Source organism: Nannocystis punicea (assembly GCF_026965555.1).
Classification (GTDB): domain Bacteria; phylum Myxococcota_A; class Polyangia; order Nannocystales; family Nannocystaceae; genus Nannocystis; species Nannocystis punicea.
In genome coordinates, this window is sequence record NZ_CP114040.1 from 3,566,997 (window position 1) to 3,622,549 (window position 55,553).

At 71.3% G+C, this 55,553-nt stretch carries 54 protein-coding genes (2 of these 54 cut by a window edge); 36 read left to right on the top strand and 18 right to left on the bottom strand.

The annotated features are described in order from the left end of the window. A protein-coding gene (locus tag O0S08_RS13660) for a CFI-box-CTERM domain-containing protein (protein ID WP_269039553.1) crosses the window boundary here: on the top strand, positions 1-627 show its 3' portion. It extends 1,137 nt beyond the left edge of the window; only the last 627 of its 1,764 coding nucleotides appear in the window; its start codon lies beyond the left edge, outside the window; the stop codon is at positions 625-627. Positions 628-860: 233 nt separating this feature from the next. On the opposite strand, the gene O0S08_RS13665 is transcribed toward O0S08_RS13660, so the two are convergent. The 6 genes from O0S08_RS13665 to O0S08_RS13685 form a co-directional block, all read right to left on the bottom strand. Then, on the bottom strand, positions 861-2,720 hold the full coding sequence (locus O0S08_RS13665; protein WP_269039554.1) for a serine/threonine-protein kinase: 1,860 nt from the start codon (positions 2,718-2,720) through the stop codon (positions 861-863). A 217-nt stretch (positions 2,721-2,937) separates the two neighbouring features. After that, complete coding sequence (locus O0S08_RS13670; protein ID WP_269039555.1) at positions 2,938-3,795, bottom strand: hypothetical protein; 858 nt, start codon at positions 3,793-3,795, stop codon at positions 2,938-2,940. A 106-nt stretch (positions 3,796-3,901) separates the two neighbouring features. Beyond that, complete coding sequence (locus tag O0S08_RS13675) at positions 3,902-5,149, bottom strand: tyrosine-type recombinase/integrase (RefSeq protein ID WP_269039556.1); 1,248 nt, start codon at positions 5,147-5,149, stop codon at positions 3,902-3,904. 217 nt (positions 5,150-5,366) lie between these two features. Further along, a complete protein-coding gene (locus O0S08_RS13680) occupies positions 5,367-5,768 on the bottom strand; it encodes an HNH endonuclease signature motif containing protein (protein WP_269039557.1) in 402 nt (133 codons plus the stop codon). Positions 5,769-5,865: 97 nt separating this feature from the next. Next, positions 5,866-6,054 carry a helix-turn-helix transcriptional regulator gene (locus O0S08_RS51280; RefSeq protein WP_371879538.1) on the bottom strand — a complete coding sequence of 63 codons (189 nt, stop codon included), beginning with the start codon at positions 6,052-6,054 and terminating at the stop codon, positions 5,866-5,868. Further along, positions 5,987-6,454 carry a hypothetical protein gene (locus O0S08_RS13685; RefSeq protein WP_269039558.1) on the bottom strand — a complete coding sequence of 156 codons (468 nt, stop codon included), beginning with the start codon at positions 6,452-6,454 and terminating at the stop codon, positions 5,987-5,989. The genes O0S08_RS51280 and O0S08_RS13685 overlap by 68 nt, the downstream gene beginning before the upstream one ends. Positions 6,455-7,361: 907 nt before the next feature. Between O0S08_RS13685 and O0S08_RS13690 the strand changes: the two genes are divergently transcribed. From O0S08_RS13690 to O0S08_RS13765, 16 genes are all read left to right on the top strand, one after another. Then, positions 7,362-8,015, top strand: a complete 654-nt coding sequence (locus tag O0S08_RS13690; protein ID WP_269039559.1) for a hypothetical protein — start codon at positions 7,362-7,364, stop codon at positions 8,013-8,015. 13 nt (positions 8,016-8,028) lie between these two features. Beyond that, positions 8,029-8,394: a hypothetical protein gene (locus tag O0S08_RS13695; RefSeq protein ID WP_269039560.1), complete on the top strand. Its 366-nt coding sequence runs from the start codon at positions 8,029-8,031 to the stop codon at positions 8,392-8,394. A 215-nt stretch (positions 8,395-8,609) separates the two neighbouring features. Next, on the top strand, positions 8,610-8,951 hold the full coding sequence (locus O0S08_RS13700) for a hypothetical protein (protein ID WP_269039561.1): 342 nt from the start codon (positions 8,610-8,612) through the stop codon (positions 8,949-8,951). Positions 8,952-8,989: 38 nt separating this feature from the next. Next, complete coding sequence (locus tag O0S08_RS13705; protein ID WP_269039562.1) at positions 8,990-9,793, top strand: sigma-70 family RNA polymerase sigma factor; 804 nt, start codon at positions 8,990-8,992, stop codon at positions 9,791-9,793. A 113-nt stretch (positions 9,794-9,906) separates the two neighbouring features. Then, a complete protein-coding gene (locus tag O0S08_RS13710; protein ID WP_269039563.1) occupies positions 9,907-10,200 on the top strand; it encodes a type II toxin-antitoxin system RelE/ParE family toxin in 294 nt (97 codons plus the stop codon). Beyond that, positions 10,175-10,567, top strand: coding sequence for a HigA family addiction module antitoxin (locus O0S08_RS13715; RefSeq protein WP_269039564.1), 393 nt, complete (start codon positions 10,175-10,177; stop codon positions 10,565-10,567). Before O0S08_RS13710 ends, O0S08_RS13715 begins: the two co-directional genes overlap by 26 nt. A 35-nt stretch (positions 10,568-10,602) precedes the next feature. Next, positions 10,603-11,403 (top strand): peptidoglycan recognition protein family protein, encoded by an 801-nt coding sequence (locus tag O0S08_RS13720; RefSeq protein WP_269039565.1) that lies wholly within the window; start codon positions 10,603-10,605, stop codon positions 11,401-11,403. Positions 11,404-11,773: 370 nt separating this feature from the next. Then, positions 11,774-12,028, top strand: a complete 255-nt coding sequence (locus tag O0S08_RS13725; RefSeq protein ID WP_269039566.1) for a hypothetical protein — start codon at positions 11,774-11,776, stop codon at positions 12,026-12,028. Continuing rightward, entirely contained in the window at positions 12,025-12,423 is a 399-nt protein-coding gene (locus tag O0S08_RS13730; protein WP_269039567.1) for a hypothetical protein, read from the top strand. Before O0S08_RS13725 ends, O0S08_RS13730 begins: the two co-directional genes overlap by 4 nt. Before the next feature lie 34 nt (positions 12,424-12,457). Continuing rightward, a complete protein-coding gene (locus O0S08_RS13735) occupies positions 12,458-14,281 on the top strand; it encodes a terminase large subunit domain-containing protein (RefSeq protein WP_269039568.1) in 1,824 nt (607 codons plus the stop codon). Between the two features lie 22 nt (positions 14,282-14,303). Further along, the gene (locus O0S08_RS13740; RefSeq protein ID WP_269039569.1) at positions 14,304-15,782 is read left to right on the top strand and encodes a hypothetical protein; all 1,479 of its coding nucleotides are present in this window, start codon (positions 14,304-14,306) and stop codon (positions 15,780-15,782) included. Then, the gene (locus O0S08_RS13745) at positions 15,779-16,294 is read left to right on the top strand and encodes a hypothetical protein (RefSeq protein ID WP_269039570.1); all 516 of its coding nucleotides are present in this window, start codon (positions 15,779-15,781) and stop codon (positions 16,292-16,294) included. Before O0S08_RS13740 ends, O0S08_RS13745 begins: the two co-directional genes overlap by 4 nt. 20 nt (positions 16,295-16,314) lie before the next feature. Further along, positions 16,315-17,193 carry a hypothetical protein gene (locus tag O0S08_RS13750; RefSeq protein ID WP_269039571.1) on the top strand — a complete coding sequence of 293 codons (879 nt, stop codon included), beginning with the start codon at positions 16,315-16,317 and terminating at the stop codon, positions 17,191-17,193. 63 nt (positions 17,194-17,256) lie between these two features. Beyond that, complete coding sequence (locus O0S08_RS13755; RefSeq protein WP_269039572.1) at positions 17,257-17,649, top strand: hypothetical protein; 393 nt, start codon at positions 17,257-17,259, stop codon at positions 17,647-17,649. Then, positions 17,642-17,887 carry a hypothetical protein gene (locus O0S08_RS13760; protein ID WP_269039573.1) on the top strand — a complete coding sequence of 82 codons (246 nt, stop codon included), beginning with the start codon at positions 17,642-17,644 and terminating at the stop codon, positions 17,885-17,887. Before O0S08_RS13755 ends, O0S08_RS13760 begins: the two co-directional genes overlap by 8 nt. Before the next feature lie 43 nt (positions 17,888-17,930). After that, positions 17,931-18,794 carry a hypothetical protein gene (locus tag O0S08_RS13765; protein ID WP_269039574.1) on the top strand — a complete coding sequence of 288 codons (864 nt, stop codon included), beginning with the start codon at positions 17,931-17,933 and terminating at the stop codon, positions 18,792-18,794. Here the strand turns inward: O0S08_RS13765 and O0S08_RS13770 are convergent. Beyond that, on the bottom strand, positions 18,778-19,191 hold the full coding sequence (locus O0S08_RS13770) for a hypothetical protein (RefSeq protein ID WP_269039575.1): 414 nt from the start codon (positions 19,189-19,191) through the stop codon (positions 18,778-18,780). The genes O0S08_RS13765 and O0S08_RS13770 overlap by 17 nt on opposite strands. 608 nt (positions 19,192-19,799) lie before the next feature. On the opposite strand from O0S08_RS13770, the gene ltrA reads away from it, so the two are divergent. The 7 genes from ltrA to O0S08_RS13805 all read left to right on the top strand — a co-directional run bounded on the left by ltrA (position 19,800) and on the right by O0S08_RS13805 (position 29,012). After that, positions 19,800-21,227 carry a group II intron reverse transcriptase/maturase gene (ltrA, locus tag O0S08_RS13775; protein WP_269032840.1) on the top strand — a complete coding sequence of 476 codons (1,428 nt, stop codon included), beginning with the start codon at positions 19,800-19,802 and terminating at the stop codon, positions 21,225-21,227. 131 nt (positions 21,228-21,358) lie between these two features. Further along, positions 21,359-24,472 carry a hypothetical protein gene (locus O0S08_RS13780; RefSeq protein WP_269039576.1) on the top strand — a complete coding sequence of 1,038 codons (3,114 nt, stop codon included), beginning with the start codon at positions 21,359-21,361 and terminating at the stop codon, positions 24,470-24,472. A gap of 3 nt (positions 24,473-24,475) precedes the next feature. After that, complete coding sequence (locus O0S08_RS13785; protein WP_269039577.1) at positions 24,476-25,774, top strand: hypothetical protein; 1,299 nt, start codon at positions 24,476-24,478, stop codon at positions 25,772-25,774. Positions 25,775-25,777: 3 nt separating this feature from the next. Continuing rightward, positions 25,778-27,091 carry a hypothetical protein gene (locus O0S08_RS13790; RefSeq protein WP_269039578.1) on the top strand — a complete coding sequence of 438 codons (1,314 nt, stop codon included), beginning with the start codon at positions 25,778-25,780 and terminating at the stop codon, positions 27,089-27,091. 24 nt (positions 27,092-27,115) lie between these two features. Further along, entirely contained in the window at positions 27,116-27,592 is a 477-nt protein-coding gene (locus O0S08_RS13795) for a hypothetical protein (protein WP_269039579.1), read from the top strand. A 154-nt stretch (positions 27,593-27,746) separates the two neighbouring features. Beyond that, positions 27,747-28,256 (top strand): hypothetical protein, encoded by a 510-nt coding sequence (locus O0S08_RS13800; RefSeq protein ID WP_269039580.1) that lies wholly within the window; start codon positions 27,747-27,749, stop codon positions 28,254-28,256. A 48-nt stretch (positions 28,257-28,304) separates the two neighbouring features. After that, positions 28,305-29,012, top strand: a complete 708-nt coding sequence (locus O0S08_RS13805) for a CPBP family intramembrane glutamic endopeptidase (RefSeq protein WP_269041960.1) — start codon at positions 28,305-28,307, stop codon at positions 29,010-29,012. Here O0S08_RS13805 and O0S08_RS13810 read toward each other — a convergent pair. The 5 genes from O0S08_RS13810 to O0S08_RS13830 are packed head-to-tail and all read right to left on the bottom strand — an operon-like array spanning position 29,009 to position 30,436. Further along, positions 29,009-29,404, bottom strand: a complete 396-nt coding sequence (locus O0S08_RS13810) for a hypothetical protein (RefSeq protein ID WP_269039581.1) — start codon at positions 29,402-29,404, stop codon at positions 29,009-29,011. The genes O0S08_RS13805 and O0S08_RS13810 overlap by 4 nt on opposite strands. After that, complete coding sequence (locus O0S08_RS13815; RefSeq protein WP_269039582.1) at positions 29,401-29,760, bottom strand: hypothetical protein; 360 nt, start codon at positions 29,758-29,760, stop codon at positions 29,401-29,403. Before O0S08_RS13815 ends, O0S08_RS13810 begins: the two co-directional genes overlap by 4 nt. Next, positions 29,757-29,948 carry a helix-turn-helix domain-containing protein gene (locus O0S08_RS13820; RefSeq protein ID WP_269039583.1) on the bottom strand — a complete coding sequence of 64 codons (192 nt, stop codon included), beginning with the start codon at positions 29,946-29,948 and terminating at the stop codon, positions 29,757-29,759. The genes O0S08_RS13815 and O0S08_RS13820 overlap by 4 nt, the downstream gene beginning before the upstream one ends. A 6-nt stretch (positions 29,949-29,954) precedes the next feature. After that, complete coding sequence (locus tag O0S08_RS13825) at positions 29,955-30,158, bottom strand: hypothetical protein (protein WP_269039584.1); 204 nt, start codon at positions 30,156-30,158, stop codon at positions 29,955-29,957. Continuing rightward, a complete protein-coding gene (locus tag O0S08_RS13830; protein ID WP_269039585.1) occupies positions 30,155-30,436 on the bottom strand; it encodes a hypothetical protein in 282 nt (93 codons plus the stop codon). The genes O0S08_RS13825 and O0S08_RS13830 overlap by 4 nt, the downstream gene beginning before the upstream one ends. A gap of 99 nt (positions 30,437-30,535) precedes the next feature. Between O0S08_RS13830 and O0S08_RS13835 the strand changes: the two genes are divergently transcribed. Next, the gene (locus O0S08_RS13835) at positions 30,536-30,733 is read left to right on the top strand and encodes a hypothetical protein (RefSeq protein WP_269039586.1); all 198 of its coding nucleotides are present in this window, start codon (positions 30,536-30,538) and stop codon (positions 30,731-30,733) included. Positions 30,734-30,841: 108 nt separating this feature from the next. On the opposite strand, the gene O0S08_RS13840 is transcribed toward O0S08_RS13835, so the two are convergent. Beyond that, positions 30,842-31,507, bottom strand: coding sequence for a hypothetical protein (locus tag O0S08_RS13840; RefSeq protein ID WP_269039587.1), 666 nt, complete (start codon positions 31,505-31,507; stop codon positions 30,842-30,844). A 442-nt stretch (positions 31,508-31,949) separates the two neighbouring features. Here O0S08_RS13840 and O0S08_RS13845 point away from each other — a divergent pair, with 442 nt between their 5' ends. Both O0S08_RS13845 and O0S08_RS13850 read left to right on the top strand, forming a co-directional pair. Then, entirely contained in the window at positions 31,950-32,909 is a 960-nt protein-coding gene (locus tag O0S08_RS13845; protein ID WP_269039588.1) for a hypothetical protein, read from the top strand. Positions 32,910-32,919: 10 nt separating this feature from the next. Continuing rightward, positions 32,920-33,258 (top strand): peptidase associated/transthyretin-like domain-containing protein, encoded by a 339-nt coding sequence (locus O0S08_RS13850; protein ID WP_269039589.1) that lies wholly within the window; start codon positions 32,920-32,922, stop codon positions 33,256-33,258. 280 nt (positions 33,259-33,538) lie between these two features. Here the strand turns inward: O0S08_RS13850 and O0S08_RS13855 are convergent, their stop codons facing one another. Both O0S08_RS13855 and O0S08_RS13860 read right to left on the bottom strand, forming a co-directional pair. Beyond that, positions 33,539-34,567: a DUF4846 domain-containing protein gene (locus O0S08_RS13855; protein WP_269039590.1), complete on the bottom strand. Its 1,029-nt coding sequence runs from the start codon at positions 34,565-34,567 to the stop codon at positions 33,539-33,541. Positions 34,568-35,272: 705 nt separating this feature from the next. Further along, the gene (locus O0S08_RS13860; RefSeq protein WP_269039591.1) at positions 35,273-36,319 is read right to left on the bottom strand and encodes a potassium channel family protein; all 1,047 of its coding nucleotides are present in this window, start codon (positions 36,317-36,319) and stop codon (positions 35,273-35,275) included. A gap of 828 nt (positions 36,320-37,147) precedes the next feature. Here O0S08_RS13860 and O0S08_RS13865 point away from each other — a divergent pair. Beyond that, the gene (locus O0S08_RS13865; RefSeq protein WP_269039592.1) at positions 37,148-38,041 is read left to right on the top strand and encodes a hypothetical protein; all 894 of its coding nucleotides are present in this window, start codon (positions 37,148-37,150) and stop codon (positions 38,039-38,041) included. 6 nt (positions 38,042-38,047) lie between these two features. Beyond that, a complete protein-coding gene (locus O0S08_RS13870) occupies positions 38,048-38,602 on the top strand; it encodes a hypothetical protein (RefSeq protein WP_269039593.1) in 555 nt (184 codons plus the stop codon). Positions 38,603-38,660: 58 nt separating this feature from the next. On the opposite strand, the gene O0S08_RS13875 is transcribed toward O0S08_RS13870, so the two are convergent. Further along, positions 38,661-40,169, bottom strand: a complete 1,509-nt coding sequence (locus O0S08_RS13875; protein ID WP_269039594.1) for an HTTM domain-containing protein — start codon at positions 40,167-40,169, stop codon at positions 38,661-38,663. A 717-nt stretch (positions 40,170-40,886) separates the two neighbouring features. Between O0S08_RS13875 and O0S08_RS13880 the strand changes: the two genes are divergently transcribed. Together O0S08_RS13880 and O0S08_RS13885 are read left to right on the top strand one after the other, a co-directional pair. Further along, positions 40,887-42,254, top strand: a complete 1,368-nt coding sequence (locus tag O0S08_RS13880; protein ID WP_269039595.1) for a TolC family protein — start codon at positions 40,887-40,889, stop codon at positions 42,252-42,254. Positions 42,255-42,647: 393 nt separating this feature from the next. Next, positions 42,648-43,802: an STAS domain-containing protein gene (locus O0S08_RS13885; protein ID WP_269039596.1), complete on the top strand. Its 1,155-nt coding sequence runs from the start codon at positions 42,648-42,650 to the stop codon at positions 43,800-43,802. Positions 43,803-43,928: 126 nt separating this feature from the next. On the opposite strand, the gene O0S08_RS13890 is transcribed toward O0S08_RS13885, so the two are convergent. Next, positions 43,929-45,446 carry a protein kinase domain-containing protein gene (locus O0S08_RS13890; protein ID WP_269039597.1) on the bottom strand — a complete coding sequence of 506 codons (1,518 nt, stop codon included), beginning with the start codon at positions 45,444-45,446 and terminating at the stop codon, positions 43,929-43,931. A 2-nt stretch (positions 45,447-45,448) separates the two neighbouring features. Then, on the bottom strand, positions 45,449-46,975 hold the full coding sequence (locus tag O0S08_RS13895) for a sigma 54-interacting transcriptional regulator (protein ID WP_269039598.1): 1,527 nt from the start codon (positions 46,973-46,975) through the stop codon (positions 45,449-45,451). Between the two features lie 107 nt (positions 46,976-47,082). On the opposite strand from O0S08_RS13895, the gene O0S08_RS13900 reads away from it, so the two are divergent. The 5 genes from O0S08_RS13900 to O0S08_RS13920 all read left to right on the top strand — a co-directional run. Continuing rightward, positions 47,083-48,726, top strand: a complete 1,644-nt coding sequence (locus O0S08_RS13900; RefSeq protein ID WP_269039599.1) for a hypothetical protein — start codon at positions 47,083-47,085, stop codon at positions 48,724-48,726. Between the two features lie 301 nt (positions 48,727-49,027). Continuing rightward, positions 49,028-49,936 (top strand): branched-chain amino acid transaminase, encoded by a 909-nt coding sequence (locus tag O0S08_RS13905; protein WP_269039600.1) that lies wholly within the window; start codon positions 49,028-49,030, stop codon positions 49,934-49,936. A gap of 7 nt (positions 49,937-49,943) precedes the next feature. After that, complete coding sequence (locus O0S08_RS13910) at positions 49,944-52,658, top strand: efflux RND transporter permease subunit (RefSeq protein WP_269039601.1); 2,715 nt, start codon at positions 49,944-49,946, stop codon at positions 52,656-52,658. Between the two features lie 236 nt (positions 52,659-52,894). Then, the gene (locus O0S08_RS13915; protein ID WP_269039602.1) at positions 52,895-53,665 is read left to right on the top strand and encodes an outer membrane lipoprotein-sorting protein; all 771 of its coding nucleotides are present in this window, start codon (positions 52,895-52,897) and stop codon (positions 53,663-53,665) included. Between the two features lie 10 nt (positions 53,666-53,675). Continuing rightward, on the top strand, positions 53,676-55,553 hold the 5' portion of the coding sequence (locus tag O0S08_RS13920) for a hypothetical protein (protein ID WP_269039603.1). 84 nt of this gene lie beyond the right edge of the window; 1,878 of the gene's 1,962 nt are visible here — the first part of the coding sequence; it begins with the start codon at positions 53,676-53,678; the stop codon falls past the right edge of the window.

The following is a 55,553-nucleotide window of genomic DNA, read 5'->3' on the forward strand; positions in this document are numbered from 1 at the left end:
GGCAGCTGCCAGTTCCGCGAGCTGGCGCCGCTCGAGGACCTGCAGGCCGAGGTCATCGACTTCGACCGCGTGCGTCTGACCTTCGTCGTCCCGCCGCAGGCCGATCCCAAGTTCAAGTTCCCGCGCCTGAAGATCCGCCACGTCACCGGCGAGGCGGTCGAGTGGACGTCGGAGGTGTTCGACGCGGCGTACGAGGTGCCGGCGATCGATCCGTCCTTGCTCGCGCCGCTGGGTCGGCCGAGCACCGTCGAGGTCGCGCAGCTGTGGGGCGACTACACCTACCAGTTCGCGGTGCTCTACGAGGACAGCTGCACCAACCGCAGCTCGATCGCCACGGTCGCCGCGACCACCACGGCGCAGAAGTTCCAGACGGTCGACTCGTTCTGCTTCCTCGCCACCGCGGCGTTCGGCGCCCCGTGGGCGGCCCAGGTCGCGGCGCTGCGGGCCTTCCGCGACGCCTGGCTCAAGCCCTCGGCCACCGGCGTCGATCTCGTCCGCTTCTACTACGCCTACAGCCCGCCGCTCGCGCGCGTGATCGCCAAAGAGCCGCTCCTCCGCGGGCTCGCGCGCGTGGTGCTCGCGCCGGTCGCCGACGCCGCTCAGGTGGCGACCGCGGCCGGATCTTGAGCCAGCGCGAGGGTGCCGCTCGATCCGCTGGCCCTATTCGCTGCCGCCTGCGGCTCCGACGCGGACCGCGACGGCGGCGGGAGATGCGTGTTTGCCGTCGCCGACTTGAAGTAAAGCCGCGGGCCGGCGGAGCGGAGAGGTGAACGGAAGGACATGCGCGAACAGGCATGTTCGATCGCGCATGTCCATGCCTACATGTCCCGGCGAGCATGTCCCGGCGTCGGGACGCGGGCCTAGATCTGGTAGTCGCTGTTGTAGACGAACGCCTGCTTGCCCTTCTTGAAGCGGCGCTTCTCGAAGGCCTTGACCACGCAGTCGGCGAACGCGGCGTTGCCCTTGTGCGAGCGCAGCTCGGCGTCGAGCTTGCCGGTCCCGGCCTCGACGTTGACGGCGACGCGCACCAGCTCCTTGGCGGCCTCGTGCTGGCCGGCGCAGCGGCGGACGTCGCTGGCGAGGGCGCCGAAGAACTCCTTGCGCTCCTCGTCGGTCGACTGCACCAGCTGCTGGGGCGGGCTCTTCTTGTGCGGCTTCTCGTCGTCGTCGGGCTTGTGCGGCTTCTTCTTGGGCTCGTCGTCCTTCTTGTCGTCGTCCTTCTTGTCGTCGGCTTTCTTCTCGTCGTCCGGGGCGCCGGCGGCGTCGTGGCCGTCGCTGGCGTCGGGGTCGCGCTCGGGGATGACGAGGGTGGCGACCGGCTCGGGCGGCTCGGTCGGCTCGGGCTCGCGGTTCAGCAGGTAGTAGACGAGGCCGCCGAGGCCGACGACCACGAGCAGGAGCAGCCCGGCCAGCGCGCGGTACGGGTTCGAGCGCGGGGTGAAGTTGCTCGGCTCGTCTTCGACCTGGGTCGGAAGGACCGGCGGCGCGGCGGGCTCGGGGGGCAGGCGCACGGCGACCGAGCCGGTGGTGCTCTTGCGCGGCGGCGGCGTGGCATGAGCCGCGCGCGGGGTCGGGTGGCGCGGAGCGTCGGGCAGCGGGCGCGCGGTCGACTCGGTGGTCACGTCGACCTCGTCGCCCTGGACGCCGAAGTCGTCGGTCTCCCAGGTCAGCGGCGCGACGTTCTGCGTGTAGCGCAGCGCGCGGTCGGCCTCGATGATCGCGTCGGCGAACTCGCGGATGGTCTGGAAGCGCTCGGCCGGGTCCTTGCGCAGCGCGTGCAGGACGATGTTCTCGATCGTCTCCGGGATCTCGGCATCGGGCGCGCGCTTGCGCGGCGGGTCGGGCTCGTCGACCATCTGCATGGCCACGGTGGCCATGAAGGTCTGGCCCTTGAACGGCACGCTGCCGGTCAGCAGCTCGTACATGACGACGCCGACGGAGTACACGTCGACGCGCGCGTCGGGCTTCTGATCGCGGGCGATCTCGGGGGCCATGTACTCGGGCGTGCCGAGCAGGGTGCCGGCCTCGGTCGCCATCTTCTGGCGATCGGCGCGGCCGCTCGCGGTGCCGTCGACGATGACCTTGGCGATCCCGAAGTCGAGGATCTTGATGAAGTCGGGGTTGCCGCCGCGCTTGATGCGAAAGCAGTTGTCCGGCTTCATGTCGCGGTGGACGATGCCGGCCTCGTGGGCGGCATCGAGGGCGCGGCAGACTTGAAGGAGGATCCGTCGCACCCGCGTCCACGGCTGCCGGCCCTCGCGCGCGATCATCGTCGCCAGGTCCTCGCCCTCGAGGTACTCCATCGTCAGGAACGCGAGGCCCTGCTTCGTGTAGCCGAAGTCGGTGATGTCGACGATGTGCTCGTGGTGCAGCATCGAGGCCGTGCGGGCCTCTTGCAGGAAGCGGGCGATGATCTCGGGGCTGTCGCCGTACTCCGGCGAGAGCACCTTGATCGCGAGCTTGCGGCCGATCGTGATGTGTTCGGCCTGATACACCGAGCCCATGCCGCCCTCGCCGATCCGCTTGAGCAGGCGGTAACGATCGGCGAGCACGGTTCCGACGAGGTTGCTGTAGTCGGGCGGCGGAGCGGCCACGGACACCTCGGTCGTCGTGGGTGCTACGCTGTTTACGACGGGGCTCGGCTCGATCGGCGTGCTCTCCCCGGCTCCGGCAGGAGCCTCCTCGCCGGTCGCAGTCGAGTTGGGTGGCACGATCCGCATGAATGAGGGGTCGTGCCAGCATACCCCAGGCGCGTGTGAGCGGGGCGATGATGGCCCCCATCCCGCGATCGTCGTCTCGCCGCGCGCGCGCGTTCGCGCCGGCCCGTGCGGACATCGATTTCGTACGACGAAGTCGGCCCGGCGCGCCGTGAGGCGGGCCGGGCCCGAGGAGGCGGCCGTCCCCGAAAAGGCGGCCGCGAGCTGTGCAAGCGGGTGCTCAGCCGGGCAGTCCGCGGACGGCGGCCACGAGGTCGCCGACGGTCAGCGCCTCGGGTAGGCCCTTCTCGCCGAGCAGGTTCCACAGCGGGAGCAGCGAGGCGTCGGCCGGTTGCTCGCGCAGGGCCTCGCCGAGAGCGCGGGTGGCCGCGCGGCGCTTGCCGAGGGCGAGACCGCGGGCGAGGGCCTCGGCGATCGGGTTGGTCGGACGCTTGCGCTCGGGCGGCTGGGCCGCGGCGCCGGCGATGATCCGCTGACCCCCGACGACGCGACGGGCGGCCGCGTCGGGCGCGCGGGTGGGACGAGTGATGATCTCGGGCTCGGCGGCGGCGGCGGGTTCGGCGGCCTCGGGCGCGGCGCCCGGCGCGACGACCTCTTCGGTGGGAGCGGCAGCGACGGCCTCGTCCGTGCGCTCACCGGGGCTCGAGGCCCGGACGCGCTCGATCACCGGGGCAGGCGCGTCGCGCCGCCAACGCCGGCGCTCCCACGCGTCGTCGCGCTCGCCGGGCCGCGGGGCAGGCTCGCCGGCGGCGACCCGCTGCTCCAGCGCCTGACCGCGCTGGAGGATCTCCTCGCCGTGGCCGCGCGGCAGCACGGTGACGACGGTGTCCTCCTTGATGATCGCGTAGAGCACGTCGCCGAAGCTCTCGAGCGGGATCAAGATCTGCGGCTCGGCGAGCATGACGTCGAGCGTGCGCACGGCTTTGCCCGAGTCCTCGGCGTTGGTGATCGCGTGGTCGAGGCGGTCGCGCAGCGCCTCGTCGTCGTCCTCCCCGAGCGTGGGGACGAGCTCGCGCAGGCGCTGCACGGCGCGGTGGGTGATGCTGTAGCGACGATGACCGGGAAACGGGTTCCGCATGGTGCTCTGCCGCGCGGGTGTATCGCGGCGGCGACGAGTTTGCCACCGCGCATCCGTCGTCGGCGGTGAAATTTGCGACATAACCACCACTTGGTGGCTAAAATCTCTAAACTACTGCGATTTTCTGCCGCCGCCGACGGGTGCTCGGCGCTCGTGTCAGATCTGTGTCATCCGCGGAGGAGACCTCCGCCTCGGCCCGCATGGCCGCCAGACGGTCCACCGCTGCCCGCGCCGCCCCGGCAACGCCGTGAAGGTAGCGCTGCGTCGTCGACAGGTTCTTGTGGCCGGCGATCTCCTGCACGGTCCGCAGATCGGCGCCGGCGGCCAGCAGATGCGACAGGGTAGTGTGCCGCAGGCGGTGACAAGAAGCCCGCGGCAGGCCGGCCCGGTCGAGCGCCTTCTGCAGCGCCTTGGCGATCGAGCTCGTCGTCGCCGGCCTGCCCCGCGGGGACCAGAGCACCCAGTGGTCGGGACCGCTGGCAGCTTCGACGATCGGCCGCAGCGCGTCCTCCAGGCGCCGACTGATCGGGACGACGCGGACCTTGCCGTTCTTGGTCGGCCCGATGATGCGGCCTTCATTCGGCTCGATGTTCACCGAGCGGGCGACGCGGATCTCGCGGCGCCGCAGCGACACGTCGCCGACCTGCAGGCCGAGCAGCTCGCCATGACGGAGGCCCGACTCGCCGCCGAGGAGCACGATCAGCAGCGAGAGCTGCCCGGCCTTCGCCGCGGCGGCGGCGAGGCGCTCGAAGTCGGCGGGCGTGTAGCAGGCGGGAGCGTCGTCGTCTGGGACCTTGACGCGCTTGATCATCGGCGCCTTGTCGAGCGCCTTGATCTGCACGGCGTAGCGGAGAACCTGTCCGAACGCCTGCAGCGTCACGTTCAGGGTGCCCGGCGCGCACCAGGCGAGCTCGCGTTTGAGCCTCGCCGTGTCGAGCTCGCCGATGCTACGCACGGGTCTGTCCCCGACGACAGGTAAGATACGGGCGAGCCGATCGCGGCGGTGCTTCATGGTGCCGGGGCGCCGGCGTTCGCCGATGCCCGCTTCGAGCCAGAGCGCGGCGACCTCGGCGTAGGTCAGCCGGTCGAGCCGCTCGCGCTCCTGCGATTCGTGCTGCTCCTGCTGCTTCGCCTTCGCCTGCGCCCGACCCTCGCGCGTCTGCGGCGGCTGCTTGCCGGCCTCGATGTCGCGGCGCACCTGCTCGGCCCAGCGCATCGCGCCCGACTTCGCGGTGATCGAGCGCGGGACGGTGATGCGGAAGCGCTCGGCCTTGAGCGAGCCGGGGCGCAGCGCGTAGATGATGGCCTGGAGACGGACGACCTTGCCGTCGCGCCTCTCTTTGATGGTGATCAACCTGACCTCGCATGTCCTGCCAGGACCTCCGGGGACGACCGTGCCGCGGTCTCCGAGCCTGCCACAACTGCACATACGGTCATGTCCGAAGGGACAAACGAGCGGACGACGCAGGCGCCGGCGTCGTGGAAGTAGGCCCGGCTGGTGTCCGCGCCGCAGGACCATGCGGCGGTGCCGACGCTGACGCGCTCGACGGCCGCGCCGCAGGCCGGGCAGTTCATGGCGTCCTCGTCGCCGCGTTCGGTCGTGGCGGGCCTTCCCCGGCGAGGCCGGCGATCTCGGCCCGAAGCCGAGCGAGGCTCGCCTGACGATCACGCTCGATACCCGGGGCCCGGCTCTTGTCGCCGCCGCCGTTACGCCGCTGGTCCGCCCGGTTGTGCGCGGCTGTCCCCCAGTACAGGTTATCGAGGCGGTTGTCGGCGGGGTCGTCGTTGATGTGACAGGCGTGAGCGCCGTCCGGCGCCGGCCCGACGTGCGCGAGCAGGACGAGCTGGTGGACGTAGCGATTGCGCCGCACGCCGTCGTCACCGACGAGGCTCACCGTCATGTGGAACAATCGGTCGCTGTTCCGCCCGCTCGCGGTCTGGGTCAGGACGCGGCCGGTCGCTGCCTCGCGCACGAGACCGGTGTCGCTGGCATCGTACCGGGTGGCCCCGGGGACAGGTCGCCATTCAGGGTCGCGCGTCCGATCTTTTGAACATGCACTTCGAGACATGTCAGCGGGCCTCCGCCGCGGCCGCTTGCTCAGCGACCCATGCCTCGACGTCGCTCTGCCGCCAGCGCAGGCCCAGGCCCTTGAGGCGGATCGCCCGCGGAGCAAGTCCTCGCGCGCGGGCGTTACGCAACGAGCCGGGTGTCGTCCCCAGGAGCTCCGCCACTTCGACCGTCGTCAACAGCTTCTCCATCGGGCATGTCCTTTCGGTCAGAAATCCATTCGATGAACTCCGCACGGGTCATGCGGTGGGGCTGCGCGCGGGCGCGGGTGCGCGTCCACGACAGCCGGATGCGGGCCCACTTCGCGCGTGCCTCGGCCCGCGTCAACTGCTCTGGCTTCGGCACCCCATGCAGCGCGAGGCGCCAGCACAGGGTCGGAGAAGGCTGCTCGAGCCCCACGAGATCCTCATCGAGCGGGTGCTCGAGCGCCGGGTGCCGCTCGAGGAGCGCGGCAGGGCGCCATCCGTCGAGATGACGACGGCGGCGCAGGTATTCGAGGGCCCGCGCCACTCGTTCGACATCGCGGTAGGTGGCGCGTTCGGCAGCGGCGGCGAGGAGGGCACGCGCTGCCTCGCTGGCGGTGCTCCCCATCGCGGCGAGCGGGTACGCCGAGAGCAGCTCGACAACCGCCCGAGCCGCCGCGAAGCGTGTGGGCAGGCCACCCTCGGCACACGGCCGTAGCAGGCGACGACGCCACTCGGCGAGGATCGGCGGCCCCGGGGCGGGCTCGGGTCCGCGGACCCACCGTTCGACTGCGGCTCCGACCCCATGTCCGCGGGGTCGTCCCGCGACCCCGACCTCGGCTGCGCCGCGCCGCCCCACGGCGGCGAGGGGGAGGACCCACGTGTGCCCCTCGCGCCTCACGATCGGTGTTTCCATAGAAATCCGCCGCAGACCCCGGCGGACAGTCTCGGCGGAGAGCCCCAGGCTCGGCCGGTCAAGCCCGAGCTGCGTCCGCAACTGTGCCGAGGTCCCGCGGAGGTTACGGCGCCCGAGGAGCGGCCCGCACGCGGTGAGGATGTGCCGCGCCGCCAGCGCGCCGCGGCCCAGGAGGTCGTGCCGACCCGGCACACGACGACGACGTGTCTGCGCGCAGACCCACATCAGGTGAGCGCCCAGCACGGCACACGCGCGACGATACGACGACATATCCGGAGTGATGCATACTCCCGACATTCAAACACCGCAAGGTCGATTGTTGGATGGACAGAAATGGCCAATCGCTTGTTATTCAATTTGCGTCGAGATAACAACCGAGTTGAGCGAAATCAACGCTTTGCGCATGCCGGCTCGAACGGTCATTCATGTCACCGAAGCGGCCGTTCCTGGTGGACGCCACGTTGGTAGACGACCGGCCATCGCACCGACGCGCGCCTCGGGCTCGACCGTCCTTCAAGGATCCTGTTCCCCTGGACCTGGGCGTGTTGTGAGTCAGGTCGCGACCGCTCGATTTGCTCAAGTCGTCCGCCCCAGGCATGGTCGGACTGGCATGACTGGCATGGGCAGCCCCGTCGGCGTGGTGCCGGCGGGGCTTGTGTTTTGGGTTGGCGGCGATCATCGTCGAGGCGTGAGCTCGCCTTGCGGCATTCGAGCCAAGTCGCCCGCGCATCGGTACTTCACGCCAGCGGCGCTGCTTGACCTGGTCGACCTGACCCTCGGGCCAGGCTGTTGGGGCGATTGTTGTGCCGACCCGCTCGCACCTGCGTGGCATCGGGCCGCCTGGGTGCTTGATGTTCGGCGCGGCGAGGACGGGCTGCTCATGTCGTGGCCCGCGATCCCTGTGTTCATCAACCCGCCCTTCGACGACTGCGCGTCGTGGCTGGAGCGGGCCGCTCGACATGGCCGAGAGGTCCTGGCCCTTGTGCCATGTCAGCCCGGCAGCGCCTACTGGCGCCGCATCGTCTGGACCTGCGCATCGGCCGTGGTCTTCGTCGGTCGCCCCAAATTCGGGCACGTGCTCGACGAGGACGACCCGGAGCGTGGTCGGAAGGCCGGCGACATCGTCGCTACGCAGCACCCGACCGACTGCGCCGTCGTGGGGTTCGGTATCGGCCGGGCGAAGATGCTGCGCGTCTGGTCGAGCGCGGGCGTCGTCGTGGCGCCTGTGCGTGAGCTAGCGAATGGCGATTCGAGCATGGCCGAAGGGACATGATATAATGGGCAGCATGGGTACCACGCCGGTGAATCTCCACCGCATCGACGGCCGCAAGCTGCTCTTCACGGCTGCAGACCTCGAGGAAGAGCTCGACACCAACCGCGAGCGGATCGTCGAATTCGCGCACCTCGATGTCGAGAGTGACCTCCGCCTGCTCGGCGGCAAGCTAACGGACCTGCCGCCCGACCTGGCCCGCCGCCTTGTCGCGTCCCGCTCCGTGTGGCGGGAGCTCGCGCTCGCCGGCAAGAACGGCGCCCACGCGCTCGCCGACGAGTACACCCGCCTGCTTGACGAGGCCGCGTTCGAGGTGGTGAACACCGAGGTGGCCAAGGAGCGTGCCGCCGGTCCCAAGCCGCGCCGCGGCAAGGCACACTGACCTGTCTCGGAGGACATGCTCATGGACGCCGGACTCGACCAATTCTTTCGCGGCGCGATGCTCGTCCTCGTGCTCGCCTGGCTCTCGGGACATGCCTACCTGAACTTGCGCTCGCGCTGGCGGAGGACCAGGCGGTGAAGCTCGCCGCGCTCCTCATCGTCTCGGCGCTCATCCTCGCCTGGTGGTGGTGGCGCCGCCGGAAGCGGAGGTAGCCCATGGAGACCGACCTGCTCACCCTCGCTGCTCTGGAACACCTGCCGAGCGTCGGCCTGCTCCTTGTCGCCTGCATCGTGCTCTGGCGCCGAGAGGGCCGCACGACCGACAAGCTCGTCGCCACCCTGGAGGGGCAGACCGCGGAGCTCAAGGGCGCCGTGGCCGGGCTCAAGGGGGCGGTGGAGGCCGGCCTCGCCGGGCTCAAGGGACAGGTCGCCGACCACGGACGGCGCCTCACCCTGGCCGAACGCCGGTTGTCCCGGCACTCACAACTCCTCACCGCGGTCGCGGACAGCTCCGGCGTGTACCCGCGGCCGCGCGCCGTTGCCGAGGACGAACTGTGAGCTGTCGAGCCTCACCCAGCGCGCACCACGCCCGGCACGTGCCGCCGGACGAGGGGCTCGCGCGCTCGCTGCGGGTGATGGCACCGCACGCGGGGCCGCGCCTCGAGTCGAGCGAGGTGCAGGCGGCCGCGCGCGCGTACGACGAGGCCCGGCTCGTGCTGTGGCGGGCGCTGCTCACCGGCGCCCGGGCCGCTGCGTTCCGTCGCGCCCTGCGAGAGGCGCAACCCGACGGGCCGTTCGCCGGCGGCTCGCGCAGCATAGCGGCCGTCCGCTCGGCGGGTCGAGCTGCCGACCCGGCGTTCCGCACCTCGGCCTCGCTGGCACGCAAGCGGGTCGAGCGCGACGCGCTGGCTCGCGCCCGCCAGCTCCGTGACCGGCTGACGCTCGGCTGCCTCGGGCTCGCCGCCTCGTTCGCCCGGGCACATCGCGGCGCCGGACACGGGGGAGGACGGGGCCTGTCGCTGGTCGCCCGCGGCGACGATGCGATCCAGGCCGCGCTCGAGCACCTGCTTCTGGCGATCGACCGGTTCGAGCCTGAGCGCGGCGTCCGGTTCTCGAGCTTCGCGGGATGGTACCTGCGTCGCGGCGTCCAGCAGGCGCGGCTCGACGTGCTGCCGACCGCGATCAACCTCTCCGCCCTGGCGGCCTGGGGGAAGATCGAGGACGAGGAGCGCGCCCTGCGGTACGAGCTCGGCCGCGAGCCGACCGACGATGAGCTGGTCGCGCGGATCGGCTCCGCGAGCAAGGTCGCCACGGCGCGCGCGACGGCGGCGGCGCTCGCCCCGATCGCCGACGCCGACGAGCACGAACTTGACGACCTCTGGCAACCAGGTGGGGCGTAGCGGCGCCCCAACCGCGAGACTCGATCGCGCGTGCGGCCACTCTCAACCGCCGCTGCAGGGACCGCTTCTCAGAGCTGCGGGCGAGGCGCAGAATCGCTGATAAGGGCGAGGCGTTGATTCAGAGTTTCAAGAACCGAGGTACGCGCGACCTCTTCGATGGGAAGGTCACCGCGAAGGCGCGCGGTGCGCTGCCCGCCGATCTCTGGGAGCGTGCCCGGGACAAGCTCGACGTACTGAACCGAGCACACGCCCTTGAGGACCTCCAATCGCCGCCTGGCAACCAGTTGGAGCTCCTGAAGGGAGATCGCGCGGGCCAGCACTCGATTCGGATCAACAAAAAGTATCGTGTATGCTTCATCTGGACGCCCGAGGGACCAACAGATGTCGAGATCATCGACTATCACTGAGCAACTGCTCGCCGCGCACGGCCTTCCGACCAAGCGTCGGCCGGCGACGCCCGGCGCCATCCTGCGTCGCGAGTTCCTGGACGAACTTCCCATGACCCAGAAGGAACTGGCCAAGCGGCTCGGGGTCTCGGCTCGTCTCGTGAGCCAGGTTGTCAACGAAAGACGACCCGTCGACTCTGAGCTGGCCCTCCGTTTGGCGCGTGTGCTCGGCACAACGGCTGAACTCTGGTTGGGTCTCCAGCAGGCAGTGGCGATGTGGGATGCAATCACCGCGAAGGCGAGTCACGTCAAGAAGCTTCGTCCCATCGCTCAATCGCGGCTTCTCGAGCATCAGATCATGGAGAACTCCCCGACCGTAGCGGCGTGAAGCCGAAGCTGGCTGGCCGATAGCCTCCGCGGGCCATGAGCTCGCCCTGCGCTGGTCCGCCGCTGTGCCTCGTCGATCGCACGGCGCACAGCCCCGAGAGGTACCGGGTGCGTGTGCGCCGGCCCGACGAGGTCGACCTCGTGGTGCTGCACCAGACCGGCACCCGCGCGCCCGAGAGCTTCGATGCGCCGGGCCTCGACCGCGTGCGGGCCCATGCGCTGGTGCTCGACGGCGGCGAGGGGCGGCTGCTGCATCACCCGCTCGCCCGCCTGCGGTACGGCAGCTCGGCCTGGAACGGGCGCTGCGTGACCATCGAGGTCCGGGCCAACCTGCCGGGCCGCTACACGGCTCGCGGTGAGCCGCGCTGGTGGAGGCCCGACATCGCTGGCGCCGACCGCATCGAGGACAAGGTCGAGCAGGTCCACGCGACCAGACAGCTGCTCCGCTGGCTCGTGGAGGAGCTCCCCGGGCTGCGGTACATCGGTGCTCACCGCCAGGTGGAGGCGGGCAAGGGCGGCTGCTGCGGCCCCGACCTGTGGCGTGAGCTCGGCGAGTGGGCGATCCGCGAGCTCGGGCTGCGGCTCGTCGAGACCCATGCGCGCGGCTCGGACCTGCCCCGCTCGTGGCGCAACGCGCCCTCGATCCTTGAGGCAGCAGGCGCCGCGCTGTGCGGCCCGCCCGCGACCCCGACCTCTGTCCCGAGCCGCCCCTACAACGGCCCGCTCGAAGCCTCCCCCTTCGGACAGGGGGCGGTGCCAGGGCCTACGGGGGCCCCGCCGCTGGCCCCTGTCGCGCACGCAGGGGGACCTGAAACCAGCAAAACGCGCACGACCTAGCGCAGATCGCCCGCCGGCGGCGTGGAGCCGGCCGAGAAGGATCATGGCACGCCGACGAAAACCCGCAGACTCGCCTGCCCGGAAGCCGGGTGATGGCGGCGCGGTCCTGCTCTCCGGCGCCGGCGCGATCGGTCCGGTGGGGCCGGGAGGTCGGCCGGCGGGTGTCGCCCTCGACGTCGACCGCGAGCTCGTCGTCCTCGTCGATGCGCGTGTGCTCGTCGATGTCGCCCGGCGGGCGGTCCTCGCCGAGGCGCGCGAGCAACTCTACGCCGGCAAGCGGCCGGGCGGCGGACCTCAGCGCCCGCTGAGCGCCCGTCATGCCGCCGATCCCCGGCGAGTCAGCGACAAGCGCGGCGTGCGGACGGGCCACATGGCCGACGAGCTGCGGGCCACGCCGATCAAGGGCGACACCGGCCGCGCCGAGTCGACGATCGCCGTGCCGACCGATCGGAACGTGTTCATCGCGACCGAGGCGAAGCGCGGAGTCCGGTACCTCGGGATCGGGCCGGCGCATGCGGCCGCGGCCGAGCGCGCGATGGGCGAGGCCATCGCGGCGATGGTCGCAGGCAAGCGCGTGGAGCCGGAGCAGGGTGAGCCCGTCGCCCGCGAGGAGCCGACGCCGTGAGCCGCGGGCCCGGCCGGCCGCGCAAGTACGCGGCGACGCCCGAGCGGATCGCCGAGCGCTACGCCGAGGCCCAACGCCTCGAGGTCGAGCGCGACCGCCTGGCCGTCGAGGCCGAGCGCCTCGGGACCATCGCGGCGAAGGTCGCCATGCTGGCGGCCGAGCAGCAGGTTGCCGCGGCGTGGGCCTCGGCCTTGCGCGCCGATGGCAAGATCCCCGCCGCGCTCAAGTACGGCGAGCTCGCGGTGAAGCTGTCGGCGGCGCACGCCAAGGCGCTGGACCAGCTCATAGCCGACCGCGTCGATGAGCTCCACCGCCGGGCGCTGCGGCGCGATGAGGCCGTGACCGCCCTGGAGAACGAACCGCGAGAGCATGTCCGTCAGGACACGACCTCATGAACATGTCGACGAGGACATGCCCAATAGGACATCCATGACAGCGACCGCCCGACAAGTCCTGCACCGCAAGATCGAGGAGATCGAGACCGCGCTCGGCGAGGCGCGCTTCCTCCACCTGGCGCCGCACGTGCTCGTGCACGAGTCTGCCGCACCGGGCTCGCCGCCGTGTCGGTGTTGTGGCTCGCGCCACGCCGTCGTCGTCGAGACCCACGTGCTCCCCGAGGTGATCATCGACTGCGCCGCCGGCCGCAGGATCTACCGCGAGGACGTGTCTCGGCGGACATGGTTGTGCATTCAGGCCGACGCCGAGCAGCACCCGATCCCGCTGCGCATGAGTCGGGCGCAGGCCGAGATCCTGCTCGACGGCGACGACACGCGGCACGTGCTCGCCAGCGGTGGCAACCGCTCCGGCAAGACCACGAACGCGCTGATGTTCCTGGCGCTGCAGTGGCTGCGGCGGGGCGGGCCGCAGCGCCGGTTCTGGCTGGTGGCCAGCACCCAGCCGAAGGCGTTCCGGCTGCTCGAGAAGCTGTTCGTCGGGACAGGCGAGTCACCGCCGCTGCTGCCGCGGGCGCTGGTGCGGAGCATGCCCGACACCCACCGTGCGTCGTCGCTGCTGACCGTCCTCGCCGACGGCTCGCTGATCGACCTCAAGCACTTCGAGAACGACCCCGGCGCCGAGAAGCTCAAGAGCGACGCGGTCGTGTGCGCCGTCGTCGACGAGGCCGCGCACTTGCCGACCGAGGACTCCCTCGTCGCGCTGCGCGGCCGCTGCCTCGACGTCGGCGGTCGCCTGTTCCTGGCCACCACGCCTCGACCCGGGCACTTCCTCCGCGACCTCGTCGAGCAGGCGCAGGCGTTCGAGCGGCTGCCCGAGAACGACGAGCGGCGCGTTTCGGGCGAGCACGAGGGCGCGCGCTGGCGGGCGGTGCAGTTTGCGATCCTCGGCAACCCGTGGCTCGACCCGGAGGTCGTGCGGCGTGAGCTCGCCGCGCTCGACCAGGACGACCCGGCCGTGCGCCGCGACTTCTTCGGCGAGTGGTGCGCGAACGCGGGCCTGTTGTGGCGCGACTTCTCGGTCGAGCGGCACGTCCATCTCGACGAGGCTCGGGCCCTCGCCGACATGCGCGCGACGTTGGTGCAACGAACCCGCGGCGCCGTGCTCGACGCGACGCCGCAGGTCGCTCGCCGGCTGTTCCAGGCGCGCACGAACCCGCACTTTCGCGAGGTACGGGCGACGAGCGGGCGCTACATCCTGGCCTCCGACTTCAACTGCCATCCGATGTCGACCGTCGTGCTGCAGGTCGCGGCCGACCCGGTCGCGCCCGACGACCGCGCGCGCTGGCACGTGTTCGTCGTCGACGTGATCCAGAGCGGCCACTCGCACTCGCTCGCCCACGCCGAGAAGCTCGTGGACCTGAAGTGGGTGCGGACGTGGGCGCCGACCGCCACCGACTCGCCGTACCGCGGTTGCGGCATGATCTGCGATCCGCAGGCGCTCTCGCGGGACCCGACCGCCCATCGCCACGGCCGTAACCCGCAGGGCCTCGCCGAGACGCTGGGCCGGCTCGGCTTCGACGCCCGCGCCCCGCAATACAAGCTCGGCGACGGCGGGACCTGGCGGCCTGTCCACACGACCAGGTACGACTCGCACACGCTCGTGCATCGCCTGCTGCGGGAGGGCCGGCTCCACCTGGCGCAGCGCTGCCTCGCCCTGGTCGAGTCGCTTCTGCAGCAGACCGACAGCGGCGACGGCATCGTGCCGTTGACGAAGTCGCATACGAAGAGCGACCGGCTGGCCTCGCCGCTGGACGCGCTGCGATATGGCCTTTGGGCCATCTTCCACGGCGGCCAGTAGCGCGCAGATAGCCTCCGAGGGCGTGACCCCGAAGGGCGAATTGTTCCGGCTGTGGCCGGAGTGGAAGATCGGCGAGAAGCGCCGGTCCGCCGCCGCGTTCAAGCGGCAGCTCTACGTGGGCGACTACAAGGTCGCGGTCCGCAAGATGGTGAAGGACCGGATCGCCGACGCCGAGACTTCGGCCGAGGTGGCGAAGTTCGTCAACACGGCACACGGACTGCTCGGCTGCGTCGCCGACGCCGTGGCCGTCGTCTACCAGCGTGGCGTCCGCCGGGAGCTGCGCGGCGTCGGCGAGGGCGCGGCGCGGGCTTTCGCCGATCTCGTCGGCGAGTCGGGCCTGCCGGTGCAGGGCACCTCGATCAACGCGCTCGCGTGGGCTACCGGCCCGGTCGTCGTCGTGCCGTACGTCGACTCGGTGCGCGGCGGCCCGCGGCTCTGCCTCGCCACCGTGACGCAGGACCGTTGCGAGGTCCGGCGCCACCGCGCCGCGCCCGACGTGGTCGAGGCGGTGCTGTTCGAGCGCGAGGACGGCGTCCTCGTCGAGCTCGACGCCTGGGGCTGGCGCTACTGGACGGCCCAGGGCGAGCACCTCGGCGACGGCATGCACGACGCCCCGCACGGCCTCACCTACTGCCCGGCCGCGGTCCTGCGCGCGCGGCCGTGGCTCGCGTACGACTGGTCGGGCACGACGGACCACGTCGGCCTCGCCGACGCCGCGCTCGAGGTCGCATACCTCTCGGCGCTCGGCCGGTGGACACGCACGCAGACGAGCGCGCCGCTGACCGAGATCACGGCCCCCGACGACAAGTACGCCAAGGGACAACCGATCGGTCATCCGAGCCGGCCGCTCGTGTTCGACGCGGCGCCTGGCGAAGTGCGAGTCGCCGTCCACGACCGCACCACCGACCCGCGCCACTACCTCGGCGAGATCCAGGCGCTGGCCTCCGCGGCCGTCGCCCGCTACGGGATCCCGCCGAGCGCGGTCTCGTTCGTCAACGACAATAGTAACTGGGGCACCCTCTCGATCGCCATGACGCCCGGCGCGCTGGCGCTGCAGCGCGACGCCCAGGCGCCGCTGCTGCGGACCGGCGAGCGCGCCCTGTGGATCGCTGCCTGCGACGTCGTTCGAGCCTCCGCGCACCGGCACGCGCGCGCGCTGCCGCCGGCGGACGAGATCGAGGCGGCGCTTCGCGTGGCCTTCCCCGACCTCGGCGAGCCCGCCGACCAGATCAAGCGCATGCAGGCGTTCGAGGCCCGGCTCCCGCACGGGCTGGCGAGCGCCGTGGACGAGCTGCTGCGCGAGCGGCCCGAGCTCACCCGCGCCGAGGCCGAGGAAGAGATCGCGGCGAACCTGTCCGAGTACACGACGCGGATCGCCGAGCTCGCCGCGCGCAACGTCGCCGCCGACCCGGCGCGCGGCGTCCAGTCCATCGCCCAGTTTCAGGGCCGCGAGGGCGGCCAGCAGAGCGGCGCCGTGCGCCGCGAGGAGACCCAGCCGTGAGCGAGACGAGCACCGAGAAGCCCACCGAGGCGAAGCCGACCGAGACGCCGGCCGAGGCGAAGCCGAAGCCCGAGGCCCCGCACGAGGCGCCGAAGCCGAAGGGTGACGACATGACGACGGCCGCGTTCCGCACCCTGCAGGCCGAGCACGCCGCGCTCACCGCCCAGCTCAAGCAGCGCGACGACAAGCTTGTCGAGCAGGACCGCGAGCTCGTCAAGCTGCGCGGCCAGGTCGACACCTTCGGCAAGCGCGAGCGCGAGGGCGCGATCGTCGGCGAGCTGCGCAAGGCGCTGCCGCACGCGTCCGAGCTCGAGCTGCGCGGCGTCCTCGGGGCGCTCGCCGAGGCGGGCAAGGTCGATCGCTACAGCGACAAGCCCGAGGAGGCGGCGAAGGTCGCCCTCGAGGAGATCAAGACCTCGGCGCCGGCCCTGTCGCGGCCGCCGGCGCCGGGCGGCGGGCCCGGTGGGGCGCCGCCGCAGCAACAGGGCCGCAAGCACAAGTCGCTCATCTGAACACCTGACAGGAGGCCGCCATGGCCACTCTGGGCTTCAACACCACCACCGCCGCCAAGGCGATCCACACCGAGCAGATCGACCCGAACGTCATCGCCGCGCCCGCGATCGTGCGGTGTTACGAGGGCGTCGCGTGGCAGGCCGACGCCTCGCAGGGCAAGGCCGACACCTACAAGTTCCTGTCGCTGGTGGCCGCCACCGTCTCTGGCTCTCAGACCGAGACCGAGGCGATCACCGCGACCGACTTCGGCGTCGAGGACGGCATCGCCACCGCCGGCGTCGTCGGCCGCCGGCACTTCGTCTCGCGTCAGGGTCTGCAGGACGCGATCCTCGAGCAGGGCGACATCTTCACCGACCTCGCCGAGAAGGTGCGCAACCGCGTCAACAAGGACGTCTGCGCCCTGGCGGCGAGCGCCGCGACGGAGACGGACAAGACCGGCGCCGAGCTCACCCTCGACAACCTCGAGGAGGGCTACGCCACGTTCCTGGCGCTCAACCCAAACCTCGCGCGACACCTGCTCATCGCCAGCAACGCCCAGATCGCCCACATCCGCAAGAGCATCCGCAGCAGCGGCAACGGCGGCCTCATCTTCGGCGCCGGCCTCGACGTGTTCAACGGCCGACCGAACGCGGCCTACCAGGGCAACTGGGGCACCATCGAGGTCTGGCGCGGCGACATGCCCGACGACGGCGTCTCCGACGTCGCGGGCATGTTCGTCGGCGCCGACGAGCCCGGCGGCAAGTCGGGCCTCGGCCTCGCCGTGTGGTGGGCGCCGATGCCGGAGATCCAGCCGGCGCCGATCCAGGTCGGCTGGGAGTTCGTGGTTCACGCGCGCTACGGCGTGTGCATCACCGCGGACCACCTGTGCCACCGCATCGTGACGAAGAAGGCGGTCTGACCTTCGCCGGGCGCCGGCCTCCGGGACCGGCGCTCGCGCTCCACCTCCCGGATCCCCACGACCATGCCCGCCGCCGCATACATCCACGCCGAAAGCCCGTACACCCTCGTCGCCGTCGTCACGCCGATCACCGACGACCCCGGCACGTCCGGCAAGATCAAGCACCTGCCGTGCGCGCCGCAGGTGAAGCACAAGTGGCTGCGCGCGTACGATGCCGGCGAGTGCAAGGTCGACTACGCGGTCGAGCCGCTGTACGCGCGACGCGGCTATGTGCTCCTGCGCGACCTCTTCGAGGCCGAGCGCCGCGCCGAGGACTGGGCCGTGTACGAGCGCATGCTCGCCGACCTCGCCCTCGGCAAGCGCGTGCAGCCGTTCCCCCAGGATCGGTTGCCCGCCGAGGTCCTGCACCGCCGGGCGCGTGGTGCCGACCCCGAGGAGCAGAAGTCGCATGGCTGATCTCGACTGGGGCCGCTCCTACGCCGAGCACCAGCGGATGCGTGTGGGCCAGCTCCGGACGGCACGCGAGCGCGGAGAGCGGTTCTTTCGCCTCGGCGACGCCGGCGCGGTCGTTGATCCCTCGCGCCTGAGCGATCGCCAGATCGAGGACGTGGCCTGGCGTGACGCCGAGCGCGTCGTCAACCGCGCGATCATCTCCCACAACGAGCAGGCCGAGCGTCGGAGGCCCGCGGCGTGATCCACCGCGTCACGTACGGCGCCGCGCGCAGGCGATCCGGACCGTGCCCCTGCGCGACGACGGGCGACCGCTGGTTGTCGCCTCGGCGACGTACGCGATCCTCGACACCCGCCGCGGCGCCGACGACCCGGCCCACATGCTCGCCGCTGGCCCGGCCGCCGTCGACAGCGTGAGCACGACGATCGTCGCGGCCGCGGGGCGCAGCACCACCGACCCGCGCGTGGTCACGGTGGCGTCCGCCGTCGGGATCGTCGCCGGCCGGCGGTACCTGCTGCAGCACGGCGGGCGTGCCGAGCTGGTCCGCGTCGAGGGCGTGAGCGGCACGACGCTGCGGCTCGTCTCCGCCGTGGTCGGGTCGTTCGCCGGCGGCGCGGCCTTCCTCGGCTGCGAGCTCTCGTGCTCGGTGCCGGCCGACGCGACCGGCGAGGACGAGTACCTCACGCAGCACGCGCTCGTCGTGCGCTGGGAGCCGGACGGCCTCGCGCCGTTCCTCGAGCAGGTGTTCGTCGAGCGCGTCGCGCCGGCGCCGCTCGTCAGCCCCGACGAGGTCCTGCAGCTTGACCCGACGCTCACGGCCTACGCCGGCGAGGACATGACGGTCGCCGATGCGGTGCGCCAAGCGGCCGACGACTTCGGCGTCGACATGCTGAACGCCGGCGTCGAGGACGACCGGATCCTCGCCGGACCGATCGGCCGGCGAGCCGTGCTCCACCTCGCCGCCTGGCACCTCATCAAGCACAGCACCGACCCCTCGGCGGTGTCCCGCGCCGAGCGCTACCACGCCCGCTATGCCGAGCTGCGCAACGGGCTGCTGCAGGGCCTCGACAAGGCCAAGACGACGCGTCTCACCGCAGACGCCACCCGCGAGCCGCCCGACGCGCGCTCGCGCTTTACTCCACGCTGGTGAACTGGAGAGTCCACGACAACGTCTCCGCCTGCGGCGAATAGCCTTCTTCCGGTTCGGTGACGTGGCACTGCTCGCTCAGGACCTTCGCCTTTCCGGCGTTGTCGAGGAGCTGGTAGGCCACAAACTCCGCGCCGACGAGTTCGGTCAGGCGGTCGTTCGCCGGGTCGGTCTTCATCAGCGTGAACGTCACCGTCCCGATGATCGGCGGTTGGCTGGCGGGTTCCTTCACTCGGATGATGTGGCCGTCCTGCCCCTGGCGCCTGCTGAAGTGGCGGGTGGGGGTTGTTGGAAGGACGGCGATGCGAGCGTTCGGGCTGTAGGCTTTCGGCTCGATGCCGCCGATGAACTGCATCACCCGCGAAGGATCGTACTCGCCGGATGGGAAACCGTTGTCCATGCACCTCGACTACATCGAGGTTGCGTGCAGGCGCAACGGTCAATCGACCTATTCGCACGGCGGATAAAATCGCGGTCGACAGGAGCGACGTCACGTCGGCGCCTCGTTCGCTCCACAACGATAGCCTCCTCGCGGTGGTGCGTCCTGAAGACACGGACGAGCAGGACCCCGGAGGGGGCGGGTCGGCCGCGTCATGCTGCACCGTTCCAGCGGGTGAAAGTCCCGTCCGGGTAAGCGCCGGAGCGCCCGGTAGCAGGCCCCAGGCGCGAGGAGAGATCCTCGCGGCCCGAGCGGGGCGTCAAGAGCCTCTACGGAGGGAGCAAGAACGCGGGCCGCAACATCAAGTGAAGCCTGCAGCCTCGTCAGAGAAACAATGGGGGAGCCGAGCCGATCACTTCGCGGCGAAGGCCACGTCCACCGCGCACGAGTCCGGAACAGAAAGCGCGGGGGGTCCACCCGGGGTAGGGGGCGCAGCACGCGTTCAAGGAGCGATGCGGAACAGGAGAGGCCCGTCTGCACGGCCCGTGTCGGGGCAAGGTGGCTCGTATAAGCCGAAGGCGAAGTCGAGCGCTGTGCAGCGGGAGTCCGAGGGGGTCGTAGTACCGGCGATGGCGGCGCAGAACAACGCCGCCGGAGGGAAGGGCCCCTGGGGTGGTCGTGTCGGAGAAGAAGGTAAGCGCGAGGGCATGGCCTGCAGGACAGGTCCCAACAACCCCACGCGGCGCAGGCCACGTGACAAAGTGCGAGAACTTCGACGCCGACTGTGGGCCGCAGCCAAGCGGCATCCGGGAAGACGTTTCCATGCGCTGTACGACCGCATCTTCAGGCGTGACGTCCTGAAGGAAGCATGGAGGCGGGTGAAGAAGAACAGGGGGTCAGCGGGCATCGATGCCCAGACGCTGGCCGAGGTGGAAGAGCTCGGCGTCGATCGCTTCCTCGAAGAGATCGGTGCAGAGCTCGAGGCGGGGACGTACCGGCCGAGCGCGGTCATGCGGCGGTACATCCCGAAGGCGGACGGGAAGAAGCGGCCGCTGGGGATCCCGACAGTCCGGGACCGAGTGGTGCAGATGGCGGCGAAGCTGGTGTTGGAGCCGATATTCGAGGCGGACTTCCTTCCGTGCTCGTATGGCTTCCGGCCGAAGCGCAGCGCGACGCAGGCGCTCGAGCGCCTGCGCGTGTTGGGAGCGCGAGGTGGAAACCATGTGCTCGACGCCGACATCCGCGACTACTTCGGCAGCATCGATCACGAGCGACTCATGAAGCTCGTCGAGATGCGGATCTCGGATCGAAGGGTCCTCAAGCTGGTGCGGCAATGGCTCGAAGCCGGGGTGATGGAAGACGGCGAGGTGACGGCGATGCTCTCGGGGACACCCCAGGGCGGGGTCATCTCACCGCTGCTGTCGAACATCTACCTCGGCGTCCTCGACAAGTTGTGGCAGCGACGGCACGCCCACCTGGGCGAGCTCGTGCGCTACTGCGATGACTTCGTGATCCTGTGCAGGACCAGGAAGGCGTGCGAGGAGGCCGAGGTCAGGGTCCGCGAGATCCTGCGTCGACTTCGACTCGAGCTGCATCCCGAGAAGACGAGGCGCGTCGAGCTGAGCCGGGGACGGCAAGGCTTCGACTTCCTCGGCTGTCACCTGCGTAAGCGCATGTCCGGTCCGATCTGGGAGAAGGAACGCCGCAGAGCGTACTTCCTCCAGCGCTGGCCTTCGACGCGCAGCTTGACGCGGGTGCGACAGCGTGTGAAGGAGCTGACCGGTCGTAACCGCCACGGGGTCAAAGATGTGCGGGTGATCATCCGCGACATCAATCCGGTGCTGCGCGGCTGGGCCAACTACTTCCTCACCGGGAACGCCGCCGCGAAGTTCAACCAGATCGACACCTACGTATGGAGTCGACTCCGCGCCTTCATGGTGAAGCGCAAAGGTCGACATCTCCACGCGGGGGAGGCCAAGGTCTGGACACGCGACTTCTTCCACAACCACGGCCTCCATCGTCTGCGGGGGACCGTGCAGTACCCGGAGGCAGCGTAATGCAACGGCCCGAAAGTCCACCGGTAAGCCGTGTGCGGGAAATCCGCATGCACGGTTTGAACGGGGGTCCTGCCCTTCCTCCGGGGCAACAGCCGTACTCGGCAAGACCGAAGGAAGGGTAGGATCTACCAGTGCCCACCGTTGCGGAACTCGCCTCGCAGACCTACCAAGACGTCGGCTGCGTCCTCCTTATCGAGGGCTGGTCGATGGCCTTCACCGACCGCCACGAACTCGCCGGAGCCGGCGCCTCGTCCTGGATCGGCGACGAGGCGCACGTCGGCGCGGGCCGGACCGTCGTCCTCGGTCTGGAGCCGCCGCAGTTCGTCAAGCTCGCTGTCGGGATGGTCGACTCGGGCATGCTGCTCGACGACGACGCCGCATTCACGGTCGTCGACCGCGAGGGGCACCTGATCGGATTCGCGCTGGACGAGGGGGGCGACCCGCTGATCCAGCGACTGGCACCGACCGATGATCCGGCGCCCCCGACGCTGATCGGCGCCGGCGGCGACTCGGTCACGATCCACGGCAGGCACGTCAACGGCGAGGCGATCGGGGGCGAGGGCGAGCGGCGGCTGTTCCAGGTCCTCCCCGGCGATCCGCTCCCGGGTTTGGACCACGCCGCGTTCAACGCCCCTGAGGGCGAGGCCGGGCTGCGCGCTTCGGTCGTCCGGGACGGCGCGCGCTGGCTCGAGGGCCGCGCGGTCGCGCTCTACCTGATCCGCCGCGATCCGGCGACCGGGGTGTGGGCGCCCTGGGACGAGCAGTTCGCCAGCGGCTACTCGCTGATCTGGTGGGGCACGCTCCGAGCTGCGCGCGCGCAGTCGAGGGCGTGGACGCTCGAGTGTGAGGGTCCGAGCTCATGGCTGCGGCGCACGCTGAACGTCAACCGCCCGAGTGAGTGGCTGCCGCTCGAGACGCCGCTCGCGCTCGCCCCGGGCGAGGACAAGATCGCGGTCGCGTTCACGTTCCGCAACGGTGTCGGCTCACCGACCCAGGCGGCCGCGACCTCCGCGTACTCGGCGTTGGACACGATCACGAGCGACCAGAGCCCGGCCGGCCTCGCCGCCGAGATCGACGCCCGGCTGCAGGTGCTCGCGGCCACGGCGGGGGATGTCACGTTCAACAACTACCTCGACGGCCAGGTCTCGCTGACGCAGGACGAGCTGCAGATTCGCGTCGTCGAGGACGACGCGAGCAACATCTACGGCGCGACGCTGCAGCTCCGCATGCACGAGCGCGCGTGGCGGCACCTCGGCTGGGACCTGCGCCTGCAGGGAAGGCCGCCGGGCTCGACGCTGAAGTCGATCCACGAGGTCGAGGCGGTCGAGGGCTCGACGTTCTACGCGATCGCCGGCGACGCGACCGACGACCCGGCACCCGGCTACCTCGAGGCGCAGTTCAGCACCCTGGCTCTCGGCGCCTCGTGGAGCGACATGTTCAAGGTCGACAACAACTCGAGCCCGCGGGTGTTCCGCCCGGCCGACCTGAACTACGTCTCGGTCCTGTACCCCGACGCCGGCCAACCGCTCAAGGTGGGCGTCGGGCTCGACACCGTCTACCTCGAGGGCCAGCTCGCGCGGCCGCCCGCCGACGCGACGCTCGCTGGCGTGAGCGTGAACTCGGGCGTGTGCGACACGGCGGGCTTCTTCGCGGTGCGGGGCAGCTTCAAGGCCAGCCTCGACGGGGAGAGCGAGACGCAGTACCAGGTCGCGCGGGTGTCCTGGGTCGACGACGACAACCGCGTCGCCACGCACACCGACGGGCGCCCCCTAGTGTGGCTCGAGGAGTGGCTCGACCCGCGCGCGTTCGGCATCGCCAACGACCCGATCGCCTACGCGTGGGCGGCGAGCGACCTCGAGTTCGTCCCGATCGCGCTGCTCGGCTACAACCTCCACGGCCCCGACGTCGCGCACCGCGTGCTGCTCCGGCTGCTGCTGTCCTCGGGGACAGCCTCGTGGTCGGGCGTCGGCGACGGCGCGACGATCGACCCCGGCGACAACGCCCACGGCCTCGGAGGCAAGGGCGACGACCTCGAGCGCGCAGACCTCGGCCTCGGCATCCCTGAGGCCATGGTCGATGTCCTGAGCTTCGCCGCCGCGGCCGACGCCCTGCCCGGCGGGAAGGGTGGCCCGCTGAACATGACCAAGCTCGCCGCGATCGGGCCGTTCGACTCGCAGCAGCTCATCGAGGACATCTTGCGCCCGCGCGGCTGGTGCTTCTCGCTCCACGGCGGCCGCTACGGGCTTTTCCAGAAGACCGCCCCGCTGTCGCTCGATGACGTGCAGGTGGCGATCACCGAGGCCGACGTCGCCGGCGAGGTGGACGAGCTGCCGCCCTCCGAGACGGTCGAGTTCAACGCCCTCGAGCCGATCGACCTCATCGAGGTGCGCTACGGCGCGAGCCAGCTCGGCGACGGCGGCGAGGAGAAGACGCTGACGGTGAAGGCCCGGGACCCGAGGGCTTCGCTGCGCCGCGGCAACTCCAAGGCAGAGATCGACGGACGCACGCTCACCTGCGGCGGGGAGTGGTCGGGGCCGTTCACCAAGCTGTGGGGCACGGACATGGCGCGCTTCTTCGGCGAGCCGCACGCGCTGGTCACCTTGAAGGTCAAGGGCGACCGCGCGCGCGACATCTGGCCGGGGACCGTCGTCAGCTACACGTCGCCCTGGCCGGCGACGCGCGAGGGCGCCTACGGCATGACCGCCCGGATCGGTCGCGTTGTGTCGGTCGAGCGCGACCTACAGACTCTCGCGGCCACCGTGCAGATCCTCGTCGAGGGGAAGGACCCCACGATCGCCCGGCGCTTCGCCCCGCTCGCTCGGCTCGTCGATGATCACGCGACGATCGAGGAGCGCCACGACGCCACGACGCGCACTGTCTACTGCTACGCCGACGCCTTCGGCCGCGGCACGGATGAGAGCGACGTGGCCGGCTTCAGGAAGCCGGCATGGTCCACGGCGAGCGGCGACCTCATCGCTTACGTCTGGCAGTCGTGGGACGGGCTCACGTGGGAGTCGACGGCGGCGTTCTACGTCGAGAGCGTCGACTCGGTCGCGCACTCGATCACGTACAAGAGCGACACGTTCTCGGGCAAGATCTGGGAGAGGCGGTTCGGCGTGCTCATGCTGGCGCCGCATCCAGACCACGACGACGGCGCGTGGCCGCAATCGGTCTTCGGCGTCGTGTGCGGCCCGGACGGCAAGTTCGGAGCCGGGAACGCCGCGGGCTTCCCGTGGGTGGAGTGACGCATGCCGACGACGATCAGCCCCTACTCGAAGCCCGACACCGTGCTCCTGCTCGATGCAGCCGAGACGGACCCCTTCATCGATCACTCGCAGTACCGCCCGGGCACTGACCTCTCGGAGCAGTTCACCGTCCCCGCGACCAACTGGCTCGATGAAGCGAACTCGGCTCGAACTGCGCTCGACACGGGCGAGCTCACCTTGATCTGGAACATCAAGTCGGGCGAGTCCGGTGTCCTCATCGACCACGGCAACGCCAGCACCTACAGCTGGCGCATTGACATCAGCGGCAGCTCGGTCCGCTGCCGCTCCGACGGGACCACGCTCCTCTCCCTCGCGCTGCCCGACCTCGACGCCAGCGACCGGACCTTCCTCATCTCCTACTGTACCCACCCGGACGGCGCGAACCTGAGGCACGAGCTGCTCGTCTGGAACCTGACCACCGGCGCGCTCGAGACGGCCGCTGCGACTCAGCCGCTCGTGTTGGCAGCATCGGCGAGCGACACGCTCTCGGTCGGCGCGGCCTACGGCGGGGCCTTGCCGTTCACCGGCGGCCTCGACTTCCGGCAGGTGCGGATCGGCCGGCGGTTCCACAGCCAGGCCGAGCAGCGCGAGGACTGGGTCGCCGCGAGCACGCCGCCGGCGACGACGCAGGTGCGGCGCTCCGCCGTGCTCGTCCCGCACCGGGCGACCCTCGACGTCGCCAGCGACGGTTCCTTCGTCGGGCCGGCCCACCTGTGGGCGGGCCACGCGTTCGAGCAGTCGGATCGGCGCCTCGTCGGCCCGCTCGTCAACCTGCGCGTACCGGACCCCCTGGCGATCGACCATGAGTACGACGCGCCGACGTCGGCGTGGTGGCGGGCCGCGCCCGGCGACCCGGACGTTCGCATGTGCATCGCGCTGCTGTGGTGCCGACCGGTGCCGCTCAAGGTGAACCGTGCCCGCGTGCGACTGTTCGTGCGCCAGCAGAACCCGTCGAACACAGTGACGGCCGAGGTCCGCTGGCGCATGTACTCGATGGCGGGGCTCCCTGTCGTCGGCGAGCCACTCGGGCCGCTGATCTACCACCGCACCACGGCAGCGACGTGCTCGACCGACCACGGCACCGGCGCCGGCGAGTGGCTCGATCTCGGCGCGCTGCCGCTGGCGATCGACGAGCTCGGTATGACCTGGCTCGCAGTCGGCATCTCGATGGACGAGGGCTCGCCGCACGTCGCCAACACGATCGCCTACATGCACGCCGCCACGGTCGAGCCCTACTTCGAGCCCGCCGACGACGGCGCTCTCGACATCGCGGAGCTCTGAGCCATGGCCACTACCTATCGCCGCCGCTTCATCAGCGAACCCCAGACCTCCGTCCCCCTCGAGCCGCTCCGCGGGTCGCGGCTCATGAGCCGCGCGCGCGCGTCCGCGGTCCATGCTGCCGGAGACCGCGTGCTGTCGCACGGTCGGCGGATCCTGTGCAGCATCGGCCTCCACGGCGCCGAGAAGTGGAGCGTGCTCGACACAGGCATCTCGGCGTGGTCGCACCCCGACGCGACCACACCGCGGGTCGTGGCTCGCACGCCGCCGATCCGCCTCACGCCCGGGCACTTCGTCCGCGCAGTCCTGGTGGCGAACCCCAGCGGGCTCACGACCCAGCCGGACGGCCTCGGCGGCTATGAGACCGGCGGTCCCAAGGGCGTCGTGCGCATTGCGGCCACGTACGACAACGGGTCGTCCGTCACGGTGTCGCGAGACCTCTCGATCGCGGGCTCGGAGACGCCGAATGCTGCCCAGCCCGCCGGTGCGGGCGCCGCCTGGGCGCAGCTCCACCGACGCCGCTCGTCGCTGCTGCTGCCGGCCGACCTGACCGCCCCGGCGAACCTCGCCGCCTGGTGTGATGGCGCGACCGTGGCATTGACGGTGAGCTACATCGGCAGCCCGCGCGCGGTCGATGTCGTCGTGTTCGAGGAGCCGCTCGCGCTCGCGTACGACCTCGCCGCCGGCGACTGGACCGTGCCGATGCACGCGGCGGCGAACGGCGGCGACCTCGGCCAGCTCGCGGGCCCCGTGCCGGTGACGCGGCGCAGCACGAGCGACCCGGGCGGCGGCGCCGAGGTCGTGTGCGACGCCGCGGCGCGGCTGTGCCAGGAGCTCGGCCCGGTGCTGCTGTTCGTGTCGGCGTACGACGAGAGCAACCAGACGATCTCGGCGACCGAGACCGACGCGAAGCTGCTGACCGGGACCAGCTTCCGTGACTTCCTGACGACCGCGGCAGCCTCGTTCGACGCGACGAAGCCCGGGTGGTCCGCGTCATCCGGGGCGAACGCCCGGCGCGTGCAGGACAGCGAGGAGCACGTCGTGCTCCGGGACCTCGACAACGTCGTCCCGGTCCGCTGCTACATCTACGCCAGCCTGTCGGGTTCGAGCACCGGCATCGCTCGAATCGAGACGGCGGACCACAGCGTCGCGGAGGTCCGGGTCACCGGCACCACCTACGGATGGTTCTCGGCGCCGGGCCACTTACGCTGCGGGCTCGGGGCGCAGGACCCGACCGTGCTGCAGGTAAAGGGACGGACGACGACGGCCGGCGTCAGCCTCCGCTGGCGGTACCTGATGGTGGCGTTCGAGGATCTCTGAGCCGGCGGCGATAGCCTCCGTGCGATGCCGACGACGTACGACGACGACAAGCTGTTCCGCGGCGACTGCACCTTCGAGGGCGCCGTCGACATGTCCGGGGCCTCGGGCACGGGCGTCGTGAAGATGATCGAGGTGCCGTTCACGCTCACCGACATCCAGGCCGGCAGCTTGTCGAGCGACGCGGTCCCCGTCGGTGCGCTGATCCTCGGCGCGGCGATCACGATGACGACCGCGCTGACCTTCTCCGGCGGCGACACGACCGGCGTCACCCTCAAGGCCGGCACCAGCGGCGACGACGACGGGTACTTCGCCGCGACGCAGCTCTCGGGCGCGACCGGCTCGAAGCGCCCGGCAGCAGCGGGCGCGCTGATCGGCTTGCAGGTCGCCGGCGATGCTGGCTCGTGTGCGTTGGTCTTCGCCGCGACCGGCGGCTCGCCTGACCTCGCCGACGTGACGGCCGGCGCGGGCAAGCTGATGCTCGCGTACACGCTGTTCGCGTAACCGCGTTAGCGGGCGACGCCACGCTCGGGGGCGTGCGGCCGCGGCATCATGCACGTCGCCGGCGGGTGGTGCGAACGATGTCAGCCCAGCGGCTGTGGGGCCGTGCATCCCTCCGCGCCTCGTCGCGTGATAGGCGAGTGCGCTGGAGGTATTCATGTCTGTCGATCGACCTGTTCCTGAGCGCACCCACGTCGTCACATCAGGCACCTTCGCCGCCGTCCCACAGGGCTTTGAGGGCGGCGAGGGGAGCCTGCGCTACGTCATCAAGCCCGAGTTCCAGAGCGTGCCCGCCCCGGGCGACGCGGGCCGGGTACTATTTGCAGTGCCCCGCGGGCACGCGCTCCTCGACCTCGCGGCCGTCAACCTCGCCGACCTCGACCGCTTCGCCCTCGCCCGCGACTGCGAGCTCGTCGCCGCCGCGGTCCGCGACCACTTCGACGATCTGCTGCGCGTGGTCGCGGCGTTCGGCCCGCACGGCACAACCGAGCAGCAGGCCGAGGCCCTCGAGATCGCCGAGCGCTTGAAGCTCACCGAGAGCGCGGCGGCGAAGGCCGGCGGCGGCCTGCTCGGCATGGTGGTGATCGTCGGCGCGTGCCTGTTCGCGTCGTGCTTCGCGTCTTGCCCGCCGCCGAAGGGGGGCGAGACGACCCCGCCGGACAAGTGAGTCGTTGCGGGGTCGGTCGTCGTCGTGTAAGCCGGTGACGTGAAGCGCATGGCGCTCATGGTGGCGGCCATCGCAGCCCACGTCGGCTGGATACTCGCGCTCCGAGCCTCCGGCTTGGAGCCGCACGACGCCCCGGTCCTCCGCGTTGCGCTGATTTATGGGCCTGGATTGATAACAGCCGGTGCTGCGCTGCTCGTCGCGCGCCGCACGGGCCTCTTCACACCGGACGAGCTCGGCCTGCGCATGCCGGCGTGGGCGATGCGACGCGGCCGCGTCGGAGCGGGGATGTTGCTCCTGGCGATCTTCCTCGCCGGCATGCTGATCGACATCGCGGTGCCGCTGTTGACGATGACGGCGAACGGGATGAGTTACGAGGAGATCCTCGCGCACCTGCGCCGCTTCGAGTACTGGTACACGTTCGGGCGACTTGAGCCGCCGCCTCCGGCCTGGGCGATCGGTCTCGAAGCTGTCACGTCGATCCTCGCGCCGCTGTCCGAGGAGGTGCCCTATCGGGCGCTCTTGGTCCCGGCCACACTCTCGGTTTTGTCGCGGAGCTCGGCGGCCCTGGTGTCGGGTGCGGTGTTCTTCCTCGTCCACTGGCTCGCGTTCGGCGGAGCGCCGCATCCCGCCTACTTCGTGCATGGGTGGGCGTTCGCCTGGGTTTTCATGGTGGCGGGGCTGCCGGGTTCGATCGCCGCGCACGCCGGGGTGTGCTTCGGGGTGCTCGCGTTGGCGACCTTCGCTGGGTGGAGTTAGACCGGCCAGCACACATCGAGCAGCTCGGCGTCGATGACGATCGGGCGGCAGGTGAAGCCCTCGTTGCATGCCTCGTTGCACGGCGCTAGGCAGGCGCCCGAGGTCTGCTCGATGGGACAGGTGCAAGCGAACGTGCTGCACGACCAGCAGGCGGTGCCGATGACAGTGCCGAGCACGTCGATCACCGGACGGCACAGGCCGTCGCCGCCCGAGCCGGAGCCGGGCCCGTCATCGGCCGGGACGTCGCCGGTGGTGTCGCTCTCGGTGCCAGCGTCGCAGGCGAGCTCGTTGGCGTGGTCCATGTCGACGACGGGCGGCTCGTCGGGCTCGGGGTTGGTGTCGGTGCAGGCGGCCAGGAACGCGAGGATGGTGGGGGCGACGAAGGACTTCATGAGCTGGTCTCCGGGACAGGTGGTGAGGTCGCGCCGCGCCGGTCGAGCTCGACGCGGACCGCGGCCAGGAGGCGGCGCAGGTGCTCGGGCCCGCCGAGGAGCGTCCCGTCTTCGATCCACACCGCGAGGGCGCGCCACGCCCCCGCGAGGTCGCCACTCGACACGGCGAGGAGCTGCGCGGCGATCTCGTCGGCGCGGGCCGGGCTGCTGAGGATCGCCCGGCACCGCTCGCAGTTGATCGCCGTCATCGCCGAGGCGAGCTGCTCAGCGGGCACGCGCTGGCCGCAGAGGCCGCGCTGGCGAGCGCCCGGAGCCGCGTCGCGGGCGCTGTAGTGGATGCGCTCGCCGCGGGTCACTTCGCCTCGGCGGGGCGTGGCTTGGGCCACACGATCCCGTGCTTGATGAGCTTCCGGGCGAGGTGGCGCCGGCTGATGCCGAGGAGCTGCGCCGCCTCGACGATCGAGCCGGTTTGCTCGAGCGCGGCGATGCAGAGCAGGCGCTCGGCGTTCTCGAGGTTGAGGTCGGGCAGGGCGACGCGAGGCATCGCTCATCACCTCCTTGGCCGGCCGAGCAGGCGGGGCGAGCTGTCCTCGAGCGTCGTCTCGACGTCGAAGTCCGCGGCGCAGGTGTGCGGGCGAGTGACGGCGTGGCGGGGACCAGCCTCGCTCGCGCTGGCGACGATGACCCGGGGCAGACAGCGGCGCGGCGGCGTCGGGTGGTCGGGGCTGTCGATGAACCCGGCCACGGCGCTCATGTTGCCCTCCGAGCGCTGGTGTCCACGCCCTGGAGCGCGAGCATGCAGGCGAGGTAGCCGCGCGCCCAGGTGTTGAGCAGCAGCTCGCGGCCCGCGGTCGAGGTGCTCGCGTCGAGAATGCCGTCGGCGGTCAGCACCTCGGCGGCGCGGGCGGCGAGAACGTCATCCGTGCGGTTCGAGTCGAGGTCGGGCGCGGCCAGGCCCCGGGCTTCGAGGAAGTCGAGCGCGGCGGCCCGGGCCGCGCCCGCGTGGAGGAGGGACGGGAGGTCAACAGCCATGACCTGAACGTGCCCGCGGGAGGGCAGAGCTGGAATGACCCTTCGGTCATGACCTTTCGGTCATGGATTTAGGGTCCTGTGAGATCGAAGCTGCCGAACGTGTCGCGACCCCTCGACTTTTTGGACACGCGGCCGTCTGGCGTTTCGGTTGCTTCTGCCCGGATCGCGACCGAACTCACACCGGACATGTGCTTCAGCTTGGATGGCGCCGTCGCCGGCAGCACGCCGACCGTCAAGTCCGGCGCCGTCCCGACTCAGGTCGACAGCTCGTTCGCAGCGCCCGATGCCATGGGTTGAAACAACCCTCCGAAACCCATTGAAAATGTCTTGTCTTTTCAATGGGTTCGAGCGCCGATTGAATCCGAAGTGCCCTCTCGGACTGTATCAAATGTCCCAAAAGCCAGATCAGCCCTGGCACTTGGCCTTCCACTCGAGGAACCCCCGCGTGTGGTCGCCGTCGAGGTAGTCGCCGTTCCCGTTCGGGTCGCAGTAGCCGCCGGGCAGGGTGGCCGAGCAGGTTCCCGACGCGAGCCCGCAGATCGACATGGCGGCTGCCGCCTCGGGCGTGCAGGGGCAGTCGGTGATGCAGGCCGGGTGCTCCGCGCAATCGCCGTAGCACCACCCGGGCCCGTAGCACTCGAACTCGAGCTCGGAACCCTCGCAGATACCGTCGCCGCAGACAGCGGGTAGGGGTGGCTCGTCGCCTGTCGTGGTGCCGGCGTCGGTGGTGCTGGCGTCCGTCGTGGCGTCGCCCGTGGACGGGTACTTGCTGGTGGAGGCGTCGCCGGTGGTCGAGCTGGTCCATGCCTCGATCGAGGTCTCGTCGCCGGTGGAGCTGCTCGTGCCGGTCGAGGTGTCGGCCGACGTCTCGGTCGTGCTCGAGCTCGTGTCGTCGCCGGAGCTGCTCGTGGTGGACGTCGAGGTCGAGCCGCCGGTGCTGTCCTCGTCGGGGTCGGTGATGATGACGACGACGCCGCCGCCACCACCGCCGCCGCCGTGGGTGGTGACGGTGGCTTCGCAGGCGGTGAGGGTGAAGAGGAAGATCGCGGTGAGCGGGCGGATGATCAGCATGCCCACGACCGTCCGGTCGCGGCGGATCGAGCGTCTACGGCAGCCCCGGTCGCGACCGAGATGTCAGCTTTACGGTCTTCCGGGCAGGTCCTGGGCGGCGCGGCCGCCAACTGTGCGAGACCGCGACGAGATCCGCGCGAGCGCCTTCGACCATGTCCTGAAGGACAGCCGGTGCTGACACGAACGCGCTCGTGCCAAACTCTCGGTGATCCGGGGCGACATATAGTGATGCGCAGTGATCTGCGCGTCGCCCGCAAGGCCGCGGCAATACCCGGAATTAGGAGGTCCTGGCGGGTTTGGACCGGGTTTTGCCGCGGGTCCCTGCGGTTTTGCGACATACTTGCGCCGCGGCGCGGCACTCTGTCAGGCTCTGGGGGTCATGCCGAGACATCCGCGAGGCGAGACCTTCGGTCGCGGCCGTGTCGCTCGGGGCCTCTCCGCCTTGGTGCTGGTGCTGGCGGCGTTTTTGGGCGGTTTGCCGGCCTGGGCCGCGCCGTTCGCGGGCACCGGCCACGCGCCGATCAGCGAGAAGGTCGACAGCCTGAAGGCCCGCGGCCAGGCGCTCGAGCGGGCGCGGCGGGCGGCGCTCGAGGCGGCGCTCGAGCAGCTCGGGCCGGCGGACGCGGTCCAGCGGAAGAAGATCCTCGACGAGGCCGCGGTGTGGACGCGGGCCTATCGGGTGCTGCAGCAGGGCGACGACGGGGCGACGGCGACGGCGGTTGTGTCGGTCGAGATCGACACCGGGCGGCTGTCCAAGGCGCTGGCCTTGCCGGTCGCGCCGGCGGCGAAGGAGGGCCCGGCGCTGGTGGCCGTGCGCGGCGAGGGTTGTGCCGAGGGGGCCGCGGAGGCGCTGGCGCAGCGGTGGATCAAGGCGGGCCTCCTCCGCGACGGTCGCGGCGGGACGATCTCCGCCGCCTCGGCCAGGACCCTCGAGCTCCGCTGTCGCGAGCTCGGCGCCGTCGCGTATCCCCACGGGATCGTCGTCGAGGCGGCCGTGGTCCTCCGCGGCGAGGGTCGCGACGGCTCGGCCTCGGCCACCGCCACCGGCTTCGCGGCCGACGCGGCGGCGGCGGCGGCCTCGGCCCTCGAGAGCGCCTCGAGCCAGGTCTCCGGGGCCATGTCCGTGCAGTCAGCCGGCGGCGGCCTGCGCCTGCGCCTCACCACCCCGTGGCCGGCGGCGCGAGTGCGGCGGCTCGAGCGCGCGATCGCGGAGTCGGTGATCGGGGCCCAGGCGGTCAAGGTGGCCGCGGTCGGCGGCGACGGCTCGGTGACCTTGAAGATCGACGGCCCGCTCAGCGCGGCCGAGCTCCAGGAGCGACTCGCCGCGGTGCAGGTGCCCGGGGCGACGCTCGTGGCATTGGAGGTGGAGGGGCCCGATGTCGTACACGCGCGGCTGCAATAGGATGAGCAAGATGAGCGGGATGGGGTGGATGGGCGCGCTGGCGCTGGCGCTGGCGCTGGCCGGCGGTTGCAAGCGCAGCGAGCTCAGCGGGGCCGAACAGTCGGCGCCGCTCGTGCTCGAGGTGGCCCCCGCCGACCTCGACGCCGAGGTGTTCGTCGACGGCAACTACGTCGGCCAGGTCAAGGTGCTGCAGGAGCCGGAGACCGGTCCGCTGCTGCTGGCCCCCGGGATCCACCGCATCGAGGTCCGCAAGCCCGGCCGCTTCCCGGTCCAGGTCACGGCCACGGTCAAGAAGGACCGCAACGGGCCGGTGGTGATCCGCGCCGAGCTGCTCGAAGACCCGAGCTGAGGCCGGGCGCCGAAGATGGGCGAAGGGACATGTCGGAGACGACATGTCCGTTTGAGCATGCGTGAAGGGGCATGTCTGCGAGGGCATGTCCGGACGACGCTGCGGGCGAGGCAGGGATGTTTCGCGCGCGCGACGGCACGAGCGCTGGGGCATCGCCGGTCGCAGGGGAAATTCCCGTCGGTGCGAGCGCCGTGCGAGGCTGCCGGGGACCGGCGGACAAGGCCCCGGCGGACGGGTGCGTCCGTCGTGGCGGGCCGGGCGCGGCGGAGCCTCCTCGGCGTCAGCCGTCGCGGAAGCGGCGGAGGTCGCGGTCGGTGAAGGGGCCCCACTCGGGGGTCATGGCGCCGGCCTTCAGCGAGTCGGCGCGGTACCACGGCGACAGGGCGCCGTCGCTCGGGTTCTTGAGCACGTGGAACTGCTGGGCCGGCATGTAGCTCTGGCCGAGCAGGAAGTAGCGCTGGCCCTGGTCGTCCTCGGCGAGGTCGAGGACGAGGACGGCGTGGCCGGGGAAGCCGCCCTGGACCAGGACGTCGCCGGCGGTGAGCTGGGCCAGCTCGCGGCGCGGCAGCTCGGCGGCGATCGAGGCGGTGCCGGCGTAGGTGAAGAGCGTGCGCATGTAGCCGCGCAGGGTCTCGCGGGTGGCGGGGCGGGGGCTGCCGGGCACGCGCTCGGCCTTCTTGCCGACCAGCTTGAGGCGGGTCCCGCCGAGGTAGGAGGCGAAGTCCCACGGGGTGCCGTCGGTCAGCTTGAAGGCGATCGCGCGCCGCTGGTCGGCCGCCCACTGGTACTCCACGCGCAGGCGCATGACTGCGTCGGCGCACTGCTGGAGGTCGCGGTCGCCGACGTCGATGTCGACCACCCGGAAGTGCGCCGCCTGGTTGCCCTTGGTCTCGCCGCTGTACAGCAGCACGGGTGCCCCCTCCGGCAAGAGCGGCAGGCCGCGCAGCCAGGCGCCGAAGCTGCCCTCGGGCAGCGGGACCCGCCGCGCGCCCGCCGGGGGGGCGATCGCCGCGGCCAGCTGCTCGCGCGCCGGCGGCTCGCCGCCCGCCTCGGTCAACCAGCCGTAGCGGGTCAGCGGCGGGACGTCCGGCTTGCTCGAGGTGTCCGCAGGGACAGGTGAGGGGGCGGTCGGGGCGGCGGCCGAGGGTGTCTCTTTGGAAATGTCCTCAGGAGCATGTCCTTTGGAGCCTGTCCCATCGGACCTGGACGAAGGCGGCGAGGCGCCCGCAGGCGGCGCGGCCGGTGGGGCGACGCCGGCGGAGTCGCAGGCGAGCAGCGAGGCGAGGCCGAGGACGACGCGACGGAGCATCGCCGGCAGTATGCGCCGAGGCGGGACCGCAGGGCAGCGCGCGTTCGCCCGGGAGGCCGGCGTCCGCCGAAGCTGGGGTCTCATGCGTGAGCCGGCGCGCCGGCCAGGCGGGACGAGGGGCCCATGTTGCCGCGATCGGGACCAGGCCTCGACGCCCGGAGCGGCGAGGACGGGTCGCCCGCCGTCGATTGTTCGGGCGCGAGCCTCGGCCACGTGACAGCGAGCGAGGCGACGCTCGCGGTCGTCCTTCGGGGGCGAGCCTCGGCCACGTGACTGGATCGCGCGAGCGAGGCGACGCTCGCGGTCGTCCTTCGGGGCGAGCCTCGGCCACGTGACAGTGGATCGCGCGAGCGAGGCGACGCTCGCGGTCGTCATTCCCCGGGCCTCGGCGCCCGGAGCGGCGAGAATGGGTCGCCCCCGTTGATGTTCGGACGCGAGCCTCGGCCACGTGACAGTGGATCGGCGAGCGAGGCGACGTTCGCGGTCGTCGTTCCCCGGCCTCGACGCCCGGAGCGGCGACAATGGCTCGCCCGCCGTCGATTGTTCGGGCGCGAGCCTCGGCCACGTGACAGCGAGCGAGGCGACGCTCGTGGTCGTCCTTCCGGGGGCGCGAGCCACCGCGTCGCGATGTGGATCGATCGTGCGAGGCGTCGCGCGCGAACGTTCGTCCCGCGGGGCGAGCGGGGGCCGCTCTCAGCGGTTCGTTCAGCCGCGGGCGCGGGCCTTGACGCCGTCGATCTCGTCGACGGCGACGTGGACGATCACGCTCTCACCAGGGCGGCGGGGCTCGGTGCGGTCGAAGCGGTGGGTCGGGGGCTCTTTGTTGCGGCGGAGGCCGACCACCGGCGCGTCGAGGAGGGCGCGGATCTCCGTCGCGTTCTTGCCGGCCAGGGGACTTTGGGCCGTGATCTCGAGCTCGAGCGTGGCCATCAGCGTGTCGCCCAGGCGGTAGGCGCCGTGGATCCGCTCGTCGAGGGCGGCGGCGGCGAACTGCGGCGCGGAGATGGCCGAGGTGGAGAAGATCGAGTCGACCGAGAACGCCTTGCCGAGCTTGCGCGCCATGTTCTGGTCGAAGAAGCGCATGACGAGGCGGATGTTCGGGTTGATCTGGCGCGCGTCGAGGCCGACCTCGAGGTTGACGAGGTCGTCGTCGGTGCAGGCGATCAGGCAGGCGGCGTGGTCGAGGCCGAGCTCGCGCAGCAGGCTCTCGCGGCGGGCGTCGCCGATCACCAGCGGGACGTTGCGGGCCCGCGCCTCCTCGACGAACGGGCCCTCGCCGCGGGCCTCGACGACGATGACCGGCCGGCCGCGGGCCAGCAGCTCCTCGAGCACGCGGAAGCCGACGTGGCCGAGGCCGATCAGGATGATGTGATCGCGGTAGGTCTGGGCCATGATGCGGATCCACGCGGTCTGGTGGTTGTTGAAGTCGAACAGCGACAGGCCCACCTTCAACAGGCCCTCGGCGACGATGAAGGCGCCGGCGATCGGGACCGTGAAGTACATCAGCCGCAGGACCCAGTCCTCGGGCAGGCTGCTGACGTGCTCGAAGAACAGCTGGGTGTAGACCTGATAGCAGGCGGCGACGAAGTCGAGGCCGGCGACCTCCTGCGCGCTCCCGCGCCCCAGCAGGGTCAGGCCGCCGGCGATCGTCAGCCCGGCCAGGATCGCCAGCCGCGGCGCCAGCAGGCGCAGGGCGTACGCCAGGAAGCGCAGGCGGGCGAGCAGCGGCGTGCGGACGCGGCGGACGGGCATGCGGGCCGGCTACGGTAACGCGGGGCCGGCCGGACAGGGAAGGGCTCCGTCCGGCGGCGAGATCGCCGGCGGCCCGCGCGGGATCGGCCGTCTGGCGACGAGGACATGTCCTCACGGACAGGACAGAAACTGTGCTGTCGATCAATTCCGATCGGGCGTCGGCTGAACTCGTATGCAGGCCGCCCATCGGCGATTCGATCGGAACGATGATTCATCCGATGCGCCGGCCGGTGATGTCGCGCACTTCGCTGTCACATCGCAACTCTTCGCTGCGGTCAATGGCCGCGGAGGCCAGGCCTCAGGGGATGTAGGATGCGCGTGCCGCGGGCTGTCCGGCCTGACAGGTGATACCCGCGGTCTCCGGTCGAGGGCGGGACCGTGACAGCGACCCATTCGCGCTGTCATGACCGGTGCTCACATTCTGACCGATCCGACACGCCGCCTCGTTCGTAGCGCCGGGATGCGCACAGGCGATCGCAGACGGTCGATCGCTGTTTATTCGCAGAGCGCCGGCGGTCTGCCGCGTGACCTGGAGCAGAACTCTGTTTCCGCCGCAGTCGAGTGTCCGCTCGCGCGGGCCTGCCGACGGGTCGGCGAGCCAGGCCGAGTGCTCGTCGCAATCTTCCGCGCCCGCAGGTGCTGCGATCGAAGCGGGCGCCGGCCGACGGCCGCAGAACTACCGATATTGAACGGAGTTCAGGGCACAGGGGTGGCGGCGGTTTGAATCGTCAGCTTGGCCCGTGTCCTGTGCTTCCGCGTGTGCGGACGCCATTGCGGTCCGGCTCCATAAACGCGGCATAAAGACCGTGCAGAGGCCTGTTCGCGCAGATGGTGATGAAGACGAGTGGCGCGGAGACGCGAATGCGTTTGAGATGCGCCGCTGGCGAATTATGTCGTGACTCAGCCAAGGGTTTGCGGCATATCTGGCCCATGAGCATCCTCCACCGTCTCCGGTCCGATCTGCAGCGCAGCGTCGCGGAGCACCAGGCCATCCTTTTGGCGCAAGTGCTGCGGCAACGGTTCACCGAGCTCACTCTCGGCGACCTGCGGGAGATCCTGACGAGCCCTCTCGGACGCGGCCTCGACAACCTCAAGCTCGCCGAACTCAGCCAGAACGCCGCGGCTGGGGACGTGAGCCGGGGCGGAGGCAAGACGGCGAAGCGTGGCGGCGGACGGGTGTCCAGGACGGACGCGTCCGCCTCGCTGCGGTCCGGACGATCGCCCAGCGCCACCAGCAGCGACTATGTGTCTTCGATCGTCGAGATGCTGCAGTCGGCAGGGACCGGGCTGACATCCGGTGAACTGCGGGCCAGGCTGGGCGGGAGCCCGAGCACGATGTACCGGGCGGTGACCGAGCTGATCAAGGCCGGCAAGGTCCACAGCGAGGGCAAGCCCGCCCGCTACTCATGGATCCCCGGGGCCGAATACGAGGTCCCCGAGGACGAAGACGACGACGCGGCCACACTGCCGCCGCCGAGCAAGCGCGGCCGTCCGCCGGTGGTGTCGGCACGCACGCTCGAGGGCCGCGCCCATTACGACTCGGCCGTCATGACCCTGCTGCAACAGACCAACGGCTGGATCGGCGCCTCGCAGCTGCGCGCCCACGTCGGCGGCTCCGACAATCAGGTCCGCATCGCCCTCCACCGCCTGGTCGCCTCCGGCCAGGTCGCGCGCCGCGGCGAGCGCAACTCCACCGAATACCGGGTCACCAGTCGAGCCTGAGCGACCATGCATCGCTCGTCCGTCGCCCTCGCCGTCGCCCTCTTCGCCGCGTGCGGCCAGGGCTCCGATTCGAGCGAGTCGAGCTCGACCACCGGCACCACCGAGCCGACCGGCACTTCGACCACGACCTCGACCGCCACCGCGGAGCCGACCACGACCGCGGCGGTCACGACCTCCGCGGACACGACCGACGCCGGCACCACCACCGGTCCGGCGCCCTCCTGCGAGACCTCCGCGATGGACTGCGGCGTCGACGTCGGCGAGCAGATGTCGTTCTGCCCCGACGAGGAGGACGCGGTCGGCTCGCTGGTGATCGACGTGCTCGGCCCGGGCCAGATCCGGCTCACCGAGCTCGGCCACGACGCGGCCTGCGACCTGACGTTCTCGCCCAAGGTCCAGCTGCTGCCCAACAACTCGATCCTCGTCATCTACGACATCGGCGGCAACCCGATGGATAATTGCGTGTGCAAGTACACCATCTCCGCGGTGCTGTCGAACCTGACGAGCGGCACCTGGACGGTGCAGGTGGCGTCGTTCATGCAGCAGGTCGAAGTGCCGTGAACGCGCGGCGCCGGGCCCCGCGAAGGGTCCGGCAGTGTCTGCTCCGGCGCGTCGGCGGTCAGAGGTGCCGCTCGGGGGCCAGCGCCGGCTCGGCCATCGGCAAGATCCACGGGGCCGGCCAGATCGAGTGCGGCTGCTTCACGAGGTCGACGTCCGGGTCGATCATCAATTGCCGCGGGCGACCGTTCAGCGACACGCTGGCGATGGCGCGGATCTGGATGTCCTCGTGGCCCTGCGCGCGCAGGTCGGCCGCGAGGTGATGCGCGAACTGCAGGATCATCTCGGGCCGGCCCGACATCTCGGAGCGCTGCCAGCTGGTGAGGTACTGCCGCGCGTCGACCTCCCAGGTCCGCTCCTCGTGCGGGTCGGTGGCGAGGAAGCGGACCTTGGACTCCTTGTCGCGCAGCTTCATCCGCCACGAGAACTTGTGGCCCTCCTCGGTCCACGCGACGTCGCCGGGATACAGCCAGTGACGCAGCGGGAACAGCAGCTGAAACCCGCAGTACACGCCGAGGAGGGCGAGGATCAGCCGCTGCCGGGGCTGCAGGCCGATGCGCAGCGCGGCGGTGACCGGCTCACGCGCCCGCGCGAGCCACGGCTCGAAGCGATCGCGCGTCCGGAGGCCGAACAGGCGGGCGAGGAACCGGCCGAAGCGGCGCGGCCAGTCCGGCTCGAAGAACATCAGGGTGGCGGCGGCCATCACCCACGGGAAGATGCCGATGGTGAACACATAGCCGTTGACGAGGTTGAACAGCAGGGCGCCGACGAACGCGAACGGCCGCGACTTGCGCCACAGCAGGAACGGGACGATCAGCAGGTCGAATAGCAGGCCGCCCCAGCTGAAGAAATAGACGACCCATTCCTGCGTGAAGAGCGGCCCGAACACCGGCCGGTTGGCGCGCGCGGCCAGCCACATGCGCATCGGCTCGCCCTGCAACCAATCGGCGTTGAGCTTGGCGATCCCGCCGAACACGTAGGGGATGCCGATCTGGAACCGCACGAACCACAGGGCCCAGGCCGGCGCGGTCTTGGCCCGCAGCCGCGGGCGCAGCCAGGCGTCGACCGAGTACGCGCGGCCCGCGGGGACGAAGATCATGGCGAAGGCGATCAGCGCGATCAGATAGAAGTGATTGAGGTAGCGCGCCTGCTCGAGCAAGAACCAGTAGCTGAAGCCGAGGAAGAACACGGTCGCGGCCACGCGATAGCAGAAGCCGATCATCACGCAGGCGGCGGCCAGGGCGAGCACGAGGAAATGCACGTACATGCCGTCGCCGGGCCACGGACGGACCCAATCGAATCCGTAATAGGTGAAGTGGAACCCCGGCTGGATGTACGTCGCGCCGATCTTGCCGTAATAGCGCCACACGTCGACGATCATCAGCAGGCCGAACGCGATCCGGAACCACACCAGCGAGGCGATGTCGACCGGGGCGAACAGCCGCTCGTGCAGCGGCAGCCGAGGCCGCACGCCCCTGCCCGAGACCGCGGCCCCGAAGCCGCTGGTGGCGGCCACGACCGGGACCTCTTCGCGGCGAGTGATGGAGTGGGACGAGGAGTTGACGTCCATGAACCCATCGATAGCGCCGGGCGCAGCGCCCACCGCCTGCGCGCCTCCGTCATGCCCCCGAGCCTCCGGGGGCGCCGCGAGAGTGACGCCGGTCGGCGAGGGTCCAGCGCGCCCGGCGGCCGGGCCGGCGATCCAGCGCACAGTTCGGCGAGCCGCCGGCAGGCGGCTGGACTCGTCCGGAGCGCGCTGCCGCCGCCTGCGGAGGGGCGGGGGCCTCGGGCCGCGCGGGGGCCGGTCGCGTCGTCGCCTCAGGACCTCGTCAGGTCGCGCGCCCGGACCCGCTCGTGCGCGCAGGAAGCCGTAGGACCTGTTCCAAGGGGCAGGTTCCCCGCGGAATGGTGCGAGCGTGGCACGAGCGACATGTTCGCGTGCGAATGGCGAGAGCGGCGAACCGAGGGTGAGGGGAATCGCGACGAATGGGCCGCTCCGGTGAATGGCCGCAGGACGGGGATTACGGCGAGTGCCCGCTCCGAGCGCCGCGATCGCGGCATTTCGCGGGGCCTTCGCTTGTTCTCCCCGCGCTGGTCGCGTCGCGCGTCGGTCCCATCAAAGCCGGAGATGTTCTCTCCTCGCTTGCCAGCTTGCCGGATCCCCCGACGCGAGAACGCCTTGAAATGCCCCGGGTCACGGCTCGAGCCGCGATTGCTCGAAATCGCCCATGAAGAATCTCGCATGCACCCGCCCTGGGGGAGATCCCGGTGTACAACCCTGAAGCCCATGTCGCTCTTCGCCTCGCTCCGCGCCACGGCGTGCGTCGCCATGCTGTACTTTGGGACAGGTTCGAACCGAGTCGCCGCCGGTCCGCCGGCGACCACCGGCGCCCCGCCGCCGACGGCCGCGCCGACGCTGAGCAAGCCGGAGCCGCGCGAGCTGGCGCCGGCGCCGCTGCGTCCGGGGCCGCTGCAGCGGTGGACGGTCGAGCAGGTAATCCGCGCGGTCCAGGCGAAGCACCCGCGGATGGCGGCGCTCAAGGCCCAGCGCGGGGTCCTCGACGCCCGCGTGCTGACGGCGCGCACGTCGATCCCCAACCCGTACATCCTCTCGGACAACGGCACGGCCGAGTACACCTACCGGCTCGGGGTCACGCAGACGTTCGAGCTCGGCAAGCGGCGCCGGCGCGTCGAGGTCGCCGGGGCGCAGGTGGGGGTCCACGAGGCCGACCTGCGGATCCTCGCGGCGACGCTGCGGGCCGAGGCCCGGCGCACGTACATGGAGGCGTTCTTCGCCCAGGAGCGCGAGGCTCAGTTCATCGCCCTGATCCGCAGCGTCGACGAGCTGCTCGGCCAGGCCGAGGCGCTGCCCGGCGACATCCCGCGCGCCGACGTGCTCGAGGCCAACACGACCCGCCTGCACGCCCGTCAGGCGCTCGAGCAGGCCAAGTTCGAGCACCTCCAGGCCGATATCCGCCTCAACAGCCTGCTCGGCAACCCGCCCAGCGTCGAGCTCGAGCTGGTGTCGCCGGCGCGCGACCGGCCGCCGAGCTGGCTCGACCTCCACAACGACGACTGGCGCAACGAATTCCTGTCCGCCTACGACCACCTGATCGTCGAGGCGCTGCGCCAGCGGCCGGAGCTGGCTCGGCTGAAGAGCACGCGCGAGGTGGTCGACAAGGAGGAGCGGCTGGCCCGCGCGAACCGGGCCCCGGACATGGTCGTGTCGGTCGGCCCGGACATGGTGCCGAACGGCAAGCCGCTGTGGGGCGCGTTCTTCATGCTGTCGCTCGAGGTGCCGCTCCTCAACCGCCAGCAGGGCCCGCTCGCGGAGGTCCGGGCGGTGCGCGAGCAGATCGATCAGGAGGGCGCGGCGCTGGCCCACGAGATCGCCCGCCAGCTCGCCGACGCGGTCGCCCTGGCCTCGTTCCAGCAGTCGCAGCTGCGCCTCTACGAGGGCGAGCTGCTGCCCACCGCCGACGCCGTCTACGAGGACGCGCGCCAGGCCTTCCTCGCCAACCAGTCGCCGTTCCTGGTCGCGGTGCGCGCCCAGGAGGCCCGCGTGCTGGTCTACCTGGCCTACTTCCGGGCGCTCGCGGCCTACCACGTGGCCCTCGCCGGGGTGGAGCAGGCGCTCGGATTCCCAGCGATTTGAGACATGTCCGAGGAGACATGCCTCAAAGGTAATGCCCTAAAAGACATGTCTAATAGGGCATGTCGTCGAGGACAGAGCGATTCGGGCGCGCGTTCGCGCGGTGAGGGGCGGCTCGGGCGTTCGCCCAGGCGAGGCGCGTGCCGCCGCTGCTCCAGGATGCAGTCGGGGAATTCCCGCCGCTCGCGGCGCCGAAGTCGAGGACGTCGGCGGGTCGCCCTCGCGTTCCCGCAGGCCCGCTGGCGCGGAGGATGACGGACGTCCGAGGGACCGCGGACGGCGACGTCGTCTCGCCTCGCGGCTCGCTCTGCACGAGGACGCCGCGCAGGGCCCGCGAGCGACGCATCCTACGACCTCGGCAAAGCAGAGAGGATGTGCGAGGTTCCGCCCTCGCGCATGGACCTCGACCGGAAGCCCTGCACTCCCGACGACCTGCTCGTGCTCGACCGGCTGCGCACGCCGATGTGGATCGTCGACCTGCCCCAGGCCGCGAGGTGGTGGTGCAACCGCGCCGGCCTGGCGATGTGGAACTCGCCGTCGCTCGCGGAGTGGAGCGGGCGCAACGCGGGGCATTCGCCGTCGGCAGCGACGTTGACGCGCATGGAGAACCTGCGCCGTCGCTTCGAGCGCGGCGAAGTCGCGACCGAGCGCTGGACCTTCTACCCCGACGGCGCCCCGGCGCCGGTGGTCGCCGAGTGCCGCGCGTCGGGGCTGCTGGTCGCCGACCGCCCCGACGAGCCCGGTCGGCTGGCGATGCTCGTGGAGGCGCGGCCGCTGAGCGCCGAGGAGATCCTCGCGGAGGAGCGCCGCGGCTACGAGGCGCTGCGCCACATCGGCGAGCTCGTGTCCTACTACGCCGCGACCGGCGAGGCGCTGCTGCGCAACCCGGCGGCGATCCGGGCCCTGGGCGATCCGGTCGCCCCGGGCGAGGCGCAAGATCAGCTGCTCGCCGGCTTCGTCGAGCCGGCGCAGGTCGCCGAGCTCCGCGCCTGCGTCGCCGCGGACTCGGTCTACCGCGCCGACACCCTGGTCCGCACGACCGCAGGCGAGCGCTGGTACGACACCGAGGCGCGCGTCGTCCTCGATCCTGTCACCGGCAAGCGGGGCGTGCTCGTCACCCAGCGCGACATCGCCGAGCGCCGCGCCCACGTGGAGGAGCTCGAGCGCAGCCGCGAGCTACTGGCCGCGCAGGCGGAGGAGCTGCGCAACCTCGCGGCGCCGGTGATCCGCGTCGGGGCCGGCGTGCTCGCGCTGCCGCTGATCGGCGAGCTCGACCGCGACCGGATCGAGGTCGCCCTCGCGGCGCTGCTGGAGCGCACCGGGGCCGAGCGGGTGTCCCGCGTGGTGCTCGACCTCACCGGCGCCGCCGACATCGACGAGGCCGCCGCGGAGGGCCTGCTCCGGATCCTCCGCGTCGTCCGCCTCCAGGGCGTGGCGCCGGCCCTCAGCGGGGTCCACCCCCGGCTGGTGCACGCGATCCTGGCCGCTCGCCTCGACCTCGGCGGCGTGCCCTGCTTCCAGACCCTCGAGGACGCGCTGCGGGTTGGGTGACCGCCAGGACATGTCCTCGAGGGCATGTTTCTGAGGGTGACGGATGAAGACTCCGGACATGCTCCGAAGCGCATGTCTATCAAAGCATGCTCCGAAGGACATGCACTTGAGGGCATGCTCGAAAGGTCAGCCGGATTCGGTGCGCTCGTGGTCGAGCGTCTCGGCGACCCCGAAGGCCGCCGCGCGGGTGATCCGGCCGGCCAGGGCGGGGTCGGCCTCGACCTCGGCCAGGAGCTCGCGCAGGGCGTCCACCAGCGCCGCGGCGTGCGGGCGCGCGGCGGGGTCCTTGGCGAGGGTGCGGTCCACCAGCTGCGAAAGCGCCAGCGGCAGGCCGGGGTCGACGTCGCACAGCGAGCGCGGCTGGTAGGTCATGTGCTGGGTCACCGCCTCCCACGGCGTCCGGCCGCGCAGGCCCAGCGGCGAGACGCCGACGACGAGCTCGTAGAGGAGCACGCCGAGGCTGTAGACGTCGGAGCGGCCGTCGTACTCGGCGCCGGTCAGGCGCTCGGGGGCGATGTACCGCGGGGTGCCGAGGACGTGGCCCACGCCGGTGAGCTCAACCGAGGCGGCCTCGGTGACGCGGCGGGCGAACTTGGCGATCCCGAAGTCGAGGACCTTGACGACCTCCTCGCCGCGCTCGTCGCGGTGGAGGAACAGGTTCTCGGGCTTGATGTCGCGGTGCAGGATGCCGTCGGCGTGGGCGGCCGCCAGCACCTCGGCGACGACGAGGGCGATCGCCAGGACGCGAGCGAGCCGCGGCGGGGGACCGCGACGGCGGGCGTCGGCGAGGGTCTCGCCGGAGAGCAGCTCCATGACGAGGTAGGGGATCCCGCTGCGCGCGACGCCGAAGTCGAGGACGACGGCGGCGTTGGGGTGGCGGATCCGCCACTCGCCCTCGCGGCCGAAGCGGGCCAGCTGGGCGCTGGTGATGACGCCGCCCGAGGGCCGGAACACCTTGATCGCCACCGAACGACCGCTGGCGACCTCGCTGCCGCGGTAGACCACGCTGAAGCCGCCGGTGCCGATCCGCTCGTGCAGGGCGTACCGGCCGTCGATCTCGCTGCCCGGCAGGGCCTCGACCACGGCCGAGAACAGCTGGGCGATCTGCCGGTTGGAGCGCAGCAGCTCGTTGTGCGAGCGCTCGAGCTCGGTGTTCTTGCGCGCGAGCTCCTCGACGTACTGCCGCAGCTGGCGCTCGGCCTGCTTGCGCTCGGAGATGTCGCGCACGATCGCCGTGAACCGGCGGGCGTCGCCGTGGGCCCACGTCGACAGCGACAGCTCGATCGGGAAGCGGGCGCCGCCGCGGCGCAGGCCCTCGAGCTCGACGGTGCGGCCGACGACCCGGTAGTCGCCGGTCGCGCGGGCGCGTCGCAGGCCGGCGCGGTGGGCCTCGCGGAAGTCGTCGGGGATGATCTCGGTGACGCTGGCGCCGAGCATCTCGTCCGCCGGTCGGCCGAAGATCCGCTCGGCGCCGCGGTTCCACTGGGTGATCAGGCCGGCGCCGTCGATCGTGACGATGGCGTCGATCGCGGTCGCGGCGACGGCCTCGAACAGCGCGGCCGAGCCCGCGTCCCGCTCGGCCCGCAGCGCCGCCAGCTCCCGGCGGAGGGCGGCGAGTTCGTCGTGGTCGTCGCCCGACTGCATCCCTAGGCGCCCCCGCGGCCGCGGACCTGGAGGTTGTAGCGCCGCACCAGGCGGGTGAGGACGTGCCGGCTCGACAGGCCGAGCTCGCGCCAGACCGGCTCCTGGCGGCCCTCGTGGCGGTCGAGGCAGCGCTGGATGACGTCCGGCGGGATCGTCAGCGGATCGAGCTCGGCCCGCGCCGGCGGGGCGGTGTCGAACAGCCTGTCCCCAGGGACAGGTGAAACGGCGACGGACGGAGGTGTCGGAGAGGACATGTCCTCGGGGACATGGGGCGCCTCGCCGGGGTGGGGCGCGACGTCGACGGTGTCGCCGGTCGAGGCGGCCATGGCCTGCCACAGCAGCGACTCGAGCTCGCGCACGTGGGTGGTGAAGGGGTGCGAGGCGAGCTGCTCGATCAGGCGCCACGACACGCGGGGCGGCCGCGCGGGGTCGCCGTCGGGGAAGAACCGGCGCGCCAGCAGCGGGTCGGCCCGGGCCAGGCGCCGCAGGATGTGGCGGGCGATCAGGGGGATGTCGGCGCGCTGCTCGCCGAGGCCGGCGAGCTCGAGGCGCAGGGGCAGGCGGGCCAGGACGTCGTCCTTGAGCGCCTGCGGCGGGCGGTTGGTGGCGGCGATCAGGCGGAAGTCGGCGCGGCGGGCCGCGGCCTCGCCGAGGCGCGAGTACTCGCCGCCGTCGAGGACGCGCAGCAGGTGGGCCTGCAGCGGCTGCGGCAGCTCGGCGAACTCGTCGAGGAAGAGGGTGCCGCCGTCGGCCTCGCCGACGAGGCCGGGGCGCTCGGCGGTGCCGGTGTTGGGGAAGTTCCTGGCGTTGCCGAACAGCTCGGCGTCGATGAGGGTCTCGGGAAAAGTGGCGGCGTTGCGGGCGACGAGGGCCCGCCGGCCGCGCGCGGACTGGCGGTGGATCGCCTGCGCGACGAGCTCCTTGCCGGTGCCGCTGGGGCCGCGCACGAGCACGTGGGCGTTGCGGCCGGCGACGAAGGCGACCCGCGCGCGCAGGGCCCAGGTCAGCGGATCCTCGCCGACGATGCCGTCGTCGTCGGCGTCGCCGAACGGATGCAAGACGAGCGGCGGATCGGGCGGCGGCGAGGCGGCCGGTCGTTGCACGCACATGAACACGGCCACGCGCGCGAGGACCACGACGTCGCCGGGCGCGAGGGTGACCCGCTGGACCTCGCGCCCGCGCAGCAGCAGCGGCGAGCGGCCGCGGTTGTCGAGGTGCAGCACGCCCTGCCCGAGCTCGACCGCGAGCTGGGTGCGAGACAGCCGTGGCGATCGCAACGGTCCGGTCAGGGTGACGAGGCCCGGTCGCTGGCGGGCCCACTCGAGCCGCGGCGCAGGATCGTCGGCGCTGGCCTCGGCGCGGCCGAGCAAATAGGCGGCGCCGGGCTGCACGTCGGGCGCGAGCGCGACCTCGCCGACCCGCTCGGGCTCGTCGGCCGACCAGAGCACGACGAGCCCCAGACGAGTCCCGACCGGCGCCGCGCCGCGCCGCAGCTGGACGCTCGCCTCGAACGTCTCGGTGACCTCCACGGCGCCGCATGGTACACGCCCGACGGTGGCTCGATAAGCCGTCGACCGTTGTTCCCGGGCGTGCGCCCGGTCGCCCGGCGGACCGGAAGCTGGCACCATGCTCCGCGATGAGACGGATCCGGTCGAGCGTGGCGATCGCTGCGGACAGCTGGACGGCCGGCGTCGCGCTGGCGCTGGTGTGCGCCGGGTTGCCGTCGCCGGTCCGCGCCGCCCAGCCGGTGTCCGATGCCGGGCCCGCCCTGCCGGTCGCGGTCGCGCAGGTGGAGGTCGACGTCGATCGTCCGCCGCCGGAGCTCGCCGCCCCGCCGGTCGCGGCGGTGAGCCACGCGCAGCTGCTGAGCGCGAGCGGGCGGTTCGCCGAGGCGGCGCAGATCTACGAGGCGCAGTGGCAGACGACCGCCGATCCGCGGTTCCTCTATCACGCGGCGATCGCCCGCTCGCGCGCGGGGCATCACGCGATCGCCTTGCGCCTGCTCGACGAGTGCCTGCGAGCGACGAGCGCGATGCCCGAATCGGTGCGCCGTCACCTCGAGGATGCTCGCCAGCGCGAGATCGAGGCGACTGTGCACGTGCAGGTCCTCCTGGTCGAGGCGGGGCCGAACGGGCCGCAGGCCGTCCCCGAGGGGCTGGCCGCCGCCGCCAGGATCTCGCTGCGGCAGCTCGGGCCGGCCGGTGAACCTGTCCCCGGGAACAGCTTCGAGCTGAGCGGCCGTCCGCTCGCCGGCGTCCACCTCGACCGCGGATCGTGGCGGGTCGACGTCGCCGCGCCCGATTTCATGCCGGCGACGGCCGTCGTCGAGGCGTCGCAGTCGTGGTCGTTGCAGCTGCAGCGACGCAAGGTGGTGGTCGACCTGCGGTTCGCGCCGGAGCGGGCGCTCCGCGGCGCGCAGCTCAGGCTGCAGGCGATCGACAACCCCGCGCGGACCGTGATCGAGCGGCCGCTCGCGGGCCCGTCGGCGACGGTCTCGCTGACGCCGGGGATGTGGCAGCTGCAGGTCCGCGCGCGCCGGCACGGCGCCGACGAGTATCTGACCGTTCGGCCAGGTCAACCGCCGATCGACGTCACCCTGAGCCGGCGCAAGCCGGTCGACGACCAGCAGCTGAAGCGCGACAACAAGCTGCTGTTCGGCCTGTTCGGCGGGTTCGCGGCGACCTACTTCACCGGCATCGGCCTGATGCTCGCCGGGAACAGCCGCGAGAAGCGGGCGGAGCGGCGCGACGCGGCGGTCCGCGACGAGGCGGGCGTCGACCCGGCGACGTCCGCCGAGATCAGTCCGGCCCAGGCGGCGGCGATCGAGTCGGCCTACCCGGCGGCGCAGCTGCACCGCGACCTCGAGCTCGCCGGCAAGCTGCACACGGCCGGCGGCGTGATCGCGGGCGCGAGTCTGGGCTCGGTGGCCACGCTGGTGACGCTCGCAGTGAAGGCCAAGCGGCGCGCTCTGGTGATCGAGCTCGGGGTCGGCGGGATGCTGGCGGCCGGCGCCGGCGGCTGGCTGGGCTTCGCCATGGGCGAGCGAGAGCGGCTGCTCGACGACCCGAACCAGCGCGTGGCGGCGGCCCGGCTCGAGCGCACCGACGGCTCGCGGATCGCCGCGGCGCTGCTCACCGGCGTGGGCGCGGGCCTGGTGCTGTTCTCCGGGATCGCGCTCATCCACGACGCCGTCGACCGCCGCAAGCGTGCGCGCGCGTTCGCGTCCGCGCCGTGGGCCGCGCCGGGCCTGGCCGGCTGGTCGGTCGCCGGCAGATTCTGAGGCGGTCGCCGAGCGCTCGCCTCGATTTGCGCTGCGGTCGGCGGGTGAACTCGGCTTCGCGAGGGCCCGCGCCGGACTGTTGTCCGCGCCAGGTCGCCCCGCAATCCTTCGCGAGTCTCCGCGCGCGCGGCTTGCATGTGCAGCGAGCGCCGGGCCGAAGATGTCTCAAAAGACATGTTTCTGCGCTGCGGGCGTCGCGGCTCCGTGAGCTGGCTCGCGCCTGCACCCGCGGAGCGCGGGTAGCGAGCAGGCGGCTGCGCAGTGGCGAGCCGCGGGAGACCTCTGGCATCCTCCGCGCCGCATGATCACCTACTTCGATGGCAAGTTCGTCGACGACGCCGAGGCGGTCATCAGCGTGCGCTCGCGCGCGCTGAATTATGGTCTCGGCTGTTTCGGGGGGATCCGCGGCTACCTCGCCGCCGACGGGCGGCAGATCAACCTGTTCCGCGTCGGTGATCACATCACCCGCCTGATGCACTCGGCGCGGGTGCTGCACATGCGACTGCCGGGCGATCACGCCGAGACCTGCGAGATCGTCGGCGAGCTGCTGCGCCGCAACGAGGTTCACCACGACGTCTACGTGCGGCCGCTGGTGCTGAACGGCTCGACCAAGCTGGCGCCGGTGATGCGCGAGGAGGACAGCGTGCTGGCGATCTACTGCCTGCCGCTGCAGCGCTACATGGAGAAGGACGCGATCGACGTGTGCGTGTCGTCGTGGCGGCGCGCGACCGACAACGCGATCCCGGCGCGGACCAAGGCGACCGGCCTGTACCTCAACAGCGCCCTGGCCCGGCGCGAGGCCCACGACAACGGCTACGACGAGGCGATCTTCCTGACCGAGTACGGCAAGGTCTCGGAGGGCAGCGCCGAGCACGTGTTCATCATCCGCGACGGCGTGCTGTACACGCCGCCCAGCACCGAGGACAACCTCGACGGCATCACCCGCCGCTCGCTCATCGCCCTGGCGACCGAGGACCTCGGGCTCAAGGTCGTCGAGCGGGTGATCGGCCGGACCGAGCTGTACGTCGCCGACGAGCTGTTCCTGTGCGGCACGGGGGCGCAGATCCAGCCGGTGCGCTCGTGCGACCGGCGCACGATCGGCGACGGCGGGATCGGGCCCATCACAGCCCGCCTCACCGAGCACTTCAACAACGTGGTCCGCGGTCGCGTCGATGCGCGGCGCGGCTGGCTGACCCCCGTCTGGGCGTGAGCCGACGATGCGCGATCACCCGTTCGTCCGCGCCCGCTGGATCGTCCTCGCGCTCGCCGTCGTCGTGGCGGCGCTGATCCTGCCCGGCTTTCGCAACATCCGCGAGGACAACGACGTGCTCGCGTTCCTGCCGCCCGACCACCCCGACGTGGTCGTGTTCCGCGAGGTCGCCAAGCGCTTCGGCGTGCTCGAGGTCGGCCTCGTCGGCCTGACCCGGCCCGACGGCGACCTGCTGGCCCCGGAGCGGGTCGACGAGGTGCGCGAGCTCGGCCGCGAGATCGCGCGCAAGGACGGCGTGCGCATGGTGCTGTCGTTCGCCGATCTGCCCGACCCGCGCGTCACCGACGACGGGCTCGAGATCGCCGAGCTGGTGCCCGAGGCGCTGCGCGACCCGGCGAAGATCCGCGAGAAGGTGCTCGGCTCGACCGACGCCGTCGGCACCATGATCTCCAAGGACGGTCGAGCGGCGGCCCTGATGGTGTTCTTGATGCACCACGAGGATCGGGCCGCGGCCGCCGACGCGCGCACGGCGACGATCCGGGAGATCCGCGAAGCGCTGGGCAGGGGCTGGAAGGGCGAGAGCCACCTCGGCGGCGCGCCCTTCATCGAAGACGTGGCGGCGACCGCCAGCCGCGCCGACCTCGACAAGCTGTCGCCGATCGTGATTGGCGTGCTCGTGCTGGTCTCGGCGGTGCTGCTCGGCAGCGTCGTCGCGGCCGGGATCAACCTCGTGCTCACCGGCCTGGGCGTCGGCCTGGTGCTCGGCGCCCACGGCGTGATCGGCGAGCCGCTGACGATCGTCAGCAGCTCGATGCCGGTGCTGATGGTCGCGCTCGGCGGCGCCTTCGGCGTGCACATGCTGGCCGGCTACCAGCGCCAGACCGGCACCAGCCGCGAGCGCGCCAGCGCGACCCTGCGCGAGCTGTGGCTGCCGGTGCTGCTCAGCGGCCTGACCACCGCGGTGTCGTTCTTCGCCCTGACGATGATGCCGCAGGTGCCGATGCAGCGGTTCGGCGTGACCGCGGGCATCGGCGTGCTGGTGCTGCTGGCGCTGGCGCTGGTGGTGCTGCCGGCGATCATGTCTGTCCTTCCGGACAGGTTAATGCCGCCGCGGACCGAGCGGTCGATGCCGCTGCGGATGCGCCCGCGCCTGTGGCTGCTGATGCTGCTGGCGCTGGTGGGCGCGGCGGTGTCGTCGACGCTGCGGGCCGACGCCGATCCGACCAAGGTGTTCTCGGAGGACAGCGAGCCGATGCGCTCGAACCGGTTCTTCGACGACCACTTCGGCGGCTCGACGTACTTGCAGGTCGCGGTCGAGGCGGCCCAGCGCGGCGACACGGATCGTAAGGCGCTGGCCGAGCCGACCGCGCTGCGGGAGATCCGCGACATCGCCGAGCAGGTGCGGGCGATCGAGGGCGTGGTCGACGTGCGCTCGATCGTCGAGCCGCACGCGCTGCTCAACGAGGCGCTCGGCGGCCGCCGCGGCGTGCCCGAGACCCCGGGGCGCGCGTCGCGGGTGTTCGCGCTGCTGCAGGGTCACCCCGCGGTCGCGCAGCTGGTCACCGACGACACCGCGGGCGCGCTGATCCACATCAAGCTGGCGCCGATGTCGGGCGATCAGCAGGTGGTCGTCGCCGACGCGGTGCGGGCGCTGTTCGAGCGCCACGCGTCCGGCGGCTTCGTCATCGCGCCGACCACCGATGCGAAGGTTCGCGCGGTCCAGGTGCAGGAGGTCGGGCAGCGGCTGTCGCGGCTGCTCGGCCGGCCCGTCGACGCCGACAAGCTGTTGCAGGCCTCACCGGCCAGCGCGCCGTCGCCGGCGCTGCTGACCGCGCTGACGGAGGTCCGCGACCGCGCCCTCGACTCCGAGGACAGCCCGGTCGAGGGCGTGCCGCGCGAGGAGATCGACGCCATCGATCCGGCCAGCCTCGTCACCCCGCGCGGCGCCGAGCTCGAGGCGCTGCTGCGCGGCAAGCTGCCGACGCTGGCGGCCAAGGACCCCGAGGGCATCGGCTTCGTCGCCAAGCACCTCGGGCCGTGGGTCGACGACGCGCTGGTGCGCTTCCAGGTCGAGGCCCGCTGCGGCGCGCTCGACCTCCCGCTGCAGGCGCCGGCCGACGCGCCCGGCCCGACCTGCGCCTCGGTGAAGGGCGCGCTGTCCGAGCTCGACGACGACGAGTGGCGCGTGGCCGACGGCGAGGGTCGCGGCCTGGCCTTCAGGACACGTCTCACGGGACAGCCCGTGATCGGCGCCGCGTTCGCGGAGAGCGTCACGCGCAGCCTGTTCACCTCTACGGGCGTGTCGCTGGTGGGCCTGGCGCTGACGCTGCTGCTGGCGCGGCAGATGCTCGCGCTGGTGCCGGCGGTGTGGTGCCTGTGCGTGACGATGGGGATCTTCGGCCTGCTCGGCATGCCGATCAGCGTCGGCACCAGCATGATCTCCTGCATCGCCGTCGGCGCCGGCGTCGACTTTGCGATCCACCTCAACTTCCGCGCGCGCAACTACACGAGCGCCGACGCCGGGGCGCGAGCTGTCGACGACATCGGCGTGGTGACGCTGATCTCGGCGTTGCAGCTGGCGGCGGCGTTCCTCGTGCTGCTCGCGTCCGAGATGGCGCCGCTGCGGGACCTCGGCCTCGGCCTGGCGATCGCGCTGGTGGGCGCGGCCCTCGGCGCGTGTTGGTTCGCGCCGTGGCTGGCTCGCCCTGGGGTGCGCAAATAGGTGCGCAGCACGGACGCAGAGGCCGCGGAGTGACTCCTGTGATCCGGATCACCGGACCGACGCGAAAAGCCATGCTCGCCGGCGGCGCCTTCCGTCCTTATCGCCCACAACTGGGTGTCATGGCGCGGCTTGGACAGAATAGTCGACGAGACCGGTCGTCCAACGCGCCGCGTGCGGTCGCCCGGCGTGGCGGCGCGCGCCATCTGTCCCCCTGATACACTCCGGAGCTCGAAGCCATGAAGTCAGTCACCTTCCTCCTCGCCTCGGCCCTCGTGTTGCCCGCGACCGTGATGGTCGCCCCGCAGGCAGTGAGCGCCGCCGAAGACGCGTTCAGCAAGGGTGCTGCGATTCTGAAGGTCGCCGACGAGCGCGCCGCGAAGTTCCCCGATCAGACCTATACGGCGTCGATGGAGATCTTCAAGAGCGGAAACCTCCGCCAGACCATGGTCTTCAAGATGTCGATGAAGGGGCTGGAGAAGCAGTTCATCAACTTCACCGCCCCTGGTGACGTCGCGGGCATGAAGATCCTCATGGAGGACCGCGACACGATTTACATGTACAGCCCCGAGTTCCAGAAGGTGCGCCGCGTCGCGGCCCACATGCAGAACCAGGGCTTCCTCGGCAGCGAGTTCACGCCCGAGGACATGGTGCTCGCCAAGCTCTCGCCGTCGTTCGACGCCGAGCTCATCGGCAAGACCGGCGACGAGACCAAGCTGGTGCTGAAGCCGAAGGCAGGCCAGAACACGTCCTTCAGCAAGCTCGAGATCTTCATCGACTCGAAGGTCGGCGGCGTCACCCGGATCCACTACTTCGACTCCGCCGGCAAGCACACCCGCACCCAGGTGCGCGAGGCGTGGACGCCGTTCGAGGGCACCCAGATCCCGACCAAGATCCGCATGAAGAACCTCAAGACGGGCGACGAGACCGTCATCAACCTGTCCGAGATCGACGTGAAGACCCCTGTCTCCGACGATCTGTTCTCCCGCCGCACGCTGATGCGCGGGTGATCCTCGCGTGTTGTCTACCGCCGGCGTAAGCATCCTGGGTCTGCAGTGGGCGCTCTGGGCCGTCACCCAGACGCCCGCCGATCGCGAATATCAAGGCCCCGAGGGGGTCCCGAACAAGTCGGGTCCGGCCAAGGCCGCGAAGCCGAACACGGACGTCTCGGTCGACGACGTGTTCGGCACCGGCGCGCCCGCGAAGCCGCCCGAGGCTCAGAAGCCGCCCGAGGCCGCGAAGCCGGCCGCGAAGCCGGCCGCGGGCGGCGAGCTGTCGATGGACGACGTGTTCGGCGCCGGCGCCGACACCGGCTCGTCCGAGGCGCCGGCGAGGGGCAGCGAGCCGGCGGGCACGACCACTGCGCGCGACCTCGAGCTCGACGACGTGTTCGGCGGCGGCGGCTCGCAGCCGGCCGGCGCGTCGACCGGGCCGACGACGACGGTGACGACCACCACGCCGGCGCCGACCGACAAGCAGGTGGACGCGCCGGCGGGCAAGCAGAAGCTGCAGAGCCCGAGCGAGCAGATCCTGAACAAGACCGGCGGCAAGCTGCACACGCGCTTCCGCATCATCAGCAGCCTCCACTACGACGTCGACCGCGCCGAGCCGCGCAAGATCAGCCGTAACGAGAACCGCGTCGAGTTCTACTTCGCGTACACGCCGAACAAGCACGTGCAGGTGGTCGGCGAGGTCGACCCGGTGCTGATGGGCACCAACCAATCGCGCGAGCTCGACGACCTGGCGTCGCAGGTGTACATCCAGCGGTTCCACCTCGAGAGCCGCGCGGCCTACGTCGCCCTCACCGACATCGCCCCGGGCCTCGACATCAAGGTCGGGCGCCAGATCGTCGTGTGGGGCACCGCCGACAAGTTCAACCCGACCAACAACATCAACGCCGACGACCTCGAGGACCGGCCGCTGTTCACCGAGCCGATCGCCAACCAGATGGCGGTCATCGACTACTCGCCGCTGCGCGACCGCGACAAGCTGTACTTCCAGGGCGTCTACATCCCGCTGTTCTTCCCGGCGCTGCTGCCCCCGTCGGCGGCCGCCGGCCTGAAGGACCCGTACGCCGAGACGCCGTTCGCCAACGACCGCGAGCTGGCGAAGATCACGTACCTGCAGGAAGACTACCTGCCGAAGAACCCCAAGCTGGTCCCGCGGGTGTTCGGGCACGTCGAGATGCCCGAGAACAAGTTCACCAACGGCCAGTTCGCGTTCAAGATGGGCTCGCGCCTGGGCGAGGTCGACATCAGCGCGTCGTACTACTACGGCCGCCACGACATCCCGCTGCCGGTCGAGGCCACGACGACGCAGGTGCACGCGCTCAACGACCCGACGGACCCGCCCGACGGCTACTGGTTCCGCTCCGACGTGCGCCTCATCTACCCGAAGATGCAGGTCATCGGCCTCGACTTCGCCACCCAGGTGCCGTTCCTCGGCAACATGGGCCTGTGGGGCGAGGCGGCCCTCATCATCCCCGAGGCCAAGCAGTTCCACATCGACCTGCCGCCGCTGCCCGGCGGCGGCGTCGACGTCACCCCGAACGACGACATGGCCAACCCGGAGGCCTTCATCGCCGGCCCGGCGATCAAGAAGCAGCCGTTCCTCAAAGCCACCGCCGGGTTCGACTACACCTTCGGCAAGCACGTGTACGTGCAGGCGCAGTACCTGCGCGGCATGATCAACGAGTTCGGCGCCGGCCACATCGGCAACTACATCCTCGGCGGCACCGACCTGATCTTCTTCGGCCGCAAGCTGGTGTTCCGCGCGTTCGGCATGGTCGACCTGCCCAACAACAACCCCAAGGGCAAGGGCCCCTCGGGCGTGATCGCGCCGGCGCTGCTGTTCGCCCCGCCGTGGGGCTACGTCAACTTCGAGCTCGGCAGCTTCGCC

What these genes read in the sequence shown, in the direction of transcription:
- O0S08_RS13890 (WP_269039597.1), bottom strand. Translation starts at nt 45,446, where the DNA reads ATGCAGTCGGGCGACGACCACGACGAACTCGCCGCCCTCCGCCGGGAG.
- O0S08_RS13690 (WP_269039559.1), top strand. Translation starts at nt 7,362, where the DNA reads ATGGGCAGCCCCGTCGGCGTGGTGCCGGCGGGGCTTGTGTTTTGGGTT.
- O0S08_RS13905 (WP_269039600.1), top strand. Translation starts at nt 49,028, where the DNA reads ATGATCACCTACTTCGATGGCAAGTTCGTCGACGACGCCGAGGCGGTC.
- O0S08_RS13865 (WP_269039592.1), top strand. Translation starts at nt 37,148, where the DNA reads ATGGTGATGAAGACGAGTGGCGCGGAGACGCGAATGCGTTTGAGATGC.
- O0S08_RS13760 (WP_269039573.1), top strand. Translation starts at nt 17,642, where the DNA reads ATGGCTGATCTCGACTGGGGCCGCTCCTACGCCGAGCACCAGCGGATG.
- ltrA (WP_269032840.1), top strand. Translation starts at nt 19,800, where the DNA reads ATGGCGGCGCAGAACAACGCCGCCGGAGGGAAGGGCCCCTGGGGTGGT.
- O0S08_RS13700 (WP_269039561.1), top strand. Translation starts at nt 8,610, where the DNA reads ATGGAGACCGACCTGCTCACCCTCGCTGCTCTGGAACACCTGCCGAGC.
- O0S08_RS13770 (WP_269039575.1), bottom strand. Translation starts at nt 19,191, where the DNA reads ATGGACAACGGTTTCCCATCCGGCGAGTACGATCCTTCGCGGGTGATG.
- O0S08_RS13750 (WP_269039571.1), top strand. Translation starts at nt 16,315, where the DNA reads ATGGCCACTCTGGGCTTCAACACCACCACCGCCGCCAAGGCGATCCAC.
- O0S08_RS13850 (WP_269039589.1), top strand. Translation starts at nt 32,920, where the DNA reads ATGAGCGGGATGGGGTGGATGGGCGCGCTGGCGCTGGCGCTGGCGCTG.
- O0S08_RS13670 (WP_269039555.1), bottom strand. Translation starts at nt 3,795, where the DNA reads ATGCGGAACCCGTTTCCCGGTCATCGTCGCTACAGCATCACCCACCGC.
- O0S08_RS13900 (WP_269039599.1), top strand. Translation starts at nt 47,083, where the DNA reads ATGAGACGGATCCGGTCGAGCGTGGCGATCGCTGCGGACAGCTGGACG.
- O0S08_RS13790 (WP_269039578.1), top strand. Translation starts at nt 25,778, where the DNA reads ATGGCCACTACCTATCGCCGCCGCTTCATCAGCGAACCCCAGACCTCC.
- O0S08_RS13805 (WP_269041960.1), top strand. Translation starts at nt 28,305, where the DNA reads ATGGCGCTCATGGTGGCGGCCATCGCAGCCCACGTCGGCTGGATACTC.
- O0S08_RS13785 (WP_269039577.1), top strand. Translation starts at nt 24,476, where the DNA reads ATGCCGACGACGATCAGCCCCTACTCGAAGCCCGACACCGTGCTCCTG.
- O0S08_RS13830 (WP_269039585.1), bottom strand. Translation starts at nt 30,436, where the DNA reads ATGGCTGTTGACCTCCCGTCCCTCCTCCACGCGGGCGCGGCCCGGGCC.
- O0S08_RS13800 (WP_269039580.1), top strand. Translation starts at nt 27,747, where the DNA reads ATGTCTGTCGATCGACCTGTTCCTGAGCGCACCCACGTCGTCACATCA.
- O0S08_RS13885 (WP_269039596.1), top strand. Translation starts at nt 42,648, where the DNA reads ATGGACCTCGACCGGAAGCCCTGCACTCCCGACGACCTGCTCGTGCTC.
- O0S08_RS13880 (WP_269039595.1), top strand. Translation starts at nt 40,887, where the DNA reads ATGTCGCTCTTCGCCTCGCTCCGCGCCACGGCGTGCGTCGCCATGCTG.
- O0S08_RS13795 (WP_269039579.1), top strand. Translation starts at nt 27,116, where the DNA reads ATGCCGACGACGTACGACGACGACAAGCTGTTCCGCGGCGACTGCACC.
- O0S08_RS13855 (WP_269039590.1), bottom strand. Translation starts at nt 34,567, where the DNA reads ATGCTCCGTCGCGTCGTCCTCGGCCTCGCCTCGCTGCTCGCCTGCGAC.
- O0S08_RS13875 (WP_269039594.1), bottom strand. Translation starts at nt 40,169, where the DNA reads ATGGACGTCAACTCCTCGTCCCACTCCATCACTCGCCGCGAAGAGGTC.
- O0S08_RS13810 (WP_269039581.1), bottom strand. Translation starts at nt 29,404, where the DNA reads ATGAAGTCCTTCGTCGCCCCCACCATCCTCGCGTTCCTGGCCGCCTGC.
- O0S08_RS13665 (WP_269039554.1), bottom strand. Translation starts at nt 2,720, where the DNA reads ATGCGGATCGTGCCACCCAACTCGACTGCGACCGGCGAGGAGGCTCCT.
- O0S08_RS13915 (WP_269039602.1), top strand. Translation starts at nt 52,895, where the DNA reads ATGAAGTCAGTCACCTTCCTCCTCGCCTCGGCCCTCGTGTTGCCCGCG.
- O0S08_RS13825 (WP_269039584.1), bottom strand. Translation starts at nt 30,158, where the DNA reads ATGAGCGCCGTGGCCGGGTTCATCGACAGCCCCGACCACCCGACGCCG.
- O0S08_RS13870 (WP_269039593.1), top strand. Translation starts at nt 38,048, where the DNA reads ATGCATCGCTCGTCCGTCGCCCTCGCCGTCGCCCTCTTCGCCGCGTGC.
- O0S08_RS13860 (WP_269039591.1), bottom strand. Translation starts at nt 36,319, where the DNA reads ATGCCCGTCCGCCGCGTCCGCACGCCGCTGCTCGCCCGCCTGCGCTTC.
- O0S08_RS13715 (WP_269039564.1), top strand. Translation starts at nt 10,175, where the DNA reads ATGTCGAGATCATCGACTATCACTGAGCAACTGCTCGCCGCGCACGGC.
- O0S08_RS13820 (WP_269039583.1), bottom strand. Translation starts at nt 29,948, where the DNA reads ATGCCTCGCGTCGCCCTGCCCGACCTCAACCTCGAGAACGCCGAGCGC.
- O0S08_RS13910 (WP_269039601.1), top strand. Translation starts at nt 49,944, where the DNA reads ATGCGCGATCACCCGTTCGTCCGCGCCCGCTGGATCGTCCTCGCGCTC.
- O0S08_RS13695 (WP_269039560.1), top strand. Translation starts at nt 8,029, where the DNA reads ATGGGTACCACGCCGGTGAATCTCCACCGCATCGACGGCCGCAAGCTG.
- O0S08_RS13685 (WP_269039558.1), bottom strand. Translation starts at nt 6,454, where the DNA reads ATGGGGAGCACCGCCAGCGAGGCAGCGCGTGCCCTCCTCGCCGCCGCT.
- O0S08_RS13725 (WP_269039566.1), top strand. Translation starts at nt 11,774, where the DNA reads ATGGCCGACGAGCTGCGGGCCACGCCGATCAAGGGCGACACCGGCCGC.
- O0S08_RS13735 (WP_269039568.1), top strand. Translation starts at nt 12,458, where the DNA reads ATGACAGCGACCGCCCGACAAGTCCTGCACCGCAAGATCGAGGAGATC.
- O0S08_RS13755 (WP_269039572.1), top strand. Translation starts at nt 17,257, where the DNA reads ATGCCCGCCGCCGCATACATCCACGCCGAAAGCCCGTACACCCTCGTC.
- O0S08_RS51280 (WP_371879538.1), bottom strand. Translation starts at nt 6,054, where the DNA reads ATGGAGAAGCTGTTGACGACGGTCGAAGTGGCGGAGCTCCTGGGGACG.
- O0S08_RS13720 (WP_269039565.1), top strand. Translation starts at nt 10,603, where the DNA reads ATGAGCTCGCCCTGCGCTGGTCCGCCGCTGTGCCTCGTCGATCGCACG.
- O0S08_RS13840 (WP_269039587.1), bottom strand. Translation starts at nt 31,507, where the DNA reads ATGCTGATCATCCGCCCGCTCACCGCGATCTTCCTCTTCACCCTCACC.